This window comes from Nostoc sp. DedQUE04, assembly GCF_034530995.1.
Classification (GTDB): Bacteria; Cyanobacteriota; Cyanobacteriia; order Cyanobacteriales; family Nostocaceae; genus Nostoc.
Genome location: NZ_JAVRCA010000005.1, coordinates 1 through 57,671, shown reverse-complemented (window position 1 = coordinate 57,671; position 57,671 = coordinate 1). Strand labels below are relative to the sequence as shown.

Sequence of the window (57,671 nt, the reverse complement as noted above, 5' to 3'; positions counted from 1 at the left end):
ATGTAGAATCGGTAACAATTAGGTAAGCAGCTTAATAAGCAGCGAGGGCGAACCTTATCTCCATTATTGTAGATTTAGAGCGCACTTCCAGAAAATAGTTCTAGATATAGACTTGGGTAATCAGTATAGCATTGCAAGCAAGACTACCCAGATAAGTTAGCACTGACCAAAAATTTCGTCAAAAAAGAGCTACTGCTACAATTGGGACACCAGGCAAAGTAAGAATATCACCTTGACGGCTCAGAGCAGAGAATTATACCTACTCATCGCTTGCAAGAAACTGATGATACATAGTAGGCAATTAAAAATAAATAAATAAATGCAATATTGACAGGCATCCTGGGTATCGAGTGGATGTAAATTAAAGTAAGGGCAGCCGATCTCGCTTGAATATACAGGCAGTATCAACCCCGTTATTAAAAATATTTAGATTGGTAGCAGTATTATGTTGGCTCAATTCCAGAGCTTGTATCCCAAGGGCAATTTGATTTCCGAATTAGTGCAAATTTTTCAAGGAAAATATATTGTTCGGGCAAGCGTGCAAATTGAAGGCGTAACCCGTGCTACGGGTATGGCAGCGGCAGAAACAGTAGAAGCAGCAGAAGACCAAGCCAGAACCAGGGCGCTGATAGTTTTGGGTATTACAAACGCGCCACCAGAATCAGTAGCGTTGACCTCAAGTCCACTTTCCCCAGCACAGCTAAATCCTGACTTGAATATTAAAGCTGGATTGAGTGAGCCTGCTGCTTATTCCTCTGCCAAAGATGAGGATTTTGTTAGTAGTCAGTGGCCAGCAGTCAGCGACAAAGAAATCTCTATACCGCCTTCCAAAGAACGGAACATCAAACCAGAAGTAGTAACAAGTAGTAAGGAACAATACGGGTACAGCAATGCTGCACCTCTAAACGATACCTATAGCCAGGATTTAGGTCAAAACTTTCCGATGACTGGCAAGCAGGAGCTAGAATTCGATCCTCCAGTTGAGAACTTGGAAATAAATTTTGATAACCAGCCAGAAAATCAAACCTTTCCGGCAATTTCTGCCAACAATGTCACACCATTTACACCCCGGAGTTACAGCCCTCAAGAAAATGCCACTACCCCGTCAGTGACAGGAAAGAGAAAGAAAAAAGCTGAACCAGTGGATTTATCAGATGTAATTGCTAAAACAGATGTCGAACTTCAGCGTTTAGGCTGGACACCAGAACAGGGACGGGAGCATCTGATTGAAACCTACGGTAAGCGCGGGCGGACTTTGCTGACTGAAGAAGAATTACACGGATTCCTCAAATACTTACAATCTCAGCCAGACCCAATAGCGGGATTTTGATTAGTCATTTGTCATTTGTCATTTGTCATTGGTCATTAGTCATTTGTAAGGGCTAATGACTAATAACATAGGCTCTTGAAACAGTAAGGAAGCTATGACCTGTGAATTTTTCTGAAGTAATTGCTCAAACAGACGTTGAAATGCAGCGACTAGGGTGGACAATAGACCAGGGACGGGAACATCTCATAAAAAATTATGGGAAGCGATCGCGGACTTTACTAACACAAATAGAATTACTAGACTTCCTTCAATACCTTGAATCTCAACCATTAGATCGAGTTGTGAGTGCCAAAATTAATGTTGACATCGAACAGTTATGTTGGATGGAACAGCAGGGACAAATTAATTCTGAAATCGAACGGTTATGTTGGATGAAAGAGGAGGAACAGGAGTATGTTACAACAACTTCTAGCAAGCAAAGTCAGAATTCGCCTACTCAAGAAGAACTATTAGAATTACTCAAATATTTTGAAGCTCAACCTATAGTAGAATACCCCAGCAATCTTGATGCAGAATATGAAGAGTTCCAAAATTTCTCTACATACTCAGAAGAATCAGACAATGTAATTACTAGAATATCTTCTGAGGATTTATCTCGGATATTGGCTAACACCGATGTCCAAATGCAGCGTTTAGGCTGGACAACAGAACAGGGACGGGAGCATCTGATTAAAACTTATGGTAAGCGATCGCGTACTTTGCTGACAGAAGCAGAATTACTAGACTTCTGGCAATACCTTGCATCCCTTGCATCTCAATCAACACCAGCAGATTTGTCGGATGTAATTGCTAAAACAGATGTCGAAATCCAGCGCTTAGGCTGGACACCAGAACAGGGACGAGAACATCTGATTGAAACCTACGGTAAGCGCGGGCGGACTTTGCTGACTGAAGAAGAACTACACGGATTCCTCAAATACTTACAATCTCAGCCAGACCCAATAGCGGGATTTTGATTAGTCATTTGTGATTCTTCATTTGTAATTAGGAGTTACGCACACTCTACGAATTCTCGGCGCTCTTCTTTTCGATACGCTGCGCGTTGGCGTCAGCCTCTCACAGAGAAGGTGGTTCGATAAATTAAGCTTTTTAGCAATTTTTGCATAACTCCTAGTAATAACTAATACGAATTTGCCAAAGATAGTATTATTTGAGCGGAAATAAAACTGTGATTAACTATGCCTCGTGTGCGAATTGAAATTGTACCGCACCTGGGCTATCCAGAATTGATTCGTCTAGAACTTATGCATTGACAAAGTAGACAATTAGTGAGTTAGGGTTAACGAGGGAAAAATACCCTCTTGAGTTGAGGAAGATCAAAAGCGCGATCGCGCTTTTGATCGGTGAGTTTACAGAACTGACTACACCCGTGCATCTACACTGACTTGATACTGAACTTTGTTTGAGCTAAACTGTCTGCTTCGGATAATGACGAAGTAATTTCCTGCGGCTAGATTCTGGCGTGTAATTTGGTGGGAAAATGAGTCGCGACTTTGGCCAATCACTTCGCCTTGATTGCGATCGATTTGACCATTGTTGTTTGAATCCCTAACTAATAACAAATCTGTCCGTCCTCCGTTTGGGGCAACGCCTTCCAGTCTTAAACGTAAATTAGAGCGCCCCGTGAGTAGCACTTTTCTAAAGTCTTCTAAGTCATCGGTGGTGGTGACATCGCCTTTAATCTGAAGAAATCCTTGACCACTATTCAAATTCCCTTCAAAATCGGCTGCAAAAATACTATTGTCGTTATCGGGTGTCGCAAAAGCTGGGGAAACCAATCCACAAGTTAATAAAGTTAGCAACGTTAGCTTAAGACTTGATTTGAAGCAATTCATGATGTTTCTTCCTAAAGATAAATGTATTGATTTTTGGTATTACACACTGTACAAAATGACTTAGTGTCTTTGTAATCTAAATCTAAATTAAGCTTTTAATAAAAAAAATACAGTCTGAAAAAGACCTTAATAGTATGAAGTTGAAAATAAAATTCAAATTGCTTGGTATTATTTAGTCACAAAAAGTTTGTTTTGATAACATCGCTGTACTCCAGCAAACTAGTTTTGAGGCTAGTGTAAAGCGACAAATTATGGTTATTCCCAACTTTTGACGATCCTATGTCAGGATCGAAATGTGTATCTTCAGACAATCAAAAGTTGGAATTTATTCAATATCTGCTACCGGATCGAGACTACCTTCATCTCGACAAATAGGATCTTGACCCTTTAAAATCGAGTTTTTAGAGCTATTTTCAGGTAAATGAACTACAAATAGACCTCACTTCCATTCCTCTCTCCTACGAGGAGAGAGGCTTTGATTTTCTCCCCAACGCTAGTAGGGAAGGGGCTGGGGTTAGGTCTCATAATTGTGGTCTAAATATATAAAAACTGCTGTAAGTCAAATAACCCCTCTTCAGTTATGAAAAGGGGTTATTTTTAGGGTTTAAGGAAATTAAAAGTGGTAAATCATCATTTACCAATCGTGACTATTAATTAAGAACAGCAACTGCTGGGCGGCTACCAGCGGCGTGACGGTCAATCACTTGGTCAATCAAACCGTAGTCTCTGGCTTCCTCTGGCGACATGAAAAAGTCACGTTCAGTATCTTCAGCAATGCGCTCAATTGGTTGACCTGTATGTTCAGCTAAATAGTCGTTTAGCCGCCGCTTATGGTACAGAATTTCCCGCGCCTGAATTTCAATATCAGTCGCCTGTCCTTGAGCGCCGCCTAAAGGTTGATGAATCATAATCCGAGAATGGGGTAGACTCATCCGCTTACCCTTAGTACCCGCGCTGAGGAGAAAAGCGCCCATACTCGCCGCCAATCCGGTACAAATTGTACAGACATCAGGGCGAATATGTTTCATAGTGTCAAAAATGCCCATACCAGCCGTCACCGAACCACCGGGAGAATTGATGTACATATAAATGTCTTTCTCCGGGTCTTCAGCATCCAAATACAGCAGTTGGGCAACAATCAAGTTGGCAATATTGTTATCAACTTGTTGTCCCAAAAAGATGATGCGCTCACGTAACAGCCGTGAGTAGATGTCAAAGGCGCGTTCACCTCGACCCGATTGTTCAATAACGATAGGAATCATGGAAGCGTGTTTGTGGCTACTTTAAATACATTTTATCGGTGACAGCACGAAACTGGGGCTGATCTCTACTATTGCTAAGTAGATATAAGTAAATCTTGGCTATTCTGTCTGATTCACCAAAGGAGCAAAATCTGCTTTTGCAATAGATTCAACCTCCAAGGGCACTTTTTAGCGACAAAAGCTGTCTAAGAAAATATTCCGGTTTAGGGAAGAATAAATCAAAAAACTTCAATTGTCGCCAATCTTATATCTCGGACTTTGCTGTACAACCTTGGCGATGTATTGATTAAACCGATAACCGAAATCCGATTTGCTTAGGGAATTATGTTAACTACCAGTAACATTTTAAACATTTTTTTAGGATTTCCTTCGGCATTTATCAAGTTATTTTTGTTAGATTCGGTAAATCGGGAGTACGAGGTGTATTTAGAATAACCAGTCACAGTTGAAATGCTATCCATTCAGAGAGAGACGTGCCATGCTGGAAAAACTTATGCAAGCCGCCATCATCACCTTCTTGCTCCATCTGATAGCAGGACTTAGCCCAAATACTTTAATACAAACAAAGACAGCATCACCTGTGCGAGAAACACCACCAAATATTGTTAGCTTGCTATTGCGATCTTTTCAATAAAAATGTTTCATAAGTTGCAGTGGTGTAATAGGGCTACATAAACCCAATTATTAGGGACTGACAAAAAATAAATTATCCCAAATTAATTGTAGATTTTTAGGGGCACAAAGCCTTGCACCCCTACGTTTGCTGAAAGTCCCTTATATAAAGATAATTAATTGCCTTGTAGTTAGTGCTGACTACAAAACTGCATTTTTTTACACCAACTTCCTTAGGCGAGATTAAAAACAAAGGGATAATTCGCTCGTTGAATTTCTTACTTAATGTATATAGCTGTCTAGGCTCACACTCCTAAGAACAGGATAGACTGAGCAAAGAAGGCAACTAATTGCATTTAATCATGACTAATCGCCTTGCTGAAGCTAAGAGCCTCTATCTCCGCAAACACGCCGAAAACCCAATTGATTGGTGGCCTTGGTGTGATGAAGCACTTGCAACTGCAAGGGCGCAAAATAAACCGATTTTTCTTTCCATTGGCTATTCTAGTTGCCACTGGTGTACTGTCATGGAAGGCGAGGCTTTTTCTGATATTGCGATCGCCGACTACATGAACAGCAATTATCTTCCCATCAAAGTAGACAGGGAAGAAAGACCTGACCTCGATAGCATCTATATGCAAGCTTTGCAGATGATGAGCGGTCAAGGAGGTTGGCCTTTAAATATTTTTCTTTCCCCAGAAGATTTAGTGCCCTTTTACGCTGGGACTTATTTTCCTGTAGACCCGCGCTATGGTCGTCCGGGATTTTTGCAGGTGTTGCAAGCCCTTCGCCGCTATTACGACACCGAAAAAGCAGAATTACAGCAACGCAAAGCCTTAATTATTGAGTCTCTGCTCACGTCTGCGGTATTGCAAGACGGTACAACAGATGAGCTTGAAGACCGGGAATTACTCCGCCAAGGTTGGGAAACCAGCACAGGTGTAATTACTCCTAATCAATCTGGCAACAGTTTTCCGATGATTCCCTACACAGAATTAGCACTGCGGGGAACTCGATTTAATTTTGAATCTCGCTATGATGGCAAGCAAGTTTCTACCCAGCGAGGACTAGACTTAGCGCTAGGGGGCATTTATGACCATGTAGCCGGTGGTTTTCATCGCTATACTGTTGACCCGACTTGGACAGTACCCCACTTTGAAAAAATGCTTTACGACAATGGACAAATTGTCGAGTATCTGGCTTCTTTATGGAGTGCAGGAGTACAAGAGCCAGCCTTTGAGAGGGCGGTTGCTGGGACTGTACAATGGCTGAAGCGGGAAATGACTGCGCCTGAAGGTTACTTCTATGCTGCTCAAGATGCCGATAGCTTCACCCAATCCACGGCAGTAGAACCAGAAGAAGGAGCCTTTTACGTCTGGAGTTACAGCGAATTACAACAACTGTTAACGCCTGAAGAATTAACGGAATTACAACAACAATTTACTGTTACCCCTAATGGCAACTTTGAAGGACATAATGTTTTACAAAGACGCTATTCAGGCCAATTGAGTGCAACGCTGGAAATGGCACTGGGTAAGCTGTTTACCGCTCGTTATGGTGTTAGTCCTGAGTCGCTGGAAACTTTTTCGCCGGCTCGGAATAACCAGGAAGCAAAAACTACTAACTGGCCAGGTCGCATTCCCTCGGTGACAGATACAAAGATGATTGTCGCCTGGAATAGCTTGATGATTTCTGGGCTAGCTAAGGCTGCTGGGGTTTTCCAACAACCTTTGTATCTAGAATTAGCAGCACGAGCGGCGAATTTTATTTTGGAAAATCAGTTTGTCAATGAACGTTTCCAGAGACTCAACTATCAAGGAGAAGCAACCGTTTTAGCGCAGTCTGAAGATTATGCTTTGTTTGTTAAAGCTCTCTTGGATTTACAAGCTTGCAACCCTGAGCATAAGCAATGGTTAGAAAATGCGATCGCTATCCAAGATGAATTTAACGAATTTCTCTGGAGTGTGGAATTAGGAGGATATAATAACACATCGAGCGATTCTAGTCAAGATTTAATTGTCAGAGAGCGGAGTTATGCGGATAATGCTACACCGTCAGCTAATGGAATTGCGATCGCTAACCTTGTGCGTCTGGCCCTACTCACCGATAATCTAGATTATTTGGATTTAGCAGAACTTGGTTTGAAAGCTTTTCGGAGTGTCATGCATCGCGCTCCCCAAGCTTGTCCCAGCTTGTTTACAGCTTTGGATTGGTATCGTAATTCTACCTTGATTCGCAGCACCACTGAGCAAATCAACTCTCTGATCCCCAGATTTCTACCAACGGCTGTATTTGCCATCACATCTGATTTACCAGAAGCAAGCGTTGGGTTAGTTTGCCAAGGTTTGAAGTGCCTTGCTCCAGCAGCAAATGTAGAGCATTTATTGCAGCAAGTGGAGAAAAGTCAGAATAGAGGATAATTTTGGCAACATCAGACGCATAACCATGAATAAACCGCCTGTACTTGGAAACATTAGTCCTATTATTCCTGCTGGTGGCGATATGGAAAAAGCGATCGCTTTCTATGAACTACTTGGTTTTACAACAATCTATAAAGAAGGCGATCCGGTCACTATGGCAATTATCAAACGCGACTTTGCAGAAATTTTTCTGCAAAAAAATGACGATCAACACCTAGCGGAATGGACAACTTTTCGGATCAAAGTTGATGGTATTGAGCAACTTTATCAGGAATTTCAGGTACTAGGCGGACAAATTATTCATCCCAATGGTCAGCTGCAAACGAAACCTTGGGGAATGAAGGAGTTTGCGATTATTGATGTAGCTGGTGTGTGCATTACGTTTTTTGAGCCAGAAAACTAACATGACTACCCGCAGCAAATTAACCGCCATAGTTTTAGCCGGCGGTAAGAGTTCTCGGATGGGTCAGGATAAAGCCTTGATTCCCATTCAAGGAGTGCCGTTGTTGCAGCGAGTTTGTAGCATTGCTCAAAGCTGTGCTGATGTTGTTTATGTAGTAACTCCCTGGCCAGAACGCTATCAAGACTTGCTTTTGACTGGTTGTCAGTTTATCCGAGAAGTACCTTTATCTGGAGAATCTTTAGCCCACGGGCCTTTAGTAGGATTTGCTCAAGGGCTAGCTGAAGTAGAGACAGAATGGGTGCTGTTGCTAGCTTGCGATTTGCCGAGGTTGCGGGTTGAGGTGTTGCAAGATTGGATAACTAGACTCGATCGCGTGGGGGATAATGCGATCGCAGCTTTAGCTTATCATCCCAAAGGTTGGGAACCTCTGTGTGGTTTCTATCGCCGTCGCTGTCTGCCACAACTCCTAGAGTTTATCAACCAAGGCGGGCGATCGTTTCAGCAGTGGCTTCGGCAATATCCGGTAGAAGTTTTGCCCTTAGCAGAACCCGAAATGCTATTTAACTGTAATACACCAGAGGACTTGGCTTTAAATTGAGTTGAAAAGTAGGGACTTAATCGCGAACTGAACCTGCCGAAACTTTGGTAATAAAGTCATTTTTCGGACAATCGAACAGAATTCAGAAGCGGAGCCGGAGACGCTTTGCCTTTGGTCAGAATTCAGTTGGGTATTCTCTATGACTGCCAAATAGTGCAGCGTCAAGCCTTCTCTTTTCCCAAAAGGAAATGCACTCGCGTTCGAGAGGCTTCTCTTTCAGAGACGCTACGCACAGCGTCTTGATTCTGAATTCTAAATTCTGACTCCTGAATTCTTGCCTATTCAAAGTTTTAGCCCTAACGTGGAACTGCTAACTATATGTATTAATTAAGGATGCGAGGAGGAATCATGGGGCAGACACAGGAGCTAGGACAGATTATCATCCTGAATGGTGTCCCGCGATCGGGGAAGTCGAGCATTGTCGCAGTGATTCAGGAGACATTTGATGGTCTGTGGATGAATTTGGGTGTTGATAGATTTATGCAAATGACTCCCGCACGATACCTGCCTGGGATTGGTTTGCGGCCAGGGGGAGAACGCCAGGACATCGAACCCTTTGTTCCCATTCTGTACAGCGCCATGTATGAGTCTATCGCTGCCCACAGCCGCTTGGGTCTGAATGTCGTGGTTGATGTCGGACACCATGACGCCTACGCAATAAAGCGGGGTGTTCTGGCCGATAGTGCCCGACGTTTGAAGGGATTGCCGGTTTTGTTCGTAGGCGTTCACTGCCCCATCGAGATCGTTATGGAACGACGACAAAACACGGGGTGGAATGTGGGAAGTACAGCTGACTCTCCAATACCACATCCGGTTCAGTTATGGCAACGTGAAGTCCACATCCCTGGCATCTATGACCTGGAAGTGGATACTTCTTTGTTAAGCCCAGGTGCGTGTGCTGAGATGATACGCCAGTACCTCGCAGATAGTCCAACACCGTCGGCATTCCAACGACTCGCTACACACTATACCTAACCTGTAGTTATGACTGTGTTAACTATATTTGGTATAAATTTGTAAAGTGTGTGATTCTATCAGTTAAAAGTTAAAAGGGAAATTCAATCCCTTTTTACTAATTCTGCAAGAAGTCTACTTAACTCGACAGAATTTGCGATCGCTATCATTCTGAGGATATTGCCAAGAATAGGCAAAGTGGCTAACTCCCTTCAGTTGGGGGGCAAATTGGCGGAGTGCCTGCATTTGCACCTCTAGGGATGGACGATTACTAACAGATTTTCCCCACTGACCGGCTAAAGCTGGAATTATCTGTGTACCCGGTTTTGCCATACTCAAAACCCGTTGCACTTGCGACACGATACAACTGGCATTACCGCAATTCCCATAAGCCATAGGATGCCACTCTAATGTATTGGGGAAACGATCCCAAGGTTGCAAACGAGAATCATACCCTTGTCCAACAGTTTGGTTGCCATCAGGAAAAAACACCACTCCTGTAGAAACACCTTGCTGCTTTGCTGGGTAACTAGCGACGGTGACAAAATCTAGAATTCCTTGCATAGCGTGGGCAACGGCAAGCTGCCACAACTCCCATTGTAAAATTCTTTGTCTATCGGTTGCAGGCAGGATTGACTTTTGCGCTAGTGGGATGCGTCCTTGCCAAAGAGGTTCACCTTCTTGAGGATAAAGTTTATCAACTTCAGCTACATCTCCCCCAGTGACAAATCCCTTGCTTAAAAAGCGGCGAATCAAGTCCAGCCCTTTGTAATTCTGTGCCCGTTTAAATAAAGCTTCTTGGGTTGCGGGACTAAATAGCCATAAATCTGAAACTTTAGTGGCGATGGAATCACTTCCAGCTTGGCGAGGATAACGCACGTAATCCAATAGCAAGCCATCTGGACGACGGCGCAAAACTTGTTGTACCAATTTGTAGTAGTCGCGTTTTGCTTGCAGGTTGTAGGGGTCGATAAATAGTTGAGAGCCATTATCTACCACATATAAACTTGTTTGACCTTTGCCATTACGAGCGATCGCACCTTCTCTATCTGGGCGCTGGGCGTAAGTATAGCCGAAATTTGTGGTAAACATCCAAGCATATACCTTCAAACCACGTTGCCGACCTTTTTTTATTGCCGTGGCGAGTATATCAATGTTTTCTGCCCCTGGAGTGCGAATCACAGCAGGCCAAACTGTCGGGTTAGCTCTTGCTGGTAATAGTACCTGCCCATCGTAAAATACTTCTATATAAACTTGGTTATAGCCGCCATTAACAATCCGATCCATAACCCGATCGATTATTCCTGGCTGAATGTCACAAGGATACAAGCGTAACCAAAGGGCTTGGGTTTGCGGCCAAGTTCGAGAGCGACATTGCTTTAATTTCTGCGCCTGTTCTTGTATTATGCTTTGGTAGCGCGTTTGAGCATCTTGTTTGCCTTTGAGCGCTGACAAACGTAAGTTTTCTTTTTGTTGCGCCGCAGCTGATGATAACTGACAATACTCATTTACTTGCGCCCTTGCGGGTTCGCTTCCCAAGTTGGGGAGCAAAAAACTACTAGTAAAAACAACAGCAAATAAGCGTCGCCAAAATAATATCGATATTGCAACCTTCAAGGGACAGTTAGACATACCTACCAGTAGATGAACAAATTCAAAAGAGTTTCAGACAGGGATTTAAATTTCGACTGTAACTTGTTTACCACAGGGTAACTGAGAAAAGACAGAGTGGCTCTAACTCTGAGCTACCTGTTGACGTTCGGTCTTAAAGCCTTTAATTTGCGATAATCATCGATCCCAACTCAAATAATTGTGGGCAACGTGTATCGAATTATATAGTTAAATACTAAGGGTTTTAAAACCTATTTTTTTAAGACTCTCAAAGGTCTATTTCTGTTGCCGTATTTTTGTATAGCGGTTTCCAGTGTATGAGGTACATATTAAAACTTCACCCTCAATGTGAATGCATCGACTTGCATTGTGAATGCATTTATTCAAGTAAATGAGCTATAAAATGCAGAACTTACGCATCAGATAGAAAGAGTTTCTGCCTTCTGCCTCCTGCCTTCTGCCTCCTGCCTTCTGCCTCCTGCCTTCTGCCTTCTGACTTGACAAACAAAATAGTCAGGAATCAAAAGTTTTGACACCTGACTATTGATGATGGAGTAAGCAATAGTTAATAACTAACCGCCACGTTTCAACGCCGCCTCTACCTGTTGCAACTCTTTTTCTAGACGAGTTTTGAGTTTTTCGGGTACGGGACGATTTGGGTAAGAACTGTAATGTCCAGCCAGAGAATTGAGGGCTGTTCGTATGGTTGTAAACGAGCCAAGACCAGAAACAGAGTTAACCCGCTGGTAGCGAGCTGAAAAGTCATTAATTTTTTGACGCGCTTCTGCTTGAATTGCTGCCTTGTCTGGTGAATCTTGTGAAAGATCCAGAGCTTGTCTCATAATATTGACCACAGCTAAGGTGTCTTGACGATAATCCCCAGTCAAACTATCTGGACTGCCAGAACAACCCATTAAGCCGATAGCTACAACTAAAACCAGCGCAAGCAAACGCGACCAATAGCGCTTCATATGCATTAAGTAAAACAATACGTAAATCAACGTCCATCCTATCTTGGATTGGTAACTTGGGGATCAATTGAGTGAAGAGTGTGGAGTGGAGGGGAGGCAGAGGGGCAGGGGAGGCAGGGGAGGCAGGGGGAGAATAAAAATTACCTCTTTCCCCTCTTTCCCCTCTTCCCAATGCTCAATGCCCAATGCCCAATTCCTAACGACTAATAATTTTTTGATAAATAGTATCTCGTTGTTGATAAGGTCTTCCTAAAGAAGCGATCGCATTTTCCAAGGTTTCCACTTCCATACACGTACCGCCTAAAGCACCTGCCATTGTGGTAATGTGTTCCTCCATCAATGTGCCGCCGATATCGTTGCAACCCCAAGCTAAAGCTTCTGTCGCGCCTGCAAGCCCTAGTTTTACCCAACTCTGCTGATGGTTAGGAATCCAATTACCTAAGTAAATTCGCGCTACAGCCCCTAATAGCAGAGCATCACTTAAAACTGGTTGATCGCGTCCGACACGGCGACGTAAGGATTTAGGCGCTTCTTGACCAACGAAGGGTAATAAAATAAACTCTGTAATCCTGGCTGAATATCCCCGATTGATGGCGGTTTTTTGGAGCGATCGCAATTTTTCTAAATGCCCGATTTGCTGTTCGTGGGTTTCAATATGCCCAGATAACATGGTGCTGGTGGTATGCAAGCCTAATTTGTGAGCGGTGCTGATAATTTCTAGCCAAGTGGCTGTGTCAATCTTCTCTGGACACAATATCCGCCTAACTTCATCGTCTAATACTTCCGCTGCTGTTCCCGGCATTGAGCCAACACCAGCATCGCGCAAAGCAGTAATCACCTCAGCATATTCCAGTCCGTCAAGTCTGGCGATAAATTGCACTTCTTGAGGAGAGAAAGCATGGAGATGTATGTGGGGAAATTCCTGTTTAATGGTTTCTACGACTTTGAGGTAGTAAGGTAAAGATTTACCATTTATCTGCGCTTGTGGATTTAAACCGCCTTGCATACAGATTTCCGTCGCACCTCGTTGTACTGCATCTGTAGCTTTTTCCAAAATTTGCGCCGAATCTAACCAGTATGCATCGGCATCACCATCATCTCGACGGAATGCACAAAAACTACAGTGCTGCTCACAAATATTAGTAAAGTTAATATTACGGTTAATTATGTAGGTGACAGTATCGCCTGCTTGAGTGTGGCGAAGTGTATCGGATGTAGTACGTATTGCTGCGATCGCCTCTGGCTCTATTTGTTGTAACAATACCACTCCCTCTTCGGGGGATAAGTCGTATCCCATCAAAGCACGTTCCAGAATTGTTTCAAACGCAATTTTTGTCAGCATTACTTTCTTAATTTCTCGGTAAATCTTAATTTTATGAGCTTGTAAATAATAAAATTCTACTTAATAAATATACTAATTTATTGAAAATCCCAAATTTGAACAGAAGTTTTACCTTGAAAGCTGTTAAAAGAGCTTATTTTATCCCATAACACTACTTTTTATAGTTGATAAAACCCATTAATAAAAAAATAGTTGTGGTTCAACCACAACTATTTTAATAGATTAATCTACATCTTTGGATTAGCAGGAATCTTTAGTACAATTCTGATATTACTAATTTGTCCTTGCTTGTGGTTTTCGTCGATGTTGTATTAACAATCCAATCGCCATACCAATACCGACAAAGGCTGTAAAGTAAAATAAACCAATCAATCGGATGTAAATTGGTGGTGCGATCGCTTCAACTTCAACTTCCTGCGCTACCTTCACTGGTGTAAATTGACGGCTAGATCCTGATAAAGGAGTTGCTTCCACCTCGATTTTGTGGGGTGAACCATCGAAAAATTGTTCAAGCCATGTTAACTTACCTTGTTCGTCGGGAATACCTTTATAGTCAAAGACTGTTAAATTGTGTTCTGTGGCGATCGCTTTTATTTGCAAAGCTACATCTGTTACAGGCTGTCCGGTTGCAGCATCTTTCACTTGTAACGCTAAATTCGCAAGTTTTCCGACAGTTGCGTTTTTATCTCCCTCTAGATTGATTTCTAATCCCTGAGATTTTTGAGATGATGGTGCAATAGCTTCGGTACTAGTTGAATGATGTCCGCTGCCATGAGCTTCCGCAACTTCTGCACTAATGTTGATAACTATTAGAGTTATTATAGCCACTACAGTTAATGCACTTAATAAAAGGCGGACTGACTGTGGTGCAATTTCTCCTTGTTGTAGTTCTTCTTGTCCGCCAATAATCCAACCACCCAATAATCCAAGTGATAGTAAAATAGCTGCAATTACAGCAAAATATTTATATTTGATGGGATTTTCGTGGACATTAAAATTGAAACTTTGTTCATAAGCAGCAAAAGTGTTTGCTACTAAAGGTGACACTTTAACTAATAGCTGGTAATTACCACGGATCGGTAACATCTGCTGAATTTCTAGCTTCCCATCAGGTGCATTGGCATTCATTTCCAACAATTTTGTCCCCTCAACAATGGGAAAATCTGTTGTTAACCAAGGATTACGCGGTGGTGTCAGAATTTGTAAATTAATTTTGGCATTTGTTAAAGATTTACCCGCAGCATCAACAGCTTGTAAAGTCAAAGTAACAGGAGATTGTGGTTTTTCTGCTTCTGCTTCAAAGGGGAGAATACGTTCTAAAGGTGGGTTGGTAGAAAGTAGGACTCTGGAGGTAGGAACTTGGGAATTTCCCACAAAGGAATAAAGAACTGACAAAACAATGCAAACAGCGCTGATAACTCCAAAAAGTCGATATTTTTTCATACAAACTTACGGTAAATGTGAAGCTTATGTAATTTCTGCAAGTTAAGCTTTCATAGCAGTGGATGAAAGTTACTCCCGATTATTACTAAGTAAAAAAATCCCAGTCAAAGAATTAGTCAGAAATCAGACATCATCTTAAATCAGTTAAGGTGATGTAGAGATGATAAACAAAGCATCTCTACAAAACCTAAAAGTTATTTCCCAGCAAAAAAATGGCGCGAAATTTGCACTATTTTAGCGTCGTAACTTTGTTATGTGATGTAGCAAAGCTTCATGCACCTAAATAAAATCTTGTGATTATGATAATTTAGTGACATGCAACGCCTAATGTGTGGTGACGCGCTGAGTGTGCTGTGTTATGAACCGCAGGATAGGTAGAGAATAAAACAGTCCAGATAACTAAAGAAGATAGGAGCATATAAAGCGTTACCTGAACAGGTTTGGATAAGGTAATACCTGCGGTCTTCTGCAATAGTGAAATATGAGAAAAACTAGTCATTTTTGACCTCCTAATAATAAATTTGGGTAATTCATCAATCCAAGGGCATAACGCCACTTGATTGCAAAAAGATATACCATCAACTTTGTATTTGACAAGTGTGTATCAGATGTATTATGTAATTCGACTTTAGTGAATACTATACTATCCTTTGACATCGAGCGATCGCGATGCAGAAATCTACACATAAAGTCCATACAAATAACAAAAGAATGACACATGATTTTGAGTGACGGCATTTTCAGCGTTGCTAACACGAAGGTAACAGATAAAAATTAAAAATTAAAAGTTCTTACATTGCCAAGCATTCAAAAATCCTTGAATAAAGGTAACTGATGTTATCTCTAAACCAATTCAATACACTAAAGACTAGCAATAGTTTCTTGCTTGTGTCTATATTCAAGATGCTATTATACTCATTGTTTATACTGTAAGTATTGCTGAAGCAATAAGCATATCAGGAATATGTATGAAATAGCTAGGTTTGTGTAAAAGTTATTTATACATAACTAAGCGTATAAATACAGTTAAAATCACGAAAATATTGCGATAGTTTTTAGAGTTCGATCTAGATTTAACAACTTAACTGACAATTTAGAAGGACTGAAAAATTATTGACAATAATTATTAATTCCTCTAATATTTAAAAGCAATTGCAAATCTTTTGCAATTCTTTTTTAGCGCTTAACTGTAACTAAAATGTCATGCCCAACAACTTCGCTCTAGGTAACGGAAAACCTTGGAGCCGCCGTCAATTATTGCAGCTGGGCCTAGCAGGTGCTGGAATAACTGGTGCAGCTGGACTTTGGCAAATGCTAAATCTACCAAGTAAGTCAATCGTTAAAGTGCCACCATTCGATAGGTCAGCACCAGACGATGTTACTAACCCAATGAAGATGTTGAGAGATTTTGATTATGGGACAGTGAAGCAAGAAAATGGGCGGACTATCCGAGAATTTCAGTTAACTGCTGGTTCTTCCATCATAAAACTCAATAGTGCTGTCTCTTACAACATCTGGGATTTAAACGGTCGCATACCAGGGCCAACGCTACGGGCAAAACAGGGCGATCGCATCCGGGTACTATTTCTCAACAACGCTGGACATTCTCACTCTTTACATTTTCATGGCGTTCATCCAGCAGAAATGGATGGTGTTCGCCCAATCAGCAATGGTAATGCCACAATCTACGAATTTGATGCTGAACCTTATGGCGTTCATTTATACCACTGCCATATTGAACCAGTGACCCGTCACATTGCCAAGGGACTATACGGAATGTTTATCATCGATCCACCAACTCCCCGTCCCCCAGCTGATGAAATCGTACTAGTGATGGGTGGATATGACGTGAATGATGATAGCCATAACGATTATTACGCCTTCAACGGTCTGCCCCACTATTACATGCATAACCCGATTCACATTTACAAAGATCAGTTGATTCGGCTGTATGTCCTCAACATCATTGAATACGATCCAGCAGTGACGTTTCATCTCCACGCCAACTTTTTTGATGTCTATCGCTACGGCATGACTATGACTGCTAGTGAGAAAGCAGATGTGATTACGATGGGTATCGCAGAAAGGCACATCTTAGAATTTGCTTTTCGTTATCCAGGTAAGTATATGTTCCATCCTCATCAGGATGCGATCGCAGAAAACGGTTGCATGGGTCAATTTGAAGTACTTGCTGATAGTAACTCTCAAAATAATGTTAAACATTCCTGACAATATTCTTAGTAACTTGTAATTAATTTCTTAAAATTTTCGCAAACTAGTTGATAAAAAATCTCATTATATGCAACAGTAAAATCTATGACAATCTGTCAAACTAATTACTTTCTAGTAATAGTTTGAAATGTTTCAATTAATACCTTTTTAGTTGTGCGAGGAGCAAAGATGATAAAACTTCGTTATATATGTTTAGCAGCAGCAGCAGCGGTAATAGTTACCTTGAGTTCTTGTAGTAATACCCCAACCGCAGAAAATCCATCACCACCAGTTGCTAGCACTCCAGCTACAGAGGCAGTAAGTAATAACAGTCATAGTGGTCACGGTAGCAAAGAAAAAATTAACATTAATAGCGCTATATTGTCAGAATTAGATAAGTTTGAAGCCAAACTAGGTGTTCCAGCTTTATCTAACAAAATCCAGGCAGGTCGTCCTTATGGGAAACCAGAAGATTTAGTTACTAAAAAAATAATTACTCAAGAACAGTTCGACCAAATTAAAGACCAGGTTGGCGTTCAAGAAGTAGTACTCACAGGTGAGGCAAAAGATGTTGATTATATGTCTAAATTAGGCTTAATGAAAGGGCATCTTTTGGTAGCCAAAGAACTGCTAGATCAGAATCAGCCGAAACAGGCAGAACCTCATATTGGGCATCCAGTTGAGGAGATTTACGTTGATGTGGAAGATCAACTTAATGAACGCAAAGTCAAAGAATTTAAGACAACTTTGGTGAGTTTGCAAGATTTAGTGAAATCTAGTCCGAAAGATAGCAAAGTTAAAACTAATTTTACTTCTTCAATGCAAGCAGTTGATGGAGCGATCGCAGCTTTGCCAGCAGATCAACGCTCAAAACCAGGATTTGCGCTCCAAGTAATTAACGAACTACTAGATTCGGCTAACTCCGAATATGGTGCGGCGATCGCAAATGGTAAAGTAACCGCGCCAATTGAGTATCAAGACTCCCGTGGTTTTGTCTTTTACGCCAATGAATTATACAAAGGAATTTCTAGTCAAGTAGCTCAAGCAGATCCCGAAGCACACAAAGCGATCGACACTAGTTTTGCTGAACTAATAAAAGTTTGGCCCGCCGCCATCCCACCAGCAAAAGCAGTAAAAATTCCTAATGATGTTACCAAACTGGTGAAAACCATTGAGGAAAACTCTCAAAAAGTGGTTGACAAATCCAATACCCAAGCACAGCGATAACACTTTAATTTAATGGGAAGTATAGGTTAAGGAGTTTAAAATAGTTAGGAGTTAGGAGTTAAGAGTTATGAATTATGAATTATGAGTTATGAATCCCAAATTACTAACTCCTAACTTCCAACTCCTCACTTCTAACTCCTAACTAATTACACTCCCTTCGTTACTTTAACTAACAACTGATGCAAGAACTTGACCAGAAAAAGACTATTGACCTGCTGAACGCCATCATGGAATTTGAACTAGCAGGAGTAGTGCGCTACACACATTATTCTTTGATGGTAACTGGCCCTAACCGGATTCCAATTGTGGCATTTTTCAAAGCACAGGCAAGTGAATCTTTACTTCATGCCGAACAAGTGGGAGAAATTCTTACCGGTTTAGATGGGCATCCCTCCCTGAAAATCGCCCCAATGGAAGAAACCTACCAGCATAAAGTCAAGGATATCTTGGAAGAAAGTTTATCCCATGAAAAAAAGGCATTGGATCTGTATAAAAAATTGCTCGAAACTGTCACCAATGCCAGCATTTACCTTGAAGAATTCGCTCGCGGTATGATTGGACAAGAAGAGATGCATAATCTCGAACTGAAAAAGATGCTACGCGATTTTGGTTCATAGTCATTAGTCATTAGTCCTTAGTCATTAGTCCTTAGTCATTAGTCACTTGTACTGAGCGAAGTCGAAGTATTGGTCATTAGTCAAAAAGAAATTCAAAGGACAAAGGATTAATGACAAAGGACAAAGGACTAATGACAAAAGACAAAAGACAAAGGACAAAAGATGAATTTTAGTACTGCTCTACCTACTTTTGTAATAACACTTCGAGAAGGAGTGGAAGCTGCCCTTGTTGTTGGTATTGTGCTAGCTTTGCTAAAAAAAGCTAAACAATCTCGACTCAATTCATGGGTATATGCTGGTGTCGGGGTTGGCATTGTCGTCAGTGCCTTAATAGGTGTGCTATTCAGTTGGATAATTCAAGTACTGGGAGCCGCGAATCCTCAATACACCACCGTTGTTGAACCAGCGCTAGAAGGTGTGTTTAGTGTATTAGCGATCGCAATGCTCAGTTGGATGCTAATCTGGATGACTAAACAAGCCAGATTCATGAAAGCTACAGTTGAGGGAGCAGTAACAGAAGCGCTGACACAAAACTCAAATGCTGGCTGGGGTGTTTTTACTTTAATTTTAATTGCCGTTGTCCGCGAAGGCTTTGAAACTGTTCTCTTCGTTGCAGCTAATTTTCAACAGGGATTAATGCCAGCCTTGGGCGCTATTGCTGGTTTGGTAGCCGCATCTGCCATTGGGGTGCTGCTATTTAAATGGGGTGTCAAAATTAACATCCGCCAGTTTTTCCAGGTAATGGGCATTTTATTAGTGTTGATTGTCGCTGGGTTAGTAGTTTCAGCGTTGAAACATTTTGACGAAGCTGTGGCTAATCTTGCCCTTAGCAGTCGCGCCACAGAAGGACTTTGTTTCTATTACGAACGTTTTACAAAAGTCCACTCCTGTATTTTGGGGCCTATGGTTTCCAATACTTCCACAATCTTACCTGACGAACAGTTTCCTGGGATTATTCTCAAATCTTTATTTGGCTATAGAGATAATCTCTATCTTGTGCAAGCAGTGGGATATGTGGTATTTTTACTCACCATTGGAGGGCTGTATTTCCGCAGCCTTGGGGGTGCTTCTCTTGAAGGTAAAAAGAGTGTCCCTTTTGGTCAAAAACCAATTAGTTCTGCAAAAGATTAAAAGCACAGTCAGTTACCTCGTTTGCAGTCTTCCTTATTCCCAGTCATAGACTGGGAATCGGCTTTGCGATCGCGCTACGCTAATGTCGATTCAGAAATAATTGTCTTAGTTAAAGTCACTGTAATTGAATACAAATGTTTTCAAGTAATACCGATTTGAAAAAATAATGCAACAAATCAACTATTTGTAGAGACGCGATGAATCGCGTCTTTAGCCAAGGATGTGTTGCAATAATTAATTGAATTGGTATATCAAAAAAGTAAATGAGCAAAATTTTTATATTAAATTTCTTACTGTTACTTTCTCAAATACCCAATCAAGAAACAAAATTTTTAGATTTAAAAAATCAACTAGAAAAGAAAGGGTTTCAGGTAATCATTGCACTACCACCAAAGCGAGGAGCTTATGGTTTACTAAGAGAAGCTGACAAAAAAATCTGGATTAATCCTGTAGTGTTTGAGTTACATATTGGTATTCAAACACTAATCCATGAAACTGTTCATGCAGCCCAGGTATGTGCCGGAAAAGGAAAAATAAAAACTTTAGGTTTAGACATTCAACCAAGCAATTATGCTCGACCATTTTTTAGACGCTATACCGATGTCAAACGACAAGATTTAGAAAAAGAAGCCTATGCAGTGCAAACTCAACCTAACAGTTTTGAATTAGCTATATCTCTTCTTCAACAACACTGTAAATAGTTAGTTTGACAGATGCAAAAGCTGAAGTGCCCTGATTTAACTGTTTTGTAATACAAAGTCTTGTTGAGTAATAATATTGAGTGCAAAGAATGCTTGAAAACACGAATTTATTAATAATTTTTTAGTTCCCAAATAACAATAAAGATGCTTTGTAGCAGTTTCAAAGTAATTTGAATGTTGAATTAATCATAGTAATTGTCAAATTCATCTTATTTTACTATCGGGTACACGTATTTGTAAGACGGTTTTGAAAACTAGGTTCTCTAGTATTAACTTGGCAGTTCTTTTTTCCAACTTCCCTGCTGTTTTTAATAACTCCTATAAAAATTCTCTCTTGTTGTAACTCAAATCGGCAAATAGCGTCATCAGAAGTGATGAAACTCGGTTCAAAGTTCTCATAAACACTAAAAATTTTACTATTTGGACATTCTACTCGCTCAACAAGATTAATATGATTACCTAGAGCTAATTGTACGAGAAACACAAAAAGAATGAAACAGCCAAAAAATCCTGCTACTAGAATACTAAAAAATTTTAGCAAGTCTTCTTTGAACAAAAAACTATTGATAAATAGCAATAAAGGTGTGATATAAAAATATAATGTGGTAATTTTGTTAAATAGGTCAAACTCAAAAATAATTTTACTTGACCAATTTAAATCCCAGTTAAAAATGAGTAGTATTAGACTAATTATAATAACAACTAAATTGTCTGAAGGTCTATCAAGTCTACTTATCAAGAACAAACGAACCCATCGGCAAAAGTTTTTGAGAAGTTTAGCAATCTGCATTTTTTAATACTGATATCTATAAGTAAATAATACTCCTTAATATAGAACTCAGATTTGATTTTTGAAAACATACTGACGCTGAAAAGCTTGTTTTATCAGGGTTTTATCTAAAATCACCTCCGATAAATGCATCCTTGATTGACTTTTCTCCCAGTATTGAGCTACTAAGTGGGCTGTGGTGCAAATAACGCTTGCTTAAGCTGCTGACAAGCCTTTTCTATTGCATCTATACTACCTGGATTTACCAAACCAAAATAATCAAACACATAAACTCGGTTATTTTTAGTTGCTTGTAGTTGCTGCCAAAAATTTTCCTTTTTCAAAGAATCTAAAAGCGTCGCTTCCGAATTTCCTTGTGGAGGATTAACTAAAATTATCACCTCTGGATTTGCTTCTAAAACTTTCTCAGCCGAAAGTGTCACATAGCCACCGATTGGACTTTTTCCTTGTAAATCTGCTGCTATATTTTTCGCCTGGAATTTCGCCAGCAAATCTCCTGCCCAACTGTTTTTATTTGGCGCTAAAATTGGTTGACGACTAACCAGCGCTAAAGTAGACGGACTCTGAGTTGGCTTATCTGGTAAGAAAGTTTTATAACGATTTAACAAAGGCTGAGGATCGGCATTAATTAACTCAGCGAGCTTTTTAGTAAGTCCTTCCAAAGATTCCCAGCTATTCACCTTAGTGAGCAAAGTTTGAATACCAAGCTGCTGAATTTTTTGAATTGGGATGTTAGAAAAACCTTCAGCACCAATAACTAAATCTGGTTTTAACGCTACTATTTTCTCTAAATTTGGTGGACTTTGACCTTCGCTAACGCGGGGAATATCCTTGAATATTGAGTCATTCTTAAATAATTTACTACCAGTGATTCCGACAACTTTTGTTTGATCGAGTCGAGAGAGAATGTCAGCAGAAAGTGAAGAAAGAGCAACAACTCTTTTTGCTGAACCTTTTAGTAATTGCTGAGAGTTTGTGTTAGTCGCCTCAGTGGTATTTTCCACTTTGGTTTGTGGTTGCTGAGTAGTTACAGTGGTGCAAGCAACTAAAACTATACTCAACAAAATTGCAAAAGCAGATAGCTGCCAACGACGATGCATATTAAAATTCCTTATATGACTTAACGGGTGACAACATAGCTATATCGCCTGCTGAATAAGGTATAGAGCATGAAAACCATGTTGAAGATAGAGTCGTTTTTGAGGCTTGACCGTCATCTCGCCATCTATTATTAATGTAATTTTTCCAATCCCCAGTTGAACTTATTTCGTCTCCATCCAATTTTCACCAACACGCGCCTCCACAAGCAAAGGAACACTCAACTGCACTGCATTTTCCATCACCGATTTAATTTGTAGTTGTAATTCTTCCCACTCATTAGGGGGAATTTCAAACACTAATTCATCGTGAACTTGCAACAACAAACGCGCCTGATAGTTCTTCAAAACCTCATGCAATCTCACCATTGCAATTTTGATAATATCAGCGTTAGAACCTTGAATTGGTGCATTAGCCGCGGAGCGTAATAAACCTGCATCAAAAGCACCCAAATTCTTTAATTTACTCAGCTCGATATCTTCTGGGTTGCTGCCTTTTAATTTGCGTAAACTGTTATTAGTAAAGTCAAAATAGCGACGGCGACCGAAAATAGTTTCTACATAACCAAGAGCGATCGCTTCTTTTTTCACTCGTTCCAAATATGCAAATACTTTCGGATATCGTTCATTAAACCGCTTAATGAACTCGTTGGCAATGGTCTTATCTATCCCAGTTGAGCGTGAAAACCTGAGAGAACCCATTCCATAAATCACGCCAAAATTGATAGTTTTTGCTATTCCTCGTTCTTCTGATGTGATATTTTCTTTTTCAAAAACTAACCGCGCTGTCACAGTATGAACATCATCATTTTGCTGATATGCTTGCACCAATATCGGCTCTTGACTCAAATGAGCCAAAATCCGCAATTCAATTTGTGAGTAATCAGCAGCCACCATTAACCAACCAGGTTCAGGCAAAAACGCCTTCCGAATTTGGCGACTAAAAGCTGTACGAATGGGAATATTTTGCAAATTTGGATTAGAAGAAGATAACCTACCAGTTGATGTTGCTGCTTGGTTAAAATCAGTATGCACTCGCTGGGTATCTGGACGCACTAATGCAGGTAATGCATCAACATAAGTAGACTTTAATTTAGATAGGGTGCGATACTCAACGATCGCTTCAACAAATCCAGTTTTATCATCTTCTTGAAGTCTTTCCAGTGTTGCTGCATCTGTAGAGTAGCCCGTTTGAATTTTACGAGAATGTTTGGTGCTTAACCCCAATTTTTCAAACAGAATTTGGCTCAATTGCTTAGGAGAACCCAAGTTAAAGTTTTCCCCAGCTATTTCAGTTGCTTCCTGTTTTAATCTGGCTAACTCAGTTTCTAAATGCTGTGAAAGTTCTTGTAAATAAGCTGAATTAATCCGAACACCTGTGTATTCCATTTCGGCTAAAACTGCTTCTAGTGGCTGTTCCACTTCCAAAAATAGTTTAGATAAAGCTGGAATTTTATCCAGATCCTCACGCAGTTTCGACACTAAACCAAAGGTAGAATAAGCATCCATCCCACAGTAATCTGCGACGGCGGAAATATCTATATCAGCGATAGTTTTGCCTTTAGGAACTAAATCTAAGTAACTTTTAGCCATCAATCCCAAACATCGCTGCGACAAATCCATCAAGTTATGGCTAGAATCTGGATTTAGAATGTAACTTGCCAGCATGGGATCAAACACTACTCCCGCCAAGTTAATTCCTTGGCTCCTAAGAACTAAGCGGTCAAATTTAGCATTTTGTAAAGCTTTGGGATAATCGGCACTTTCGAGAATTGGGCGTAATGCTTCTGATACCAAATCTTTATTTAAATTTTCCCCAGTTTTGTGCCCCAAAGGAATATAGGCTACTTCATCTGCTTGCATTCCCCAACAGCAACCAATTCCTACTAATTCAGCATCTCTTGGTTCTAAATCGGTGGTTTCAGTGTCCCAAGCAACGGGTGTTTCTGGATTAGTGAATTTTTGCAAAACTTTCACTAACTCAGTTAGTTTGACTTCGGTGTTGATGATACGTGGTGTAATTGGGGAAGTAGATTGTTGTGGAACTGCGGCTGTATCGCTAGCACTAAAAAACCACAAATCATTATCTTCATCAGCGCTGAATTCTGAATTAGTAAAATTGGAATTACTTACATTTGTTTTGATTTCTTGTTTTTCTTCAATTTGACCACCAAAACGTTGCTGAAGGTCGTTGATTCTACCTAAAAAAGACTTAAATTCTAATTTTTCTAAAATTGGTGATAAGACGTTTGTATCAAAGCCTTTTAATTTGCAATTTTCTAAATCAAATTTTATAGGAACATCTAAAACTATGGTTGCCAAATAGCGAGACTTCTCGGCATCTTCTTTACCGACTGCGAGTTTTTTCTGAGTTGCTCCTTTAATTTCATCTAACGCAGCATAAACATTCTCAAGTGAACCATAGGTATTCAGCAGCTGCACTGCTGTTTTTTCGCCAATTCCCTTGACACCAGGAATATTATCTGATTTATCACCACAAAGAGCTTTAAAATCAACAATTTGTGAAGGTAAAACGCCCATCTTCTCTTTGACTTGTTCTGCTTTAAATTCCGTGATGCTATTTGTAGAGCGCTTTAGGGCATCTGGACTAAAATTCAGAACAGTGATTTCTTTGTCAGAGTCGATGAGTTGAAATAAATCGCGATCGCCAGTCAGAATCTTCACTTTATATCCAGCCGCAGTGACTCGCTGTGCTAAGGTTCCCAAAACATCATCAGCCTCAAAACCAGGGGCAGTGAAAAAGGGTAGATTGAAGCCATTCAGCAACTCATGCAGGTTTGCTAAGTCGGGAATGAAATCTTCTGGCGTTTCCGGGCGATCGGCTTTATAAGTATCGTCCGCTTCGTGGCGAAAAGTCGCCTCAGCCAAATCAAAAGCGATCGCCATTGCTTGAGGCTGTTGTGTTGCCATTACCTCCAACAGGCACTTCACAAAACCAAAACATATACTGGTGGGAATCCCCGTTTTGGTACGCAGTCCTCCATCTCGCCCTTTGGCGAAAGCAAAGTATGAACGATAAGCCAAGGAGTGTCCATCTACGAGGATGAACGTGGGGCGTGTTGCGGTTGCAGAAGTAAAAGTTTCAGACATAGCCCTATTTTAGCCAGAAGCTTTGTCACATAGTTAGCAATTTCAAAGCTTTGGCTATCTTTATTGTTATTCCTTGATGTCAAGAAGCGGGTAAGCCCTCAGTTAACTGGTATCTTAAATTAAAGAACTTGAGTCAGACAACTAATTTATAGGTAGATAAGCCACCTTCGCAAGCAATCAGGTCATCAAAATAAGAGTGCTGAAATCAGTTATGTATCAATCGATCGAGTAGCAATTTATCGATAAGTTGGCGATCGCGAATGCAGTTATCTTTACGATCCGAACCAGATACAGATTGGAAAACGCTCACAATTTACATAGGAGGCACATGAGTACAATCACGACTAAGGATGGTACGCAAATCTATTACAAGGACTGGGGCAGAGGACAGCCTATTGTCTTCAGCCACGGCTGGCCACTGAGCGCGGATGCTTGGGAATCGCAGATGTTTTTTCTCGCCTCACACGGCTACCGCTGCATCGCGCACGATCGTCGCGGTCATGGTCGGTCGAGCCAACCGTGGCATGGTAATGACATGGATACCTATGCTGACGATCTAGCGGAGCTTTTCGAGGCGCTGGATATTAAGGATGCGGTGACGATCGGACACTCTACCGGCGGTGGTGAAGTGGCGCGTTTCATTGGACGGCACGGCACCAAGCGCGTTTCCAAGGCAGTGCTGATGGGCGCGGTGCCGCCACTCATGCTCAAGACGGAGGCGAATCCGGGTGGGCTACCCATTGAGGTCTTTGATGGCTTTCGGGCGGCGTTGTTGGCTGACCGATCGCAATTCTTCCTAGATGTACCCAGTGGGCCATTCTTTGGCTTCAATCGACCCGGTGCCAAAGTCTCCCAAGGGCTAATCTATTCGTGGTGGATGCAGGGGATGATGGCTGGACATAAAAACACCTATGACTGCATTAAGGCGTTTTCGGAAACAGATTTCACCGAGGATTTGAAGAAGTTTGATGTGCCGACGTTGATTATTCATGGTGATGACGATCAGATCGTGCCGATTGGTGCTTCTGCCCTCCTGTCTGCAAAGCTCGTCAAGAATTCGACTTTGAAGATATATCCTGGGGGAGCGCACGCTCTGGGCGATACGAGCAAGGAACAGATCAACGCCGACCTGCTGGAATTTATCAAATCCTGATGTGGGCAAGGATGTGAGACATCACTGTTAAAAATCTCAATGGGTGCATCTAAAGGCATCGGGGCCGCGATCGCTAAACATCTGGTAGCTGAAGGTGCAAGCGTTGTAGTGATGATTTCCACAATCATTGCACTTCCCTCAATAGCCAGAAAGTTTTTAACTTTGAGTGTGAGAATCTGATAAAAGCAAACTATCTCCAAGGAGTTTTGCGCTGATGGAAACAGCAGATGTCATTGTCATTGGCAGTGGTCAAGGAGGCATTCCACTGGCGGCTGATTTTGCCAATGAGGGACGTAAGGTTGTCTTGTTTGAGCGGGATGCTTTAGGTGGCAGTTGCATCAACTATGGCTGCACTCCGTCTAAAGCGTTCTTAGCAGCGGCTCATGCAGCAGGGCGATCGCGCCAAGCTAAGAAGTTAGGCATCCACACGGAAGTAGAAGTGGATTTTCCCGCTGTCATGGAGCGAGTTCGGGGAATCCGCAGCAGCTTTAATCAAGGGATTCGCCAGCGATTGGAGACTGCGGGTGTCAAAGTCATTTGTGCCGAAGCTGCTTTTGTGGGTGAACGGACGGTCAAAGGTGGGGATGTTACCCTTCAGGCTCCTCTGGTAATCATTAACACGGGTACATCATCGCTGATTCCTGACATTCCCGGACTTGCAGGAACTCCTTACCTGACCAATCGCAACTTCTTTGACTTGAACACCTTACCACCCCGTTTATTGGTGATTGGAGGCGGCTATATTGGCTTGGAATTGGGACAAGGACTAGCGCGTTTAGGCAGTCAGACCCACTTAATTGTCCGGGGCGATCGCGTCCTCGGACAGGAAGAGTCTGATGTCAGCGAGGTCTTAGCAGAAGCATTCAAGCAGGATGGGATTGCGCTCCACTTTGGCGTCAATGTGAATCACGTCGCCCACGAGAATAATGTGTTTCAGCTGACCCTGAGCAATGGCGAACAACTCCAGGGAGAAGCGTTGCTGGTTGCGATTGGACGGAAACCGAATACAAGTGCATTAAATACAGCCGCCAGCAAAATTGAGCTAGACGATCGAGGATTTATTAAAATTGATGACCAGTTCCATACTACCTGTTCTGGAGTCTATGCCATCGGAGATGCTGCCAAACAGCCTGCCTTTACCCATGTGTCGTGGGAGGACTATCGCCGCTTAAAAGCAATTTTGTGTGGAGAAAACCGGACACGGAGCGATCGCGTTCTTGGCTATGCGGTCTACACAGAACCCCAGGTGGGGCGAGTGGGTATGACCTTAGAACAGGCTCAGAAACAAGGCATCAACGCGCGTGCTGTCACGTTACCTATGAGCCAAATTGCGCGCGCGATCGAGTGGGGGCATGACCTCGGATTTTATCGCATGGCGATCGACAGCGACACAGACAAAATTCTGGGAGCAACCCTGGTGGGCTACGAAACTGCTGAACTGGTGCATGTTTTTTTATCCCTGATAGAAGCAGGAGCGACCTGGCAGTTGTTAGAGCGATCGGTTCACATCCATCCCACCTATGGTGAAGCTTTACCCAGTCTGGCACGGTTGCTGCTTGGAGATAATATGCCAGGGTGTCCGAATATGTGAAGAGGTTTTATTGATGTACAACGTCAGTTGGCATTAATAAGTAGATGCCTAAGCCAGGAAGACATCCTCCTGACTCGGCTACAAAACTGTTCTCTGTTTCCATTGCTCATTTACCCCTGGTACTAATGAGCTTTTTTGTGCTTTTTATACACCTTAACGTCTACATATTTGCACCTTTAGTACGGAAGCCAAGTAGAACCAACTTTTGGCAGGTATACCAGTCCAATTAAGTACGTGAGTATAAGCATAGTAAACAGATAGTAACTAGATCCCTAACTTATTACCAAAAGTCGGGGATCTATCTCCTGAGCCTTTTATGTTTAATTAGGTTGACCTAGCTTACATCTCAGGAACCAACAAAAACTAGCTTAATATTTCGACATCAGATTACCACTATCAAAACTACTTTATTTTAACAAAACTTTATATATAGCCTTGAAAAAGTATATTTGTCGAAGGAATTTAAACATAATAACTTTACATAAAGTTACGTGTATTTATCAAGACTACAAGCAAAGTTTCAGAGTTAGAAATAGGTTAGTAATTCCGTAATCATTCTGTTCAGAAAGGCATCTTTTATCCATGACAACAAAACTATTCAACACTCTAGCTGCTGCTACAACCTTGGCAGGAATTGTTGCAACATCTGGAGCAGCTAATGCAGCTTCTCTCTCCTACAGTAGTTCCACTAATTACGATTTCACAAATATCATTGATGCACCTCTGAGCGTCCAAAAATTTGACTCATCTTTGGGCACACTCAAGGGTGTAACGATAAGTTTTACTGGCGACTTACTTGGAAATGCAGGTTTTGAAAACAGGAGTCCAACCGCGACTCAGGTGACAGTAAATCTTGCTAGTCAACTCAGTTTAAAACTAAATAATCAGTCTCTATTTGCGCTCAATCCACAAGATATATCGAGTTATCAAGCTGCTAAATATGACGGTAAAACTGATTATAGTGGCACCTCTGGAAAGACTATTTCTAATTTAACTGCCACACAATCTGCTACTCAGTCTTTCACCAATACCCAATTCTTGCAGTCTTTCACTGGTAATGGCGACATAGACTTTTTATTCTCAGCTTTAGCCAACTCAGTAGTTACGGGTTCGGGCAACATGAGATCCTATATTGATACTTATGCCAAAGCAGGTATCAAAGTAACTTATGATTACGATGAGGTGAAAGCAGTACCTGAATCATCTGCCACACTAGGAATTGGTTTAATTGCTGGGCTTTGTTTGTTGTCACAACGCAAAAAAAGCTGGATCGAGATGTTTAATAAATAGACTTTCTTGAAGAGGTAGTCTTTCTTCTATCCTATTTATCAAGCAGACTCTCTAATTTAAATTAAAAAACCCGATTCTCGAAAAAATCGGGTTTTTTATTGTGCCTATTAGGCTGAATTTTTAATAAGATTTAAAAACTTCTATTCTTGGCGATCGCTATAAACAATTATTGATATGAAGTGGTTGATTAGAGAACCCAATTTTTTATATGACTCCCCACTGATCGCCAGAGCCTGTTAACCTCTTACTGGAACTTAAAATTTAGGAAATTATGCAGAAAGCATCTACCGATCGTCAGGCTGCTGCAAAAGACATTAAACTACTAGTTTTGGATATAGATGGCACGATCGCTGGACACTCTAACACTATCAGCGAACCTGTAAAGCAAGCAATCTTTGCAGCGCAAGCACGAGGAATTCAAGTAGCGATTGCTACAGGTCGAATGTATCGTTCAGCCTTGCGCTTCCACCAAGATATCGGCTCTACCCTACCATTAATGGCCTATCAAGGAGCCTGGATTCAAGACCCGATCGCTCAAAAAATTCATCGCCATTGGGTTGTTTCTAGAGAAATCGCCCACCAGTTACTCGACTATTTTGAAAAGCCTGAGTTGCGATCGCTTCTATCTGTTCACTTTTACATCAACGATCAACTATACGTCCGTGAGTTAACCAGAGAAACCAAAATTTATGCAGAACGTTCTGGTATTACTGCGATTCCTGTGGGTGATTTGCGTCAAGCCTTAACGAATGAACCGACAAAAATTCTTGCTTTATCTGATGACACTGACGTAATCGATAAGTTATTAGGAAATTTGCGCCGCCAATACACACCCGCTGAACTTTATATGACAACCTCTGTTGCTACCTTTTTTGAAGCAACTAACGCTTCTGTAAATAAGGGAACTGCTGTACGTTACCTAGCCGAAGAATTGCTGGGATTACAATTAGCCAACGTTATGGCGATTGGTGATAACTTCAATGATGTGGAAATGCTGGAGTATGCCGGACTTGGTGTAGCTATGGGCAACGCACCAGCAGGAGTGCAAGCGATCGCTAATTGGGTAGCTCCTAGCGTAGAGGAACATGGGGCAGCAGTAGCAATTGAAAAGTTTTTGCTGTAGTAAAGGCACTTTTTCAAATTTAACCCATACAAATCAGAAAGGACACCGACGACTGGCCGTGTTTCGTCTCGGTGCCCCTGCTGGTTCGCTCCTCACACACCTGCTAATGTATCCGAGGTGGTGCATTGAGTCAATAGCTATATAAAAAGTTTTTATTTTTACTTAAGCGACATTACCGATTTATAACTCCAAAGGCGCAAAAACCCCGAGATTTTCCTCTAGAACAAATTTTAATACTGACTGAGTAGCCATGAGCAATCCGAGTCTAGCTTGAGCCAGTTCTGGTGACGTAATTTTGATCTCACCCCAAATCCGACAATTAGACCAAAACTTTTCAAAAGCTTGGCTCAAATTCAGCGCTACTTTTTCCCATTTCACAGAATCGCTAACATCAGGGCACTCTATGTTGTCTACCACTTGTATTAATTCGTCAATTAGGCGACGCTCATCTGGGTGATTGAGTTGTAGTGTTCCGTCGCAATTAAGCCAAGGTAGAGGGTTAGGAAAAATAACATCCCAAAAAGCTGGACTAGTATTTGGAACTGGTTCTCTAAGTTTAATCAACCCCTCTCGATCAGCCAGCAGCACTAACGAACAGCAGCGTGCATGAGCATATTCAACAGCAAAGAATGAATTGGGCATTGGAGATTGGGAAAGAGGAGGCAGAAGGCAGAAGTTCTTTAATTTTGAATTTTGAATTTTGAATTTTGAATTGATTTCTCCCTCATCTCCCCCTGCTCCCTGCTCCCTGCCCCCCATCTCCTCCTCTTCCCCTAAACTCCCAACTACGAGACTTTGTAACCAATTCGCTAAGGTTGAGTGAGTTAATTCAAAATTTATCCAACCAGGGGGAACTATTTGGATGCTAAAAACGTCCTCACAAATCCCTGATAAATCTGAAGCGATCGCATCAGCAAGCTCCATCGCTTTTCGATTCTGAGATTTTGATAGTCGCAGAGACACACTTGAGGTATAGAAAACTCTATTGTCATCTCTACCTTTATATAGAGGAATTTTTTCGTCTTTTATGCATTCCCTTTCTTTTTTATAAGTATCAATGCTTATCGATTTTATTAGATAACTATATAATAGCTGTTTGATTGACGTATATTTGCTAACTGGTAATTTATAATGCACGTAATATTATTTAAATAGTCATGTAAGATATATTTGCTACATTTCTGTCATCTGTCTTGCGGTATAAATTTAATTTAGATGAAGAAAAATGAGAAGAGGATAAAATTTGATGAATAATCGATGAATAGTAAGTAAACTTTACTACCACCATTGTACAGTAGGAAGTATAACAAAAGAGTAGAGAGTAATTTGCTTTCTATTCTTTGGATTGGCTGGCGCTGTTAGGCGTTAAGCCTGCCTCGTCAACACAAAGACACTCCTTGCACCCTTTTATTTACGTCTTTGTCTTCAGCCGAACGCTCTTTGTTACCTATGCAATCTCCATCCTCCTTTTCTGAGGCATCACGGCCTTTTTTGACTTGGCAACGCATTCTTGACTGGGCTCAAGAACACTATCGTTGCCGCACCTTTAGCAAAGATGAGCGCATTCCAGCCCGACCTGGATTGCTGTATTTGGTGCAAAGGGGTGCGATCCGCATGGTAGGAACCGCCCAAGTTAGTGCGACTGCTAGTCAGCTAACGTCTCGACGAATCAACAGAACTCCAGAAGAAGCGTTCTTGGGTTTTGTGGGAGCGGGACAGCCATTTGAAATTGTTGCTCAATCACCATTCACACTCCAGGCTTACGCCCATGTCGATCAAACTGCGGTGCTGTGGATGTACTGGCATGATTTAGACAATTGGCCTCACTTCCGTCGCGAAGTTATGGATGCCTTTAGGTATCAGCACCAGCGTAAGCTGCTGTGGCTGAGTGCCTTGGGACAACGCCGCACAATTGACCGACTCTTAGGATTTCTCACATTGTTAATTGAGGAATATGGAGAGCCAGCAATGAGTGACACCGATCCTGATGTGATTCGCGGTTATTGTCTGCCCTTTCCCCTCACTCATGCCCAAATTGGTAGCGCGATTGGTTCGACTCGTGTCACCGTCACCCGCTTGATGGGTAAGCTACGTCAACGTGGTTTAATCTTGACTCAAGGGGATAATCTCATTTGCTTGCCAGCAGAGTCGATTAATAGAGCTGGTTAAGGTAAAGTTCAGAGCGGCGATTTCCGCCACTCTGTCTTGAGTGCAATTCGCTCTTGTCAGCGAATTTTGACAAATCCCGCTTGGGTAATCAGTTGCTGTCCCTGCTCACTCAGCAGTAAGTTGGCGTAAGCGACACCTGCTTGCTGCTCAGTCTGACCATTCTGTTTGACCACCACAAACAGATTACGGGTAATCGGGTATTTTCCTGATTGAAATGCCTCAATGTTCAACTTGTTCCGTTTACCAGGACATTCAGACGGGAGGACAGAAGGTTCTTGGTATGGAGCAATGTATTGCCCTTGCGTGCGCCCCAACGGCAAGGCCTTGATTGAGCATTGAGGAATCACCTCTGGGGCAGAAGCGTAGTAGATGCTACCAGGACTATCAGCCAATTTTTGCAAGGCTTGGGTGGTTGTGGAGATAAATTCTACATTGGAGCTGAAAGCTTGACCACCCAAGATGTCTTGGACAAAAAGTTCGACAGTACCGCCATCAGTAATGCGGCGGGAATAGGGCTTGATCGGGATATTGGGGCCGCCCACCTGGCTCCAATTATTGATTTTGCCTGTGTAAATTGACTTTAACTGTTCTACCGTTAGTCCTGGGATATTCAAGTTGGGGTTAACTGCAACCGCTAAACCATCAATTGCCACAGGAATTTGTTTCAAACTGAACCCACGCTGCTGGGCACGGCTTAATTCCGGATCTAGAACTGGTCGGGAGGACTGGGCAAAAGCTAGTTGACCGTCTATCAAGGACTGAATGCCAGTACCAGAACCAGGCGATGCATTGCTGGGTTCTACATAGCGCAGCCGTAACTCTGGCCGCGCGGCTTGAATTGCCGGATCGACTACTAGTCGAATCGGTGCCCAAGATGTACTACCTCCGTAATTGAATAATCCTGTAGGAACATCCTTTACTGAAGTGAAAGTATTGCCACTAGGTTGTTCCGATCCGGTTTGGGGCGTTTTGGTGCTACCAGAATTAATTGTATTTAGATCGACACCAGATTTTCTAGTAAACCACCAAAAACCGCCAGCTATTAGCCCGACGGTGATTAGGATGGATAATACAAGAATAGTTGTTTCATTTTTTTGGGACATCGTATAATTACCCGCGCATCCATTCAATATAAGTGCTTGACTTGACAAGTGCTTGCTACTTGAGATTGTATTTGGAGGACGGGTGTTTTACTAAAAATGCAGATAAATCCTCACTTCTGACTACTTTATAAATCAAGGTATAATAAATTTCCCCTGGATTATTCGTCTTTTTTCTCAAGACTTGAGTGTTAGTGAGGATAAGTTATTAGTTGATACTAAGATTTTTCCCCATAAAGCTCAATTTCTCATCTTGAGGGTTTTACCAGGTTAACAATTGGTTAATTTTTAATTTTTAATTGCTGATTAACGCACTGGTTCAAAGTCATAACCAGTGCGAGAGCGAGAACCAGGAACAATTTTTACAAGTTGTACTGGCGCATTGCGATCGCCTGATGCTAAAAACCGAATTGTACCAGAAGCACCAGTGGCAGAAAAGTCAGAGGATAAGAGCGCTTGTTGGACTCCAGAACGTGTAGGATTGCGTTTTAATGCCTCAATCAGAGCTACAGTGGCATCATAGCTAAGGGCACTTCGCCAACTTACGTCACCGCCCCATAACTGCCGGGATTTTTGAGGAAAATCTGATTTGGGAGCGCCATCAATATGCCAAGGAACTGCCAATACCATCCCCACAGCTTGTTCTCTGCCAATTTCTAAAGTTTTAGCGGTGTAAACATCATCTCCCGCCAGCAGAGTTAACTTTTTTTGGTTAATCTGAATTACTTGCAGCGCTTTATCCAGAGTTTCAGTGTTAGCAGCTAACATCAAGACTTCTGCACCTTGCTTAGTTGCTTGGTCTAGACTTTTAACCGCACTAAAACCCAGCTGAGACAAATCAAATTCGCTGGATACTTGTCCACCCTCTAGGGAAACAGATGAGACAAACTCGGACTTTAAAGACTGGCTATAGTTACTCTGAGAATTAAAGAAAACCACTGCATTTTTTTTCTGCAAAGTTCTCACCATGTAGTTGGCTAAAGTTCTAGCAGCCATAAAATCACTAGGAACCGTGCGAAAAACGTAGCGACTAAAGTTAGAAATTTTTACAGATGTACTGGTAGGGGAAATTGCTACAAGTTGTCCTGAAGTATAAATAGTACCTGCGGCTAAGGTAGAATCGCTAGTATTCGGCCCAACTACACCTAATACTTCTGAATTACTGACTAGGTTAGAAGCGATTTTCTTGGCTATTTCTGGATTGTCATCGTCGTTAGCTATACCTACCCTTAACGGTACTCCCTTGACTCCTCCAGAGGTATTAATTTCATTTTGGGCTTGGGCGATGCCACGCAAAATTTCTAAAGCAGCATTAGGGTCAGTGCCAAATGGTACAGAAGCCATAATGGTGTAGCTCTTGGAAGAACCAATTCGGGTATTGTTCAGAAAAATTAGTGTTTCTGGATCGTTACGGTTGAGTTTTAGGGCATCTGTGAAATTAGCGATCGCTTTATCATAACTTTTAGCTGCGATCGCCTGTACTCCTTCTTTTTTCACAGCAGAAATGTCACCCTGAGTAAAAGATTTTTCCCCAAAACTAATGCGCTCTTGCAAGGATGAATTGTTGCCTGGTTGTTGATTTTGAATGTTGGTATTACCAATTTTGACCCCATTGTTAGTAAACCACCAAAAACCACCGCCAACTATGCCAACTGTCAGCAGCAGAGTCAAAGCTAAAATTTTGGTTTCATTTTTTTGTGACATGAACAAATTTGAATAAAGAAAAAATATTTATTATTTAATTATTTGGTTTTGGCTAAATCTAAGCATTTCTATCATTTAATTCTGACAAATCCAGCTTTTTCGATCAGTTCTTGACCTTGAGGTGTCAGCAGCCAATTTGCATAAGCTTCGCCAGCTTGCTGGTCTGTTTGACCATTCTGTTTAATGATTACAAATAAATTGCGAGTAATTGCATAGTCTCCACTACGAAATGCTTGACTATTCAACTGGTTACGTTTACTGGGACATTCAGATGGAGATACAACAGGTTGTTGGTAAGGAGGCACAAATTGACCGCTGATTCGCCCTAATGGTAGCGACTTAATCGTACATTGAGGTACAATCTCTGGGGCAGAAGCATAATAAATTGCGCCAGGATTCGCCGCTACTTTTCGTACTGCTTCTGTGGTAGTGCCAACATAACTAACATTTGCACCAAAATTCTCTTTATTTAAAACATTTTCGATAAAGAATTCCACTGTACCTCCAGCTTCTTTGCTGCGAGAGTAGACTTGAATTGGTAAATTTGGCCCGCCTACTTGTTGCCAATTAGTACTTTTTCCAGTGTAGATGTCTTTAAGTTGGGCGACAGTTAAACCAGGGATATTAAGATTTTGGTTAACTGCGATCGCAATGCCATCAATCGCCACTGGAATTTCTTTCAAACTAAATTCTTTTTGTTTGGCTTCGGCATTTTCTTCAGCTTTAACTGAGCGAGAAGATTGAGAAAAAGCTAGTTGATTATCTATCAACATCCTAATACCAGTTCCAGATCCTGCTTGACCTGAAGCAGGTTGAGTATAGCGTAAAGTAAATTGAGGACAAACGCTTTCTAGTACGGAGTCTACGTCTTTACGGATGGGTGCCCAGCTTGTACTACCACCATAGTTGAATATCCCTTCTGGGAGGTTTGGGACGTTACATCTGTTGTTGGCAAACTGGTTTATGGGATTACCTGTGTTACCATTCCCGGAAGTTTTAGGAACAGTTCCAGTTAATTGCGCCCACCGTTCCATAAGAAACCATAGACCACCAAAGATTAAACCAATAGTGATGATAACGGCTAAAAAAAGACTAAGCGTTTCGTTTTTCTGAGACATTTATGTAGCTGTTAGCACCAGAAGTTTTTTAAAGTAAGAGAGATAATAATTTATAAATAAGTCGAAATATGGCTGTAAATGAAATAGCTACTAAGCCTGCTCCAACTGCTAAAATCACCACTGACGGCACGTCAAGACCTCCCCGTAAAAAGGGGACAAAAAAAATAATTGCAAAAGTAATTGTGGGAATAATTAATAAATCGAACTTTTCAATCCACCGCCTGGTTTGGGCAAAAATTAGTATACCTAAAATCAGGGCAGAAGTAGTCAAAGTAACTATTGGTGATTTTACTAGACTGAAGAGAGCGATCGCGATCAATGCACCCTGAAATCCACTAAATGCCGCCCCGCCCAATAATTCCAATGTAGAAAATGTTGGTTGAGTTGGCGGACGGCGGGGAACGACGGGATTAGAACCTTTTGACGGTTGTGGCGGAAGTGTTACAGAGGGTGAATTAAGTTGTATAGGGGTTAGAGGCTGTGAGTTAAGTGCATCTATAACCTCCTGGGCTGACTGGAAACGCTGATTAGCAGCAGGTAGCAGCATTTTGTCTAATATGTCAGCAAGGCGAGGGCTGACAGTCACTTGCGATCGCCATTTCCACTGGTTGCTATAGGCATCAAATAGTTTAACTGCTTCCTGATTTGTCAACAAGGTAATAAGAGTTACAGCTAATGCGTATAAATCTGTAGATGGGAATACTTGACCCCCAGCCATCTGCTCAGGCGGTGCAAATCCCATCGAATAAATTCCTGTGGAAGAAGCGGCAGAACCCAGTGCAACATTTGTTACTTGCTTAACTGCGCCAAAATCTAGTAAAAAAAGTCTACCATCGCGACGGCGCATGATGTTAGAGGGTTTAATATCTCTGTGGATAATGCCTCTATGATGGACAAACTTTAGTACCTTCAGAATTTCTTGCAGCACCTCCAACACTTGCTGTTCAGAAAATTTGCCTTGTTGAACTAATTCTTCCTCTAAGTTTTGCCCATCAATGTATTCTTGCACCAAGTAAAAAAATTGGTCTTGCTGTCCTGGTTGTAAACTATTAACTATCACTGGAAAGAAGGCAAATAAATCAGGTATTTGCTCATGATCGTTACCAAGTTGTGCTAAAACTTCTGCCTCTCTCTCAAACATCAACTGTGCTTGTTGCAGTTGATTTAAAGTTAAATTTCCCGATGGTTGAAACTGTTTAACCACGCATTGACGCATTCCTGGTATTCGGCGATCGCGTGCCAAAAATGCTGCTCCAAACCCGCCCCTTCCCAGCAGTTTAGTTGGCACGTATCGACCATCTAGCATCAATGGCATACCACAGGTAGTGCAATACTTTTGCTGGGTTGTTTTCAGTGTCGTAACATCATCTAAATCGGCAAAATAGTTTTGTGGGCGTGGACAACGCAAACGAGTGCAGTAAACTTCCATTTTCGTGATTAGTCATTAGTCATTAGTCATTGGTCATTGGTCATTGGTCATTGGTCATTGGTCATTGGTCATTGGTGAGCCAGCGAAGGGTACATAGAGAGTTTTCCCATGAGCTACTGGCTGTCTTCGCAGCGCTAGCGAGGCACGAGCGTCACCCGAAAGGTCATTCGTATTTACAAAGAACAAAGGACAAAGGACAAATGACAAAGGACTAATTACTAGATTTTAGTCTTCACCTAATGAGGTGGGTGTTGCTACCTCCAATGTAGTTAACACTAGACTTTTTTGTGTTAATTTTAACACATCTTGATTCCATCCTGGGTTAGCAAACTGGGGCAAAATTTCTTGACTAAAGGCTTCTGCGGCCTTTGATCTATAGCGATTGGGATTACAAATCAGCCACAGCGTCCGTTTGACGACAACGCCTTCAATGGGAGTACGATGCAAAACGCCCATTTGTAACTCTTTAGCGATCGCACTAGTTGAAACAAAGGCAGCCCCTAGACCAGATTGCACAGCATTTTTAATCGCTTCAATGGAATTCAATTCCATTTCAACTTTAAAACGTCTGGTATCGATTTCACAGCGTGCTAGCACTTGGTCAATTACTTTGCGGATAGTTGATTGGGAATCTAAAGCAATAAATTGTAATTTATATAGGTCTTCTTTCTGGATTTTTTCAAGTTTGGTAAAAGGGTGAAAGACAGGTAAAATTAGCGCTAGTTCATCCTCAGCGTAAGGAATCACTTCTAAAGATTCTGACAGTTCACCAGGAATTTCACCACCGATAATTGCCAGATCGACTTGTCCGTTAGCGACACTCCAAGCAGTCCGACGGGTAGAGTGGACGTGTAATTGCACTGCCACATCTGGATATTTTTGTCGAAACATACCGATCATTCTGGGCAAAAGATAAGTGCCAGTGGTTTGAGAAGCACCGACAATTAAAGTACCACCTTGGAGATTTTGTAAATCCTCGATCGCGCGGCAGGTTTCCTGACAGAGACTGAGGATTTTTTCACCGTAATTTAAGAGTAGATGCCCAGCTTCGGTTAATTGGGCACGTCGTCCTCCACGATCGAATAAGGGGACATCGAGTTGCCGTTCGAGATTTTGGACTTGTAAACTAACGGCAGGCTGGGAGACGTAAAGACTATCAGCGGCACGCTTGAAGCTTCCTTCTTGGGCGATCGCTTTCAGGATACGTAACTGATCTAAAGTGAAAGGAAGGTCAGACATAAGGCTCAACCCACAAACTTTTAAAGGAGCAGATGCACGTAATAAATCCGGTTTGGCAGCAATCAGTTGGACACGATTTGTTGCATATTAAACTTGAAGGATTGACTCGAAAAAGACAGTAGCACAACATCTTGACTAAAGTCCCCTTTTGAATACTTTGTGGTATTGGTTGTACTGAATTCAGTTTTCTTTAAATTACTTCACCTGTGTATATGCTGCTGATTTCTTGGTTGACACCCAGTCATTTTGTCATACTGGGGTTACAAATAGTTTTTGCGATCGCTCACAGTGGAGGCGCTGCTTTACGCCCTTGGGCAGAAAAATATATTGGCCCAAGGTTTTATCGCATTCTCTTTGCATTAGTCAGCCTACCGTTGGCTGTGATATTAATTATTTACTTTTTTGGGCACCGTTATGATGGTTTGCAAATTTGGCAGGTACAAGGGGTGCCAGGAGTGCGAGAATTTGTTTGGCTGCTATCAGCAATCTCGTTTTTGTTTTTATATCCTGCTACCTTCAATCTACTAGAAATTGCTGCTATTCAAAAGCCCCAAGTTCATCTCTACGAAACAGGAATTATTCGGATTACCCGTCATCCCCAGATGGTAGGACAAATAATTTGGTGTGTTGCCCACACTCTCTGGCTGGGTACTACTTTTACCCTTGTGACTTCCATTGGATTGATATTGCATCACTTGTTTGGGGTTTGGCACGGGGATCGCCGCCTGAGCGATCATTATGGAGAAGCTTTTGAAATTGCCAAACAGCGGACTTCAATTATTCCCTTTAAAGCAATTATCGATGGGCGTCAATCTCTCAAATGGCAGGAATTTCTCCGCCCTGCATATTTGGGAGTTGCCATTTTTATAGCTTTGCTTTGGTGGTCACACCCTCTGTTATTGGAAGCAACGAGTAGTATAGGATGGTAACTTTAGACGATCCCCAGTGTCAGCATAAAATCAGAAAGAGATGGAAATTTCACCTGATCAAGCTGATCAATTGCTCCAAATCAATGTAGGATAAATTCAAATATCTAACAGTGGGGGTGCGTTCAGTCAGCTTGAGATTTTATTATTGGTAGTCGTTGGTCAGTTGCCTTTCTTTGAAAGAAAGTGGCAGATTCAATCAAATCCCCAGGCGGTCACGGCAATCAGGAGTTTAACATCCAAAAAAGCCAACACGACTTCTAAGGTCGCTTTTCTGTCAGAGACACATTAACGCGCTCAATTTTTGCCAATGATTCTGTGTCCTGAAATTTCTGTACTGAAAGCATCGATCGGCAGTTAGTGACTTGCCAATCCTCCACTGAAGCAGTGCTGAGTCCTGAGTTCTGAGTAAAAGCAAGCAACTTAGTATTCATTGCTTGGCAAGTAATCCCAATCCCCGCTTTACTCTAAAAAAAAAGAAACGAGTTCCTCATTCAATCCCCTAACTTTTTGTTATAGACTTCTACTCAGCAACCAGAACTCGGAACTCAGCACTACTCAATTCAGTACTGATAGCTAGTTTGATATAAAACCTTATAATCCAAGAGGCGTCATGGTGTTGTCGGTTAGTGAGCGGACATTTACTCAAGAAGTTTTAGAATCTCCTATTCCTGTTTTAGTTAACTTTGAAGCACCTTGGTGTGGCTTGTGTCGAGTTATCCACCCGCTGTTGTTGCAATTTCAGTCCCAGTGCGGCGATGAAATTAAATTAGTCGGGGTTAACGCCGATCAAAATTTTAAATTGTCTACTACCTATAGGCTAAAATCACTACCCACTTTACTATTGATTGAAAATGGCACTATTCGCCATCGCTTGGAATGCTTTCGCGGCAAAGAAGATTTACGTCTAGCTTTAGAAGAGATTAAAGCCAGCTACAGCAATTACCCCAAAATCTACAAAAATTCAAAAACAGTGGACTTAGAATGCCGATCGGCCTGATGGATATTGGGTATGGGGCATAGGGCATAGGGCATAGGGCATAGGGCATAGGGCATAGGGCTAATGACCAATGACCAATGACTAATGACCAATGACCAATGACCAAATCTAAAACCATGCTTAATACCCCACCCAATCAGTCTTGGGTGGGTTATTTTATCCTAAAGGGTGTAGTCACAATTATTAACAGTTTCGACACGCTAATCAAGAATTTTAAAAGTAGGCGTCAGTGATGGAAGTAATCTATCAGTATGCCTGGCTGATTCCGGTGTTCCCTCTTCTTGGGGCAATGCTGGTCGGTCTAGGGTTAATCTCGTTGAATCAGGTGACAAACCGCCTCCGCCAGCTTAACGCTGTGGTGATTATCTCCATGATGGGAGCAGCTATGGGGCTGTCGCTTGCCTTGTTATGGAGTCAAATTCAAGGACACCCGTCTTATATTCGCACCTTTGAGTGGGCGGCGGCAGGTAATTTCCACCTGAGCATGGGCTACACTATTGACCACCTGACAGCCCTAATGCTGGTGATTGTAACAACCGTAGCGTTGTTAGTCATGGTTTACACCGATGGCTACATGGCTCACGATCCCGGTTACGTGCGGTTTTACGCCTATCTCAGTTTGTTTGGCTCTTCAATGTTAGGTCTGGTGGTCAGCCCCAACCTAGTACAGATTTACATATTCTGGGAACTGGTCGGGATGTGTTCTTATTTGCTGGTCGGCTTTTGGTTCGATCGCAAGTCAGCAGCAGATGCCGCACAAAAAGCGTTTGTAACCAACCGCGTGGGCGACTTTGGTCTATTACTCGGCATTTTGGGGCTGTTCTGGGCAACAGGAAGCTTTGATTTTAATATCATGGGTGATCGCCTCGCCCAACTTGTCGAATCAGGTTCTATCAGCAATTTTCTCGCTGTCCTGTTTGCGATTTTAGTTTTCTTAGGCCCAGTAGCAAAATCAGCGCAATTTCCCCTCCACGTCTGGCTACCAGATGCGATGGAAGGCCCCACCCCCATTTCTGCCTTGATTCACGCGGCAACAATGGTGGCGGCGGGTGTTTTCCTGATTGCCCGGATGTACCCAGTATTTGAAGACGTTCCAGCCGCAATGAATGTCATTGCTTTTACTGGGGCGTTTACGGCGTTTTTGGGGGCAACTATTGCCATTACCCAAAACGACATCAAAAAGGGTTTGGCTTACTCCACCATTTCCCAACTTGGTTACATGGTGATGGCAATGGGAATAGGTTCCTACAGTGCTGGACTATTCCACCTGATGACCCACGCCTATTTTAAGGCGATGCTGTTCTTGGGTTCAGGTTCAGTAATTCACGGTATGGAAGGTGTCGTTGGACACGACCCAGCCTTAGCGCAAGATATGCGCTTGATGGGTGGACTGCGAAAATATATGCCTGTCACAGCAACGACTTTCTTAATTGGTTGCTTGGCAATTTCTGGTATTCCACCCTTTGCTGGTTTCTGGTCAAAAGATGAAATTTTAGGGAAGGCTTTTGAGGCTAACCCACTCCTCTGGTTTATCGGCTGGCTAACTGCCGGAATTACAGCTTTCTATATGTTTAGAATGTATTTCTCGACATTTGAAGGCAAATTCCGGGGTACTGACGAGAAAATCAAGGAAAAACTCAAGAAAGCTGCGGCGACAATTGTCCTGGAATTAGAGTCAGAAGAACCAGTCCCGAATTTTGGGCCTGGGGCAATGAAGAAAGGAGAATTGGCGGCAACTAGTCAGCATCATGATTCCCATGACTCCCACGGGCATCACAGCGACTCCCCCCACGAATCGCCGTGGACAATGACGCTGCCGTTGGCACTGTTGGCTGTGCCTTCGATTTTGATTGGTTTGGTGGGAACTCCTTACGCCAATTATTTTGAAGAGTTTATCTTTCCTCCTAGCGAAACTCTCTCTGAAGTTATAGAAAAGGCTGCCGAGTTCAATCCGACGGAATTCTACATCATGGCGGGTGCCTCAGTCGGAATTTCTTTGATTGCGATTACCCTGGCTTCGCTGATGTATTTGAGCCGTAAAATTGACCCAGCTGCGATTGCTGCTAAAATCCAACCACTTTACGAGTTATCTCTCAACAAGTGGTATTTTGATGACATTTACCATCGGGTTTTTGTCCTCGGCTTGCGTCGCGTAGCTAGACAAGTTATGGAAGTTGACTTCCGCGTTGTCGATGGTGCTGTTAACCTCACAGGCTTTTTCACCCTTGTTAGTGGTGAAGGTCTGAAGTACCTAGAAAACGGTCGCGCTCAATTCTATGCCTTGATTGTGTTTGGGGCGGTTTTGGGCTTAGTGATTGTTTTTGGTGTTACCTGATTTTCATTGGGGTGGGCAAATGTCCGCCCCTACATTATTTTTTATCTCACGCAGAGGCCCGGAGTCGCAGAGAAGAATTGAGAGTTGAGTCTGAAAAGCTCACAAGATTTTTTAATACAAGCTATATAACCCACATTCCGTTTTTTGAAGCAAATGAATGATAGTAATATCATTGAAAACGGTGACGTATATATAAAAATCTCCAATCCTAACCTTATAGTCTTGCCTATTCCCGAAAAGAATACAAACACCTTTGTGCAGTTTGGTATTTGTATTACTAACAAAAGTTTACAGGATTTTCACCTAAATTTATATGAAGTATTTACACCAGTTCTCGTGACATCGCAGGGTCAGGAAATACAGAGGCAATTAATAACCGATCTTTCGCTTCCAAGTATTCAACCAAACATATCTATTTTCCGAAGATGGAAGAATATAGCAGCTGAATTAAGAAATAACTTAACTAGCCAAGTTCAGCATAATAGTCCTGGAGAAATTTCTTATTTATTAGTCCCTCCTAGAGATTCAAAATCATTTTCGCTAACTGGAAATCTTTATTGGCAAAATAACTTGCTTATTTTTCAGATTTCTGCTGTCCCAGAAGTCTTCCAAAGTTCTAATCTACCTAGCAAATTTTGGTCTTTTACTTCACTTCAGCCTGCAAGATATAAGCTTCGATTCATATATAAAAGTGAGCATCAAACTACAGATGGCTTGAAGTTAGCTAAGAGTCAAGAAGAAATAAGATTAGGGCAATTAGCAACACAGGTTGTAAATTTTCATTTAGTTCAACATAATGAACCTGATTGTAGTACTTTAGTTGTCGATGGTATCGGCTTTGAAACTATAGTCCCGGAATTGGTTTTGCTCGCACCAAAAAAAAACTTGCTGTATAAGCTTCTACACATATTTAAATCTCCATTAATAATAGGACGGCAACATCCACAACATCCTTATCCTTATGTGTTCATCCAAATTGGTCTTCGGATTGTTAATAATAAGTCAATTCCACTTCGCTTTAACTTCGGCGACATCTTGATTCCAGAGCTTGTAGAAGCGGATAGACAAATTTTGTGGAATGGCGACTGCATTAGACCTGAAGGCACATTAGACTCTGATTTTCCCTTAGCCATGCCAGGAGAATCTCTCACTTTCTTTCAAGACATTACTATTTTTGGGCTGAAAGATAACCAGTTTGGACTTAGTATATTTGCTCCAAATGGCTTCCACTGGATTTCTGAACCTCTTAGGCTAGGGACATATTATGTTCGATTTACGTACATAAACACAATGGAAGTTGTAACAAGATATAGCTCCATCAATACAGATACTAAGTCAGAAGAAAGTTTCTGGATAGGTCAGGTATCAACTCCTTTTGTAGAGATTCGCTTGGTTTCGTCTTCTTGAAGAAACCTTAAATTAATTTAAAGGAAGGTGTAAACCGGATTTCTGCCATAAATTTAGGCTTCGATATCGTCCCAAAGCTTAGAAACTGGGAAAGTTTGTCCTACTGCTGCTTGTCGCACAGACTCTTGCAAATCGGCTAATATTTGTGCTTTTGGCTCTTGTTCATCAATCCAAGCTAAACCACTGGCGTTATCAGAATTTATGGAACTTATAAGCTGTTGCCAAAGTTCTATAGGGACGAGTACATCTGTTGTTTCTCCATCTACGTTAGTGACATAACAAATTTGACTTTTAATTTGTGCCATTATCATTATGGTTATTTCCTCTTTGATGCATTTTTGCACCAAATCGCTTTTTTCAAGAACCACGCATACAGCATCGTGTATTTTTAGCGATGGGTTAGGCTATGCGTAGACGCAAAACGGCTTGTCGTAGACATCGCACTCTTAAACTATAATTTAACCAACTTTTTTAGTGTAAATTTGTGACTTGACTGGGAGTATCACAACGCACATCCCGCACCCGCAAATGTCAAAAAAGACTCCCAAGAGTAAAAATCGGGGATTGCTAATTTAATTAAATCAACCTAACGAGGAAGACGAAATCCTGAAAAAGCTGTTACTTAATAACTAGTGACTTTTTGCCAAACATGATTTTGATAGCAGACGAATTGTGATGAATACAGCTAATTTTCCGTGGCTGACGACGATTATTCTGTTGCCGATAGCCGCTTCACTACTGATTCCCATCATCCCGGATAAAGAAGGCAAAACAGTGCGCTGGTACTCCCTCATCGTAGGGCTGATAGATTTTGCACTAATTGTTTATGCTTTTTATACTGGGTATGATTTCTCCAATCCAGATTTGCAGTTGGTCGAGAGTTACGCCTGGGTACCCCAACTAGATTTGAATTGGTCAGTAGGGGCAGATGGCTTATCCATGCCCCTAATTATTTTGACTGGATTCATTACCACGCTGGCGATTTTAGCAGCTTGGCCTGTCACCTTCAAGCCGAAGCTATTTTACTTCTTGATGTTGGCGATGTATGGCGGTCAGATTGCCGTGTTCGCTGTCCAGGATATGCTGTTATTTTTCCTGGTGTGGGAACTGGAACTAGTACCGATATACTTTCTGCTGTCGATTTGGGGAGGCAAAAGACGGCAGTATGCAGCGACTAAATTTATTTTATACACCGCAGGCGGTTCGCTGTTTATTTTGCTATCTGCCCTGACAATGGGATTTTACGGCGATACGGTGACGTTTGACATGCGATCGCTCGCCTTAAAAGACTTCGCCCTCAATTTCCAACTTGCCGTCTATGCTGGCTTCCTGATTGCCTACGCTGTCAAATTGCCGATTATTCCCTTGCACACTTGGCTACCTGATGCCCACGGTGAAGCAACAGCGCCCGTACACATGTTATTGGCAGGTATTCTTTTGAAAATGGGCGGTTACGCCTTAATTCGGATGAATGCCCAAATGCTCCCCGATGCCCACGCTTATTTTGCACCCGTGTTCGTGGTTTTGGGGGTAGTTAATATCATCTACGCTGCCTTGACATCCTTTGCCCAGCGCAACCTGAAGCGAAAAATTGCCTATTCCTCAATTTCTCACATGGGCTTTGTGATGATTGGTATTGCCTCCTTCACCGATTTGGGATTGAGTGGGGCAGTATTACAAATGGTTTCTCACGGGTTAATTGGGGCGAGTTTGTTCTTCCTGGTTGGCGCAACTTACGATCGCACACACACCCTGATGTTGGATGAAATGGGCGGTGTTGCGAAGAGAATGCCGAAGATTTTCGCCATGTTCACCACCTGTTCAATGGCTTCTTTGGCACTGCCAGGGATGAGCGGTTTTGTGGCAGAATTAATGGTATTTGTAGGCTTTGCTACTAGCGATGCTTATAGCTCTACCTTCAAAGTTATCGTGGTGTTCTTGATGGCAGTGGGAGTGATTTTAACTCCGATTTATCTGCTGTCGATGTTGCGAGAAATTTTCTACGGTAAAGAGAACGAGGAATTAGTTTCTCACCAAGCTTTGATAGATGCCGAACCCCGCGAAGTTTTTATCATTGCTTGTTTGTTAATTCCAATTATTGGTATTGGTTTCTATCCAAAATTGCTGACTCAGATGTATGACGCTACAACTGTACAACTGACGGCAAGATTGCGTGATTCCGTGCCGACATTAGCACAGCAAAAAGACGATGCACTAAAGGTTTCTTTGAGTGCGCCTCAAATTGGTAATTAAGTTGCGATCGCTAGTTTAGTTTAAATATTGATTACTTTGAGGGCGGGTTTTGTACCTGCCCTTTTTGTTATTCATTTAAAATTTTCAATTCTTTTCAATTCTGTAAAGTATAGCAGGAGGCAGGGGGCAGGAGGCAGGAGGTAAAACTATTGCTAGCTCTAGCATTCACCCTTTCCAAATGTCCTAACTTATGTGACTACGGTTATAAAAAATAACCCATCAAACTGCGTTTAAAAAATTTTGTATTGGTAAATAATGAAATGCATTTTTTACAAGTATCATAAAAATAGATTTTAAGCTGATTGATTTGTTTGCAACCAGTCAAGCAAATCTTCTATCTCAGTAAAATCTAACAAAGCTTCGCCAAGGTTTTCTAACTGATTTAAAGAAAGAGATTGGATGCGCTCTTGCAATTCTGGTGATAGTTCTCCTACTCGTCTTTGTAGTAACCTGAAAATAAGTCGTTGTTCGCCTTCTTGTTTTCCGCGCTCGTAGCCGATGCGCTCACCTGTAGTTACATATCTCATAGTCCGCTCCTGCTCAAATTGTTTAAACTCTTCCCAAAACTGATTTTCCAATGCCTTTGGTAATATCATAACCCAATCGATAAATCGATACAGATTACGAATATCCTGCTCTCCTAACCCCAAATCATATAGTCTGCGAATTAAGCTGAATTTCCATATTTTGCGTTGTTCGGGTGATGAGCGCGTCTGCTGCGTTTTCAAATGCGCCATGACGACAGTTGCAAATGGATTATCGCTATTTTCTAACTCGTAAAAGCGATTTTCATAATCTAAAAGTTTAATACTGCCAAATTCAAAAATTAAGCTAGTATTGGGATAATTATAGCTGTAATTGCTTGGTCGCCATTCGCGGTTTGGATCGCAAAGAATAGCAAGGCTTATTGCTGGGCGATCGAAGCGGTCAAATATGCGAAAGTTGTAGGTAAACATCCGCTTGGCAAAGTTATCTTCTTTTTGTCCCTGAATTTCCACATGGATTAATAACCATAGTTCTTCCCCTTGGGTTTGCCAAACTTTGACTAATTGATCGGCATATCTCTTACCCTGTTCAGCTTCACGAGCTATTTGTTGAAATTCTTTATCTAAAAATTCGTAGGGACGTTCCCAATCAATTAATGCAGAAGTTTCTGGAAAAAAGAAATGCATTGCTTGGGGAAAATAAGCTTCTATAATTTCTTTCCAAGGGCTATCAAAATCAGCGCGTAGGGGTAGCCCGTCGTAGACATCGCTCATATTAGTCATATCATTTTTCAAATTATGGATAGACTAGGAGTACTTGCAGTTGCTAGTTTAGAACTGTGCTTAATCGGAATCTCAACCCAAAATTCTGCTCCCTGTCCAGGTTCGGAAATACACCAAATAGCTCCGTTGTGTTTTTCTGTGACTATCTGAGCGCTAATTGCTAATCCTAATCCGGTGCCTTTACCTGCGGCTTTTGTAGTAAAGAAAGGGTCAAATAATCGTTGCTTAACTACTTCGGTCATGCCAGGGCCATTATCTGCAATTTTTACAGCTATCCGATCTAAGTTGCGTAACTCAGTACGAATTACAATCTGGCTGGGTTTAGCTTCTATCTCCTCCAGAGTTCGCTTACTGTTATAACTATCCAGAGCATCAATGGCATTACTGATGAGATTCATAAACACCTGATTTAGTTGTCCGGCATAGCATTCTACTAAGGGAATATCACCATATTCCTTGACTATTTCAATTCCGGCATTTCCAGACGTTTGTTTGAAGCGATTTTGTAAAATCAGTAGTGTGCTATCAATACCTTCGTGAATGTTGACAGGCTTCATATCTGCTTCGTCAAGTCGAGAAAAATTCCGCAAGGAGAGAACTATTTCACGAATGCGATTAGCTCCCATTTTCATTGAAATTAGTATTTTAGGTAGATCCTCAACCATAAAGTCAAGGTCGATCGCTTCAATATGAGCTTGTACTTCAGGTGTTGAATGAGCATTAGACTGTTGATAAAGTTCTACTAGTTCCAACAAACCCAGTGTATATTCACTTACATGGGTCAAATTGCCGTAGATAAAGTTAACTGGGTTATTGATTTCGTGAGCAACTCCAGCCACTAATTGACCTAAACTCGACATTTTTTGGGTCTGAATCAGTTGGGCTTGGGTTTCTTTGAGATTGTGCAAAACTTGGTTGAGTTGTTCTGCCTGAATAGTGGCAGCAGCAGTAGCAGCGCGGCTTTGATTGTACAATTGGGCTTGGTCAATAGCGATCGCTAACTGGTCAGCCACGCCTCGAATAATTTCCACCTCATCATCACTCCAGGGGCGAAGCTCTCTACTATGTTCGCAGACAATCACACCCAAGTGACCCGACTGAGTTTGAACTGAAACTGTTAGTAGAGACTTAAAGCCCAATGTCACCAGTAAATTCCGACTCTTGAAATCAAGCCATGAATCTGTCGCAATGTCATCAAAGCAAAGCAAATTCCCTTGCATAACAGCTTCACTTAGGGCTTCCACATTCTGGATAGGAGAACAGCCTAAAGGTTCTGTTAAATCGGGAGCGCAAGCTTGCTGACTCAGTTCCAAGCTAGTAGTTTCATCTTCTTGATGACACCAAAAAAATTGGCATCGATCGATTTGGAGCAGTTCCCGAACTTCAACTACTACTGTACTCAAAATTGTATTTAGATCCAGCGAGTTGCGAATTTGACTAGATAGACGAGTTTTAAGAATTTTCTCCCGTTCAACTAGCTTTCGCAATTCAACTTCAGATTGCCTTAACTCTAGCTGGACAATATTACGATTGACACTAGCTCTTGCTAGTAGCCAAGAACCAATGCCAATTAATCCTACTAACCCAGCATATAGTAGTAGCAATTGATTCAAAAATCGGTTTGATTTGGTTGTCAACGTCTCTGGCGATACCCGCGAGACAATTTTCCAGTGATAGGATTTAGGATCGATTTGATTTTGGCTTGGCGCAAAAGCTTGTCCTGCTCCCGTACTAGATTTTTGCCCTTCGACAAGTGGGTAAACTGTGGTAAAAGTGAACATTCCCTCAGCAGTTTGGAATTGTCCCGATTCTTGTTGAGAAATCTGCTGCCATGCTTGGGGAAAAGCTCTGCCAAAAGTGCAGTTTTTGCAATCGGGAAACATAAATCCCCATTCATCTTCAGGCTTCGCTCCTTTTAACCAGTAGCCATCAGCATTCAGTAGCATTCCCTGGCTGGAGGCGCTAGCGAAAGCTCGATCAAAATTGTCCAGCAGTTTTGCGCCGAAATAATTTAACACCACAATGCCTCGTTTCTGCCCACGGCGATCGAAAACGGGAGTGCCAAAGCGGATCATTGGCTTCAAGGGTTGTTCAACCTGACCTCGTTCGATGTTGAGGTCAAGGGGAGAGACAAATACTTGTCCTTGATTCAGCCGCAAAGTGTCATTAAACCAGTAGCGTTTGGCTTGAACTTGCAATTTTTCTTCGGAGACAATCGCTGGTTCACCCTGGTTAAAGTTGACTCTGACAATTTCTTTACCCGATCGATCCAAAAAGCGAATTTGGTCGTAGAGTTTTTTATATCCAGAAAATAATAAGAATTCTTGAGAAAGTGCCTGTCGTTGCCCATCCACTCCGTCTAAAATTCTTTCTAGCTCGTTTTGTTTAGAGATAACCATCAAATCTGAAACAACCGAGTGAAAGTCTCCACTGATTACTTTAGTTTGTAAATCTACCTTACGGAGTTCATTTGTTTTGAGCAGAACTTGCTCGATTTGTACCTGTTGATAATAGATAGTCCCAATAACAACCCCAACTAACGCTGATAATGGCAAAAAAACCGTTAGGAAGTTTTTGATTAAAACTCGTGAATGGATCTGTGGTGACATATTTGATACTTAGGTACAACTCAAAAATTGGGCTGAAAATTAGCTAATTTCCAACTACGCCACGTTTTCTGAGTCAAGGTTGAGAGAAGACTTTTTCTCCTGGTAGATATAGGTAATCAGCCCAGCTACCAAATTCACCATGAAATTGCATACTCTGCGACTTCTGGAATGTTCTAGTTGAACAAAGTTCCGCCCTTTTTTGCTATTGTCAGTTAGACACTCTGAGAATCAGTACCGAAAAACCACGAGTTTGATGTAAAGATTTTACACTTATAAGTATTTTGCTACTGAGAAAAGCAACATCAGGTGATGTCTACGCTAAAAATGGTTTTTCATTCTTGTGCTGCGATCGCACATTACACATCAATAGATTACGTACAATCTACCTAGAATCAGATTTGGCAAAACGGCTCATGTTAAACTACAATCCACTGCATTGTTTGCCATCTTCCGAAGAATTACCCGACTCAGATGATACTGCTGTGGATAATGAACTCCAAAATTTAATTCCCGGCTTGCTGAAAACGATCCTGGCTTTAGTTTGGTGCGATCGCTGGGATTGGTTTTTTGGTGTTGATATGGGTATTTATTATCACCCAGATAAACCAGCTATTGTCCCTGATGGGTTTCTTAGCTTAGGAGTTAAACGCTTCGTTGATGAAGATTTACGCCTAAGTTATGTGCTGTGGGAAGAAAAGCAACTGCCAATTTTAGCGCTAGAAGTTGTTTCTCAAATATATCGAGAAGAATATAGCATCAAGAAAGAATTTTATGCCAAAGATTTAGGAATTTTGTACTACGTTGTGTATAGTCCCCTGCGGCGGAAAAAGTCGCCTTTGGAAGTGTATCGCTTAGTCGATGGGGAATATATCTTAATGTCAGGAAATCCTGTTTGGCTGCCAGAAATTGGTTTAGGAATTGGGCGAGAACGGGGAATTTATCAAGGTATTGTGCGGGAGTGGCTGTACTGGTATGACGAAGAAGGGCAAAGATTGCTAACACCAGAAGAACGCATTAGGGAAGCCGAAGAACGCACAGCTTTTGAAGAACAGCGACGGGTGGAAGCAGAACAACAGGTGAAAATGTTAATTGAAAGATTAAATGCGTTAGGTGTCGATCCCGAAACTTTGTTATAGATTCACCAGATTTTGTGATTTTCGCTGCCTTTATGTTAATTAGCTTCCTGGCTAGGGAATTATATCTATAAAGTAACTCATTGCTTGACGGTACAAATCGTAAAAGCTGGTTGCCTCAATAAATATATTTACCAAAACCTGTATCAAAAATATGGAAGTTAAATTAGGATTTGGAGCAGTCCCAAGACCTCAATATGTTTTTGTTAAAAAAGACAATGATCACTGCTGGTATATGCTATCTGACGATAAAAAACAAATCCCAATTTATGACAGAGCATTGACTGGGGTAATAACAGGAATAGAAGTTGATAAAAAAGTTGAAAATACATTTGGCCCAGATGAAAAAATAAATTTGCATATTTTAGCAGATAAACCTTATATTGTCCAATCAGGAAATGATACTTACTTTTCTAAAAGTTTATTGTTATCTTTAGATGCCCTTACTTCTGAACAACTACGTAATCCATTTACTATCACCGTTAGTCCAGGAAATAGTAATGTAGTTTTTTGCAATATTTATGATCCGGTTACTTATCGCTCTGTAGGTGTTAGTTGGGATGGACATAATGAAATTGATTGGCAAGCTCTAGGGCAAAGAGTCAGTTTAAAAATTAATAAAATTCAAAATTTAAATCAAGAGCCAATACAAATATCTGCTAATACAACGGCATCAGAAATTAATGCAGTTTTGATAGCTCAAAGTGACACATATTTAGCCCAGTTAAATTGGACTCCAGAGCAGGGAAGGGATTATTTGCAGCAGAGATATGGCAAGCGATCGCGCCTGCAACTCACTGACACAGAAATTCTAGAATTCATTGATTACCTGAAGCTACAACTAACCCAAAACTGTCCAACTTAAGTGCTGTTGGGTTAGTATGCAATAACTGCGATCGCCCTTTTGCTACACCCAGATGCTAGGCTGGAATAATTGCGATCGCAGAATTAGAGTTAAATAAAAGTACCCAATATTAAAATACTTGCATGAACTCAAGGGTTGATTTGTTGACTCGCATTACTCAAACTCCTGGTCAGTGTGGTGGTCGTCCTTGTATTCGAGGCATGAGGATTCGTGTGAGTGATATTTTAGAAATGCTGGCTGAGAATGTCAGTGTTTCTGAGATTTTAGAGGATTTTCCCGATCTTGATCTCGAAGATATCCAAGCCTGTCTATTGGTTTAATTTTCATCGCCAATCATCTCTACAAGATTGCGAATAATATTTTAGTGTCTGGCTGAGTGCGATCGCTCTGCCACAAGTTTCTAAAAAAGCCTGACAACGCAGGCTTTTTTCATATAGTGTGAGGTTTACAGGCCTTATTATTTCATACATAGCGATCGCCACTACCTACACAGTTACAAATAAAGTTATCAAATATTATCGCTTGCTTCCGGTAGCCAGTTTTCATCTAACACTAACTCTAAAGAATATGGGCACTCTTCTGGAAACACGGATACAACTATCCCCGTTTGCTTGGCTGCTTGACGACGTGCCCTTTGATAGCTTTCCTCAAGCTGCTCTGTAGGATAGCTCTTAAGACTAGGGCTATCTTCAATGGCTAACTCAATTTGGGTGCGAGAATCGGTGATCGAATCGAGCCAACTATCTGAGCGACGCTGGGGTTGATATTGCCACTTCAGCAGATGCAAAAGTAAGCGAGTTAGTTGACTGGCAATACTCCGCCGTTCACTTTTGCCCAAGCCTTCAACCTCTTCAATCAGATGTTCTACATCAACCTCATGCCAGTGATGCGATCGCAATAGTTGGGCTGTCTGTTCAATCCACAAGTTAAAATCTGCTTTATAAGTTGCGCTCATAGCTTTTATCGATCGGCTGCATAGCTTAGGCAAGCCAAAATATCCTCTTGTGTCAAATAAGGAAAGTCATCAAGCACTTCCTCGTAGGTCATGCCAGAGGCAAGATATGATAAAACATCGTATACAGTAATTCGCATTCCTCGAATACAAGGTTTACCACCTCGTTTTCCTGGTTCGATTGTAATAATGTTTTGATACTGCACAGCTATTCAAACCTCAAAAATCTTCATCGTCAACAAAAAATTCCGCATCGTCTTCCAATCGAGAATTACCCTGCCTAATACCAGCAAGTCCCCACAGAGGTTGCAGCAGTGCCATGCCAATTAACCCGATAACGGCACTAAAAGCTAACACCAAACCCATTGGTATCTGAATCGATTGAAATGTTAAGAATTTTAACGATACGGGTGTAGCATTTTGGACTGAAATAATTGCGATCGCAATTACCCAAACCGCTACAACTAGAGATGTCAAAAAAGGCGCGATTTTCATACTTTGATCTAAATGAGGAGTTAGGAGTTATATTTTGCTCGAAATTAAAAATGAGGAGTTAAGAATTGTTACTTTACAACTCTTAACTCCTAATTCATAACTCTTAACTTTTAATTCCTAACTCTGACAAATTAAACTGCTACTGCCTCTAGTTTAGCAATGGCACTCTCTAACTCTTGGGCGATTTGAGTGAGTTTTTCGGGAGTGTTGGTTTCTAGGTAGACGCGTACCAGTGGTTCTGTACCGGAAGGACGCAGTAAAACCCAGCTACCTTCTTCTAAATACAGCTTAATACCGTCTTTACGCCCCACTTCCTTGACTTTAATGCCAGCTACTTCTGTAGGTGGATTTTTGGTAAAGGAGTCGATGACGGCGGTTTTGTGGGCTTCTGTGAGGTGCAAGTCTAGGCGGTTGTTGTAAAGTGGGCCATCAGCTTCGGCGATCGCTTCTTTGACAAGTTGACTTAGCGGTTTGCCTTCATAAGCGATCGCTTCTGCCACCAGCATATCGGCTAATACCCCGTCTTTTTCGGGAATATGCCCAATAATACTCAAACCACCTGATTCTTCTCCACCAATTAAAACGGCAGTTTCCCGCATTTTTTCGCCGATGTATTTAAAACCAACTGCTGTTTCGTAAATTTGCAGCCCATTTTTAGCAGCGAAATTATCCAGCAAGTGGGTTGTCGCGACAGTACGGACTATAGCGCCCGTTTTACCTTTGTTTTTGATTAAATGACGTGCTAAAAGCAGCAGCACAGTATTCGGAGTAAGGACGTTTCCTTGTTCATCAACGATACCAAAGCGATCGCTATCTCCATCCGTTGCCAAACCTAAATCAGCTCGATCTCGAACTACTGCTTCCACTAACTCAACTAATTGTTCTCCTTTGGGTTCAGGCATTCCACCGCCAAATAAAACATCTCTCCAATCGTGGAAACTTTCTAATTGAACGCCACTATGTTGCAAAACTTCATCTAAATAACCGCGAGAGGTAGAATACAAAGCATCGTACTTTACCTTTAAATTAGCGCTTCTGATTTTTTCTACATCAAGTAGAGTGTAGATAAATTGCAGGTAATCTGGTTTCGGATCGAAAATTGAAATTGAACCTGATGGGTTGCTCCCAGGCAACTCATCCGATGCACCTTCTATATTTGCCACAATAGTATCAGTAATCTCTGGAGTGGCAGGCCCAGCATAATCGGGTATATATTTAATTCCACAGTAAGGTGCTGGATTATGGCTAGCAGTAAACATTAACGCCCCTGCGGAATTTAGGTGACGGGCGTTGTAGGCAATTACTGGTGTGGGGCAATCCCGATCGGTAATTTTTACAGTCCAACCCAAGTCTGCTAATACTTGGGCCGCTGTTTGGGCAAACTGGTCAGCTAAAAAGCGAGTATCGTAGGCAATAAGTACTGGTCTATCTTTTGTATAGGCTGTTTCTAAGTAAGTGGCGATTGCCCTTGTTACTTTTCTCACATTGGGGAAAGTAAAGTCATCGGCAATAATCCCTCGCCATCCATCGGTACCAAATTTTATCTTGCTAGACATTTTTGCCACTTGCTCCGGTACATTATCAGTACTATAAAAGCTTCCCGCAAAGCGTGTGTAGCAGCAAGTATCCTCCGAAGTTCTTTTCTAAGCAAGCCTTAGCTTAAACTTCTCCCCACCGTATTTTCTCTCACTGTTTCTGAGCAATGTCAACCCCCGATCGACCTTTTGCCAGTTATCACCTTTGGTCTCTAGTTGCCCCAGCGACTGGGCAAGAACGCTGGCATTGCCAGATGAGACGGGGGTTTATCAAAGCACGGCAACACGAACCACAAGTCAAGGCGCTTTTAACGCAAGCCACCGCGCCCCAGCGTATTGGCATACTGGCTCAAAAAGGCGTTTATGAGTTTCATCATCACAGGCATCTGTTGAAGCAAGCAGATGGTGTAGAAAGAGTTGCCCAGCTACTTAAATTAGGCAACTCAAGCGTTCAAGTCCAGCAACGCGTACTGCAAATTTTGCAAAAATATCACGATTCACCGTTGCTTTTGGATAAAGATATTATCCAATTAACACCGGGTGATGAAGGCTTTCCGAAACCGATAGTAGTTGAACAAGAAGATTATTGTTTTCGCTTATACGCGGCTATGGACTGCGTTTTTATTGAATCTGATAGCACTATACATATTTTGGATTTCAAAACTGGTAAGTCCGCTTTTGACAAACGACAGGCATTAGTTTACTTATTAGCTGCTCGTTATCTTTACCCTGGGCAAGAAGCTGTTGCATCATTTTATAATTTAGAAATATGTAAAAAGTCAGAGTTAATTAGTATTAATAGTAGTGAATTAGAATCCTTAAAATTTGAGTTAGCGAATATTGCCCACAAGCACCAGCACGATTTGCAAAAATATCAGGAAGAAACAACTAATTTTAGTAAAATATTCCCTCCTAATCCTGGTTCTCACTGTCGCTTTTGCCCATTTAACTCTATCTGTGAGTTTGCCGATTTTAAGCAGCATCAATCATATCCATTGCCCAGTTTAAGAAGTTTAAGAGTTAATAGTTAATTATAACGCTTCTCGTTTGGATGCAATACATTTTAACCTCTCTCCAAACCTCTCTCCTCTTAGGAGAGAGGCTTTGAACTTTACTCCCCTTCCCTACAAGGGAAGGGGCTGGGGGTTAGGTCTGTATTTCACGCAACTGAGAACTGCTATAGTTTATTTACCTTGGTTCAATTTTCAAAAAAATCTACTAAATACTCGTATTTTTACTGGACTGATTTTCTTCTCCTATAGGACTCCTATTTGATTTTTGAAAAAACTCCGTACATCTGGAGAGTAGCGA

General features: G+C 41.6%; 53 protein-coding genes. 29 read left to right on the top strand and 24 right to left on the bottom strand.

The window, feature by feature from the left end; genetic code table 11:
- Positions 1-445 precede the first annotated feature (445 nt).
- Entirely contained in the window at positions 446-1,330 is an 885-nt protein-coding gene (locus tag RM049_RS04890; RefSeq protein WP_322703376.1) for a hypothetical protein, read from the top strand.
- Between the two features lie 101 nt (positions 1,331-1,431).
- On the top strand, positions 1,432-2,286 hold the full coding sequence (locus tag RM049_RS04885) for a hypothetical protein (RefSeq protein WP_322703375.1): 855 nt from the start codon (positions 1,432-1,434) through the stop codon (positions 2,284-2,286).
- A 405-nt stretch (positions 2,287-2,691) separates the two neighbouring features.
- On the opposite strand, the gene RM049_RS04880 is transcribed toward RM049_RS04885, so the two are convergent.
- Together RM049_RS04880 and clpP are read right to left on the bottom strand one after the other, a co-directional pair.
- The gene (locus tag RM049_RS04880; RefSeq protein WP_322670747.1) at positions 2,692-3,165 is read right to left on the bottom strand and encodes a hypothetical protein; all 474 of its coding nucleotides are present in this window, start codon (positions 3,163-3,165) and stop codon (positions 2,692-2,694) included.
- Between the two features lie 650 nt (positions 3,166-3,815).
- On the bottom strand, positions 3,816-4,427 hold the full coding sequence (gene clpP / locus RM049_RS04875) for an ATP-dependent Clp endopeptidase proteolytic subunit ClpP (RefSeq protein WP_322670746.1): 612 nt from the start codon (positions 4,425-4,427) through the stop codon (positions 3,816-3,818).
- Positions 4,428-4,905: 478 nt separating this feature from the next.
- Between clpP and RM049_RS04870 the strand changes: the two genes are divergently transcribed.
- The 5 genes from RM049_RS04870 (at position 4,906) to RM049_RS04850 (ending at position 9,435) form a co-directional block, all read left to right on the top strand.
- Positions 4,906-5,061 carry a hypothetical protein gene (locus tag RM049_RS04870; RefSeq protein WP_322670745.1) on the top strand — a complete coding sequence of 52 codons (156 nt, stop codon included), beginning with the start codon at positions 4,906-4,908 and terminating at the stop codon, positions 5,059-5,061.
- A gap of 340 nt (positions 5,062-5,401) precedes the next feature.
- Positions 5,402-7,459: a thioredoxin domain-containing protein gene (locus RM049_RS04865; RefSeq protein ID WP_322703374.1), complete on the top strand. Its 2,058-nt coding sequence runs from the start codon at positions 5,402-5,404 to the stop codon at positions 7,457-7,459.
- Between the two features lie 25 nt (positions 7,460-7,484).
- Positions 7,485-7,862, top strand: coding sequence for a VOC family protein (locus RM049_RS04860; protein WP_322703373.1), 378 nt, complete (start codon positions 7,485-7,487; stop codon positions 7,860-7,862).
- 1 nt (position 7,863) lies between these two features.
- On the top strand, positions 7,864-8,460 hold the full coding sequence (locus tag RM049_RS04855) for a molybdenum cofactor guanylyltransferase (protein ID WP_322703372.1): 597 nt from the start codon (positions 7,864-7,866) through the stop codon (positions 8,458-8,460).
- Positions 8,461-8,793: 333 nt separating this feature from the next.
- A complete protein-coding gene (locus RM049_RS04850; protein ID WP_322703371.1) occupies positions 8,794-9,435 on the top strand; it encodes a chloramphenicol phosphotransferase CPT family protein in 642 nt (213 codons plus the stop codon).
- Between the two features lie 114 nt (positions 9,436-9,549).
- Here RM049_RS04850 and RM049_RS04845 read toward each other — a convergent pair whose 3' ends face one another.
- The 5 genes from RM049_RS04845 to RM049_RS04825 form a co-directional block, all read right to left on the bottom strand.
- A complete protein-coding gene (locus RM049_RS04845; protein WP_322703370.1) occupies positions 9,550-11,046 on the bottom strand; it encodes a family 10 glycosylhydrolase in 1,497 nt (498 codons plus the stop codon).
- A 551-nt stretch (positions 11,047-11,597) separates the two neighbouring features.
- Entirely contained in the window at positions 11,598-12,002 is a 405-nt protein-coding gene (gene psb27 / locus RM049_RS04840) for a photosystem II protein Psb27 (RefSeq protein WP_322692746.1), read from the bottom strand.
- A 190-nt stretch (positions 12,003-12,192) separates the two neighbouring features.
- Positions 12,193-13,338 (bottom strand): 7,8-didemethyl-8-hydroxy-5-deazariboflavin synthase subunit CofH, encoded by a 1,146-nt coding sequence (gene cofH, locus RM049_RS04835; protein ID WP_322703369.1) that lies wholly within the window; start codon positions 13,336-13,338, stop codon positions 12,193-12,195.
- 273 nt (positions 13,339-13,611) lie between these two features.
- Complete coding sequence (locus RM049_RS04830; RefSeq protein WP_322703368.1) at positions 13,612-14,781, bottom strand: hypothetical protein; 1,170 nt, start codon at positions 14,779-14,781, stop codon at positions 13,612-13,614.
- Between the two features lie 307 nt (positions 14,782-15,088).
- Positions 15,089-15,280, bottom strand: coding sequence for a CbtB domain-containing protein (locus RM049_RS04825; RefSeq protein WP_322670735.1), 192 nt, complete (start codon positions 15,278-15,280; stop codon positions 15,089-15,091).
- Positions 15,281-15,984: 704 nt separating this feature from the next.
- Between RM049_RS04825 and RM049_RS04820 the strand changes: the two genes are divergently transcribed.
- The 6 genes from RM049_RS04820 to RM049_RS04795 all read left to right on the top strand — a co-directional run bounded on the left by RM049_RS04820 (position 15,985) and on the right by RM049_RS04795 (position 20,668).
- On the top strand, positions 15,985-17,010 hold the full coding sequence (locus RM049_RS04820; RefSeq protein WP_322703367.1) for a multicopper oxidase domain-containing protein: 1,026 nt from the start codon (positions 15,985-15,987) through the stop codon (positions 17,008-17,010).
- 171 nt (positions 17,011-17,181) lie between these two features.
- Positions 17,182-18,219 carry a helix-hairpin-helix domain-containing protein gene (locus RM049_RS04815; RefSeq protein WP_322685297.1) on the top strand — a complete coding sequence of 346 codons (1,038 nt, stop codon included), beginning with the start codon at positions 17,182-17,184 and terminating at the stop codon, positions 18,217-18,219.
- Between the two features lie 179 nt (positions 18,220-18,398).
- Positions 18,399-18,836, top strand: a complete 438-nt coding sequence (locus tag RM049_RS04810; RefSeq protein WP_322670732.1) for a ferritin-like domain-containing protein — start codon at positions 18,399-18,401, stop codon at positions 18,834-18,836.
- Between the two features lie 162 nt (positions 18,837-18,998).
- Positions 18,999-19,967, top strand: a complete 969-nt coding sequence (locus RM049_RS04805; protein ID WP_322703366.1) for an FTR1 family protein — start codon at positions 18,999-19,001, stop codon at positions 19,965-19,967.
- Positions 19,968-19,988: 21 nt separating this feature from the next.
- Positions 19,989-20,126, top strand: coding sequence for a hypothetical protein (locus RM049_RS04800; protein ID WP_322703365.1), 138 nt, complete (start codon positions 19,989-19,991; stop codon positions 20,124-20,126).
- A gap of 104 nt (positions 20,127-20,230) precedes the next feature.
- Positions 20,231-20,668, top strand: a complete 438-nt coding sequence (locus RM049_RS04795; protein ID WP_322670730.1) for a hypothetical protein — start codon at positions 20,231-20,233, stop codon at positions 20,666-20,668.
- Between the two features lie 217 nt (positions 20,669-20,885).
- Here the strand turns inward: RM049_RS04795 and RM049_RS04790 are convergent, their stop codons facing one another.
- The 3 genes from RM049_RS04790 to polA form a co-directional block, all read right to left on the bottom strand.
- Positions 20,886-21,458, bottom strand: a complete 573-nt coding sequence (locus RM049_RS04790) for a hypothetical protein (protein ID WP_322703364.1) — start codon at positions 21,456-21,458, stop codon at positions 20,886-20,888.
- Positions 21,459-21,622: 164 nt separating this feature from the next.
- Positions 21,623-22,558, bottom strand: coding sequence for an ABC transporter substrate-binding protein (locus RM049_RS04785; protein WP_322703363.1), 936 nt, complete (start codon positions 22,556-22,558; stop codon positions 21,623-21,625).
- A gap of 162 nt (positions 22,559-22,720) precedes the next feature.
- On the bottom strand, positions 22,721-25,666 hold the full coding sequence (gene polA / locus RM049_RS04780; protein WP_322703362.1) for a DNA polymerase I: 2,946 nt from the start codon (positions 25,664-25,666) through the stop codon (positions 22,721-22,723).
- A 328-nt stretch (positions 25,667-25,994) separates the two neighbouring features.
- Between polA and RM049_RS04775 the strand changes: the two genes are divergently transcribed.
- The 5 genes from RM049_RS04775 (at position 25,995) to RM049_RS04755 (ending at position 30,823) form a co-directional block, all read left to right on the top strand.
- Complete coding sequence (locus tag RM049_RS04775) at positions 25,995-26,819, top strand: alpha/beta hydrolase (RefSeq protein ID WP_322703361.1); 825 nt, start codon at positions 25,995-25,997, stop codon at positions 26,817-26,819.
- Positions 26,820-26,858: 39 nt separating this feature from the next.
- Positions 26,859-26,999: a hypothetical protein gene (locus RM049_RS04770; protein WP_322703360.1), complete on the top strand. Its 141-nt coding sequence runs from the start codon at positions 26,859-26,861 to the stop codon at positions 26,997-26,999.
- Between the two features lie 34 nt (positions 27,000-27,033).
- Positions 27,034-28,410: a dihydrolipoyl dehydrogenase family protein gene (locus RM049_RS04765; protein ID WP_322703359.1), complete on the top strand. Its 1,377-nt coding sequence runs from the start codon at positions 27,034-27,036 to the stop codon at positions 28,408-28,410.
- Between the two features lie 582 nt (positions 28,411-28,992).
- Positions 28,993-29,700, top strand: coding sequence for a choice-of-anchor E domain-containing protein (locus RM049_RS04760; RefSeq protein WP_322703358.1), 708 nt, complete (start codon positions 28,993-28,995; stop codon positions 29,698-29,700).
- Positions 29,701-29,971: 271 nt separating this feature from the next.
- Entirely contained in the window at positions 29,972-30,823 is an 852-nt protein-coding gene (locus RM049_RS04755; protein ID WP_322685307.1) for a Cof-type HAD-IIB family hydrolase, read from the top strand.
- 180 nt (positions 30,824-31,003) lie between these two features.
- Here the strand turns inward: RM049_RS04755 and RM049_RS04750 are convergent, their stop codons facing one another.
- On the bottom strand, positions 31,004-31,747 hold the full coding sequence (locus RM049_RS04750; protein WP_416212614.1) for a DALR anticodon-binding domain-containing protein: 744 nt from the start codon (positions 31,745-31,747) through the stop codon (positions 31,004-31,006).
- Positions 31,748-32,272: 525 nt separating this feature from the next.
- On the opposite strand from RM049_RS04750, the gene RM049_RS04745 reads away from it, so the two are divergent.
- Complete coding sequence (locus RM049_RS04745) at positions 32,273-32,992, top strand: Crp/Fnr family transcriptional regulator (protein WP_012412419.1); 720 nt, start codon at positions 32,273-32,275, stop codon at positions 32,990-32,992.
- A gap of 56 nt (positions 32,993-33,048) precedes the next feature.
- On the opposite strand, the gene RM049_RS04740 is transcribed toward RM049_RS04745, so the two are convergent.
- From RM049_RS04740 to RM049_RS04720, 5 genes are all read right to left on the bottom strand, one after another.
- Complete coding sequence (locus RM049_RS04740) at positions 33,049-34,095, bottom strand: PstS family phosphate ABC transporter substrate-binding protein (RefSeq protein WP_322703356.1); 1,047 nt, start codon at positions 34,093-34,095, stop codon at positions 33,049-33,051.
- A 303-nt stretch (positions 34,096-34,398) separates the two neighbouring features.
- Entirely contained in the window at positions 34,399-35,796 is a 1,398-nt protein-coding gene (locus RM049_RS04735; protein WP_322703355.1) for an ABC transporter substrate-binding protein, read from the bottom strand.
- 71 nt (positions 35,797-35,867) lie between these two features.
- Positions 35,868-36,914 carry a PstS family phosphate ABC transporter substrate-binding protein gene (locus tag RM049_RS04730; protein WP_322703354.1) on the bottom strand — a complete coding sequence of 349 codons (1,047 nt, stop codon included), beginning with the start codon at positions 36,912-36,914 and terminating at the stop codon, positions 35,868-35,870.
- Positions 36,915-36,942: 28 nt separating this feature from the next.
- A complete protein-coding gene (locus RM049_RS04725; protein ID WP_322703353.1) occupies positions 36,943-38,343 on the bottom strand; it encodes a protein kinase domain-containing protein in 1,401 nt (466 codons plus the stop codon).
- A 225-nt stretch (positions 38,344-38,568) separates the two neighbouring features.
- Positions 38,569-39,582: a LysR family transcriptional regulator gene (locus tag RM049_RS04720; RefSeq protein ID WP_322670717.1), complete on the bottom strand. Its 1,014-nt coding sequence runs from the start codon at positions 39,580-39,582 to the stop codon at positions 38,569-38,571.
- Positions 39,583-39,794: 212 nt separating this feature from the next.
- Here RM049_RS04720 and RM049_RS04715 point away from each other — a divergent pair, with 212 nt between their 5' ends.
- Positions 39,795-40,511: an NnrU family protein gene (locus RM049_RS04715; RefSeq protein WP_322703352.1), complete on the top strand. Its 717-nt coding sequence runs from the start codon at positions 39,795-39,797 to the stop codon at positions 40,509-40,511.
- A gap of 257 nt (positions 40,512-40,768) precedes the next feature.
- On the opposite strand, the gene RM049_RS04710 is transcribed toward RM049_RS04715, so the two are convergent.
- On the bottom strand, positions 40,769-40,942 hold the full coding sequence (locus RM049_RS04710) for a hypothetical protein (protein ID WP_322685314.1): 174 nt from the start codon (positions 40,940-40,942) through the stop codon (positions 40,769-40,771).
- A gap of 179 nt (positions 40,943-41,121) precedes the next feature.
- Between RM049_RS04710 and RM049_RS04705 the strand changes: the two genes are divergently transcribed.
- The 4 genes from RM049_RS04705 to RM049_RS04690 all read left to right on the top strand — a co-directional run bounded on the left by RM049_RS04705 (position 41,122) and on the right by RM049_RS04690 (position 45,250).
- Positions 41,122-41,508: a thioredoxin family protein gene (locus RM049_RS04705; protein WP_322703351.1), complete on the top strand. Its 387-nt coding sequence runs from the start codon at positions 41,122-41,124 to the stop codon at positions 41,506-41,508.
- Positions 41,509-41,606: 98 nt separating this feature from the next.
- Entirely contained in the window at positions 41,607-41,741 is a 135-nt protein-coding gene (locus RM049_RS04700; protein ID WP_322687824.1) for a hypothetical protein, read from the top strand.
- Positions 41,741-43,843: an NAD(P)H-quinone oxidoreductase subunit 5 gene (locus RM049_RS04695; protein WP_322703350.1), complete on the top strand. Its 2,103-nt coding sequence runs from the start codon at positions 41,741-41,743 to the stop codon at positions 43,841-43,843. The genes RM049_RS04700 and RM049_RS04695 overlap by 1 nt, the downstream gene beginning before the upstream one ends.
- A gap of 153 nt (positions 43,844-43,996) precedes the next feature.
- On the top strand, positions 43,997-45,250 hold the full coding sequence (locus RM049_RS04690) for a hypothetical protein (protein ID WP_322703349.1): 1,254 nt from the start codon (positions 43,997-43,999) through the stop codon (positions 45,248-45,250).
- A gap of 53 nt (positions 45,251-45,303) precedes the next feature.
- Here the strand turns inward: RM049_RS04690 and RM049_RS04685 are convergent, their stop codons facing one another.
- Positions 45,304-45,555: a hypothetical protein gene (locus RM049_RS04685; RefSeq protein ID WP_322703348.1), complete on the bottom strand. Its 252-nt coding sequence runs from the start codon at positions 45,553-45,555 to the stop codon at positions 45,304-45,306.
- Between the two features lie 370 nt (positions 45,556-45,925).
- Between RM049_RS04685 and RM049_RS04680 the strand changes: the two genes are divergently transcribed.
- Positions 45,926-47,503, top strand: a complete 1,578-nt coding sequence (locus RM049_RS04680) for an NAD(P)H-quinone oxidoreductase subunit 4 (protein WP_322685318.1) — start codon at positions 45,926-45,928, stop codon at positions 47,501-47,503.
- A gap of 293 nt (positions 47,504-47,796) precedes the next feature.
- On the opposite strand, the gene RM049_RS04675 is transcribed toward RM049_RS04680, so the two are convergent.
- Both RM049_RS04675 and RM049_RS04670 read right to left on the bottom strand, forming a co-directional pair.
- Positions 47,797-48,771 (bottom strand): DUF4351 domain-containing protein, encoded by a 975-nt coding sequence (locus RM049_RS04675; RefSeq protein WP_416212613.1) that lies wholly within the window; start codon positions 48,769-48,771, stop codon positions 47,797-47,799.
- A gap of 8 nt (positions 48,772-48,779) precedes the next feature.
- Entirely contained in the window at positions 48,780-51,380 is a 2,601-nt protein-coding gene (locus tag RM049_RS04670) for an ATP-binding protein (protein WP_322703347.1), read from the bottom strand.
- A 413-nt stretch (positions 51,381-51,793) separates the two neighbouring features.
- Here RM049_RS04670 and RM049_RS04665 point away from each other — a divergent pair, with 413 nt between their 5' ends.
- From RM049_RS04665 to RM049_RS04655, 3 genes are all read left to right on the top strand, one after another.
- Complete coding sequence (locus RM049_RS04665) at positions 51,794-52,516, top strand: Uma2 family endonuclease (protein ID WP_322703470.1); 723 nt, start codon at positions 51,794-51,796, stop codon at positions 52,514-52,516.
- 151 nt (positions 52,517-52,667) lie between these two features.
- Positions 52,668-53,378: a hypothetical protein gene (locus tag RM049_RS04660; RefSeq protein ID WP_322703346.1), complete on the top strand. Its 711-nt coding sequence runs from the start codon at positions 52,668-52,670 to the stop codon at positions 53,376-53,378.
- A gap of 122 nt (positions 53,379-53,500) precedes the next feature.
- Positions 53,501-53,698, top strand: coding sequence for a DUF433 domain-containing protein (locus tag RM049_RS04655; RefSeq protein ID WP_322703345.1), 198 nt, complete (start codon positions 53,501-53,503; stop codon positions 53,696-53,698).
- Positions 53,699-53,886: 188 nt separating this feature from the next.
- On the opposite strand, the gene RM049_RS04650 is transcribed toward RM049_RS04655, so the two are convergent.
- The 4 genes from RM049_RS04650 to RM049_RS04635 form a co-directional block, all read right to left on the bottom strand.
- Positions 53,887-54,333, bottom strand: coding sequence for a DUF29 domain-containing protein (locus RM049_RS04650; protein ID WP_322663067.1), 447 nt, complete (start codon positions 54,331-54,333; stop codon positions 53,887-53,889).
- A gap of 5 nt (positions 54,334-54,338) precedes the next feature.
- Positions 54,339-54,536, bottom strand: coding sequence for a DUF433 domain-containing protein (locus tag RM049_RS04645; RefSeq protein ID WP_322703344.1), 198 nt, complete (start codon positions 54,534-54,536; stop codon positions 54,339-54,341).
- 13 nt (positions 54,537-54,549) lie between these two features.
- Positions 54,550-54,825, bottom strand: coding sequence for a LapA family protein (locus RM049_RS04640; protein WP_322703343.1), 276 nt, complete (start codon positions 54,823-54,825; stop codon positions 54,550-54,552).
- A 131-nt stretch (positions 54,826-54,956) separates the two neighbouring features.
- On the bottom strand, positions 54,957-56,381 hold the full coding sequence (locus RM049_RS04635) for a phosphoglucomutase/phosphomannomutase family protein (RefSeq protein WP_322703342.1): 1,425 nt from the start codon (positions 56,379-56,381) through the stop codon (positions 54,957-54,959).
- A gap of 146 nt (positions 56,382-56,527) precedes the next feature.
- On the opposite strand from RM049_RS04635, the gene RM049_RS04630 reads away from it, so the two are divergent.
- On the top strand, positions 56,528-57,391 hold the full coding sequence (locus RM049_RS04630; protein WP_322703341.1) for a PD-(D/E)XK nuclease family protein: 864 nt from the start codon (positions 56,528-56,530) through the stop codon (positions 57,389-57,391).
- The last annotated feature ends 280 nt before the right edge of the window (positions 57,392-57,671 follow it).

Coding starts and splice junctions, on each gene's coding strand:
- RM049_RS04890 (WP_322703376.1), top strand. CDS start 446: ATGTTGGCTCAATTCCAGAGCTTGTATCCCAAGGGCAATTTGATTTCC.
- RM049_RS04880 (WP_322670747.1), bottom strand. CDS start 3,165: ATGAATTGCTTCAAATCAAGTCTTAAGCTAACGTTGCTAACTTTATTA.
- clpP (WP_322670746.1), bottom strand. CDS start 4,427: ATGATTCCTATCGTTATTGAACAATCGGGTCGAGGTGAACGCGCCTTT.
- RM049_RS04870 (WP_322670745.1), top strand. CDS start 4,906: ATGCTGGAAAAACTTATGCAAGCCGCCATCATCACCTTCTTGCTCCAT.
- RM049_RS04865 (WP_322703374.1), top strand. CDS start 5,402: ATGACTAATCGCCTTGCTGAAGCTAAGAGCCTCTATCTCCGCAAACAC.
- RM049_RS04860 (WP_322703373.1), top strand. CDS start 7,485: ATGAATAAACCGCCTGTACTTGGAAACATTAGTCCTATTATTCCTGCT.
- RM049_RS04855 (WP_322703372.1), top strand. CDS start 7,864: ATGACTACCCGCAGCAAATTAACCGCCATAGTTTTAGCCGGCGGTAAG.
- RM049_RS04850 (WP_322703371.1), top strand. CDS start 8,794: ATGCGAGGAGGAATCATGGGGCAGACACAGGAGCTAGGACAGATTATC.
- RM049_RS04845 (WP_322703370.1), bottom strand. CDS start 11,046: ATGTCTAACTGTCCCTTGAAGGTTGCAATATCGATATTATTTTGGCGA.
- psb27 (WP_322692746.1), bottom strand. CDS start 12,002: ATGCATATGAAGCGCTATTGGTCGCGTTTGCTTGCGCTGGTTTTAGTT.
- cofH (WP_322703369.1), bottom strand. CDS start 13,338: ATGCTGACAAAAATTGCGTTTGAAACAATTCTGGAACGTGCTTTGATG.
- RM049_RS04830 (WP_322703368.1), bottom strand. CDS start 14,781: ATGAAAAAATATCGACTTTTTGGAGTTATCAGCGCTGTTTGCATTGTT.
- RM049_RS04825 (WP_322670735.1), bottom strand. CDS start 15,280: ATGACTAGTTTTTCTCATATTTCACTATTGCAGAAGACCGCAGGTATT.
- RM049_RS04820 (WP_322703367.1), top strand. CDS start 15,985: ATGCCCAACAACTTCGCTCTAGGTAACGGAAAACCTTGGAGCCGCCGT.
- RM049_RS04815 (WP_322685297.1), top strand. CDS start 17,182: ATGATAAAACTTCGTTATATATGTTTAGCAGCAGCAGCAGCGGTAATA.
- RM049_RS04810 (WP_322670732.1), top strand. CDS start 18,399: ATGCAAGAACTTGACCAGAAAAAGACTATTGACCTGCTGAACGCCATC.
- RM049_RS04805 (WP_322703366.1), top strand. CDS start 18,999: ATGAATTTTAGTACTGCTCTACCTACTTTTGTAATAACACTTCGAGAA.
- RM049_RS04795 (WP_322670730.1), top strand. CDS start 20,231: ATGAGCAAAATTTTTATATTAAATTTCTTACTGTTACTTTCTCAAATA.
- RM049_RS04790 (WP_322703364.1), bottom strand. CDS start 21,458: ATGCAGATTGCTAAACTTCTCAAAAACTTTTGCCGATGGGTTCGTTTG.
- RM049_RS04785 (WP_322703363.1), bottom strand. CDS start 22,558: ATGCATCGTCGTTGGCAGCTATCTGCTTTTGCAATTTTGTTGAGTATA.
- polA (WP_322703362.1), bottom strand. CDS start 25,666: ATGTCTGAAACTTTTACTTCTGCAACCGCAACACGCCCCACGTTCATC.
- RM049_RS04775 (WP_322703361.1), top strand. CDS start 25,995: ATGAGTACAATCACGACTAAGGATGGTACGCAAATCTATTACAAGGAC.
- RM049_RS04770 (WP_322703360.1), top strand. CDS start 26,859: ATGGGTGCATCTAAAGGCATCGGGGCCGCGATCGCTAAACATCTGGTA.
- RM049_RS04765 (WP_322703359.1), top strand. CDS start 27,034: ATGGAAACAGCAGATGTCATTGTCATTGGCAGTGGTCAAGGAGGCATT.
- RM049_RS04760 (WP_322703358.1), top strand. CDS start 28,993: ATGACAACAAAACTATTCAACACTCTAGCTGCTGCTACAACCTTGGCA.
- RM049_RS04755 (WP_322685307.1), top strand. CDS start 29,972: ATGCAGAAAGCATCTACCGATCGTCAGGCTGCTGCAAAAGACATTAAA.
- RM049_RS04750 (WP_416212614.1), bottom strand. CDS start 31,747: ATGGAGCTTGCTGATGCGATCGCTTCAGATTTATCAGGGATTTGTGAG.
- RM049_RS04745 (WP_012412419.1), top strand. CDS start 32,273: ATGCAATCTCCATCCTCCTTTTCTGAGGCATCACGGCCTTTTTTGACT.
- RM049_RS04740 (WP_322703356.1), bottom strand. CDS start 34,095: ATGTCCCAAAAAAATGAAACAACTATTCTTGTATTATCCATCCTAATC.
- RM049_RS04735 (WP_322703355.1), bottom strand. CDS start 35,796: ATGTCACAAAAAAATGAAACCAAAATTTTAGCTTTGACTCTGCTGCTG.
- RM049_RS04730 (WP_322703354.1), bottom strand. CDS start 36,914: ATGTCTCAGAAAAACGAAACGCTTAGTCTTTTTTTAGCCGTTATCATC.
- RM049_RS04725 (WP_322703353.1), bottom strand. CDS start 38,343: ATGGAAGTTTACTGCACTCGTTTGCGTTGTCCACGCCCACAAAACTAT.
- RM049_RS04720 (WP_322670717.1), bottom strand. CDS start 39,582: ATGTCTGACCTTCCTTTCACTTTAGATCAGTTACGTATCCTGAAAGCG.
- RM049_RS04715 (WP_322703352.1), top strand. CDS start 39,795: ATGCTGCTGATTTCTTGGTTGACACCCAGTCATTTTGTCATACTGGGG.
- RM049_RS04710 (WP_322685314.1), bottom strand. CDS start 40,942: ATGAATACTAAGTTGCTTGCTTTTACTCAGAACTCAGGACTCAGCACT.
- RM049_RS04705 (WP_322703351.1), top strand. CDS start 41,122: ATGGTGTTGTCGGTTAGTGAGCGGACATTTACTCAAGAAGTTTTAGAA.
- RM049_RS04700 (WP_322687824.1), top strand. CDS start 41,607: ATGACCAAATCTAAAACCATGCTTAATACCCCACCCAATCAGTCTTGG.
- RM049_RS04695 (WP_322703350.1), top strand. CDS start 41,741: ATGGAAGTAATCTATCAGTATGCCTGGCTGATTCCGGTGTTCCCTCTT.
- RM049_RS04690 (WP_322703349.1), top strand. CDS start 43,997: ATGAATGATAGTAATATCATTGAAAACGGTGACGTATATATAAAAATC.
- RM049_RS04685 (WP_322703348.1), bottom strand. CDS start 45,555: ATGGCACAAATTAAAAGTCAAATTTGTTATGTCACTAACGTAGATGGA.
- RM049_RS04680 (WP_322685318.1), top strand. CDS start 45,926: ATGAATACAGCTAATTTTCCGTGGCTGACGACGATTATTCTGTTGCCG.
- RM049_RS04675 (WP_416212613.1), bottom strand. CDS start 48,771: ATGACTAATATGAGCGATGTCTACGACGGGCTACCCCTACGCGCTGAT.
- RM049_RS04670 (WP_322703347.1), bottom strand. CDS start 51,380: ATGTCACCACAGATCCATTCACGAGTTTTAATCAAAAACTTCCTAACG.
- RM049_RS04665 (WP_322703470.1), top strand. CDS start 51,794: ATGTTAAACTACAATCCACTGCATTGTTTGCCATCTTCCGAAGAATTA.
- RM049_RS04660 (WP_322703346.1), top strand. CDS start 52,668: ATGGAAGTTAAATTAGGATTTGGAGCAGTCCCAAGACCTCAATATGTT.
- RM049_RS04655 (WP_322703345.1), top strand. CDS start 53,501: ATGAACTCAAGGGTTGATTTGTTGACTCGCATTACTCAAACTCCTGGT.
- RM049_RS04650 (WP_322663067.1), bottom strand. CDS start 54,333: ATGAGCGCAACTTATAAAGCAGATTTTAACTTGTGGATTGAACAGACA.
- RM049_RS04640 (WP_322703343.1), bottom strand. CDS start 54,825: ATGAAAATCGCGCCTTTTTTGACATCTCTAGTTGTAGCGGTTTGGGTA.
- RM049_RS04635 (WP_322703342.1), bottom strand. CDS start 56,381: ATGTCTAGCAAGATAAAATTTGGTACCGATGGATGGCGAGGGATTATT.
- RM049_RS04630 (WP_322703341.1), top strand. CDS start 56,528: ATGTCAACCCCCGATCGACCTTTTGCCAGTTATCACCTTTGGTCTCTA.